The 54,657-nt window shown below is 63.2% G+C and carries 57 protein-coding genes and 1 pseudogene (1 of these 58 only partly in view); 24 read left to right on the forward strand and 34 right to left on the reverse strand.

Annotation, left to right across the window (positions count from 1 at the left end):
- Positions 1–130: 130 nt before the first annotated feature.
- From JQK88_RS20740 to JQK88_RS20755, 4 genes are read right to left on the reverse strand one after another with little or no spacing between them, the layout of a single operon-like run.
- On the reverse strand, positions 131–772 hold the full coding sequence (locus JQK88_RS20740; RefSeq protein ID WP_446669880.1) for an ABC-type transport auxiliary lipoprotein family protein: 642 nt from the start codon (positions 770–772) through the stop codon (positions 131–133).
- A 37-nt stretch (positions 773–809) separates the two neighbouring features.
- Positions 810–2,183, reverse strand: coding sequence for an MlaD family protein (locus JQK88_RS20745; RefSeq protein WP_203279323.1), 1,374 nt, complete (start codon positions 2,181–2,183; stop codon positions 810–812).
- A 14-nt stretch (positions 2,184–2,197) separates the two neighbouring features.
- On the reverse strand, positions 2,198–3,013 hold the full coding sequence (locus JQK88_RS20750; protein ID WP_203279395.1) for an ABC transporter ATP-binding protein: 816 nt from the start codon (positions 3,011–3,013) through the stop codon (positions 2,198–2,200).
- A 4-nt stretch (positions 3,014–3,017) separates the two neighbouring features.
- Entirely contained in the window at positions 3,018–4,205 is a 1,188-nt protein-coding gene (locus JQK88_RS20755) for an MlaE family ABC transporter permease (RefSeq protein WP_203279324.1), read from the reverse strand.
- A 77-nt stretch (positions 4,206–4,282) separates the two neighbouring features.
- On the opposite strand from JQK88_RS20755, the gene dgcA reads away from it, so the two are divergent.
- The gene (gene dgcA / locus JQK88_RS20760; RefSeq protein WP_203279325.1) at positions 4,283–5,266 is read left to right on the forward strand and encodes an N-acetyl-D-Glu racemase DgcA; all 984 of its coding nucleotides are present in this window, start codon (positions 4,283–4,285) and stop codon (positions 5,264–5,266) included.
- Here dgcA and JQK88_RS20765 read toward each other — a convergent pair.
- A complete protein-coding gene (locus JQK88_RS20765) occupies positions 5,237–6,451 on the reverse strand; it encodes an MFS transporter (protein ID WP_203279326.1) in 1,215 nt (404 codons plus the stop codon). The genes dgcA and JQK88_RS20765 overlap by 30 nt on opposite strands.
- A gap of 103 nt (positions 6,452–6,554) precedes the next feature.
- Positions 6,555–7,370 (reverse strand): UDP-2,3-diacylglucosamine diphosphatase, encoded by an 816-nt coding sequence (locus tag JQK88_RS20770; RefSeq protein WP_376740440.1) that lies wholly within the window; start codon positions 7,368–7,370, stop codon positions 6,555–6,557.
- Between the two features lie 119 nt (positions 7,371–7,489).
- On the opposite strand from JQK88_RS20770, the gene JQK88_RS20775 reads away from it, so the two are divergent.
- From JQK88_RS20775 to JQK88_RS20785, 3 genes are all read left to right on the forward strand, one after another.
- Positions 7,490–8,269, forward strand: coding sequence for an SDR family oxidoreductase (locus tag JQK88_RS20775; protein ID WP_203279327.1), 780 nt, complete (start codon positions 7,490–7,492; stop codon positions 8,267–8,269).
- A 177-nt stretch (positions 8,270–8,446) separates the two neighbouring features.
- Positions 8,447–10,771 carry an NADP-dependent malic enzyme gene (locus JQK88_RS20780; protein WP_192253658.1) on the forward strand — a complete coding sequence of 775 codons (2,325 nt, stop codon included), beginning with the start codon at positions 8,447–8,449 and terminating at the stop codon, positions 10,769–10,771.
- Positions 10,772–11,019: 248 nt separating this feature from the next.
- Positions 11,020–12,225 (forward strand): DUF2865 domain-containing protein, encoded by a 1,206-nt coding sequence (locus JQK88_RS20785; RefSeq protein WP_192253656.1) that lies wholly within the window; start codon positions 11,020–11,022, stop codon positions 12,223–12,225.
- Here JQK88_RS20785 and gltX read toward each other — a convergent pair.
- Entirely contained in the window at positions 12,143–13,516 is a 1,374-nt protein-coding gene (gene gltX / locus JQK88_RS20790) for a glutamate--tRNA ligase (RefSeq protein WP_192253654.1), read from the reverse strand. The two genes, JQK88_RS20785 and gltX, sit on opposite strands and share 83 nt — an antisense overlap.
- Positions 13,517–13,634: 118 nt before the next feature.
- A complete protein-coding gene (locus tag JQK88_RS36975; RefSeq protein WP_281401897.1) occupies positions 13,635–13,763 on the reverse strand; it encodes a hypothetical protein in 129 nt (42 codons plus the stop codon).
- A 576-nt stretch (positions 13,764–14,339) separates the two neighbouring features.
- Between JQK88_RS36975 and JQK88_RS20800 the strand changes: the two genes are divergently transcribed.
- A complete protein-coding gene (locus JQK88_RS20800) occupies positions 14,340–18,113 on the forward strand; it encodes a vitamin B12-dependent ribonucleotide reductase (RefSeq protein WP_203279328.1) in 3,774 nt (1,257 codons plus the stop codon).
- A gap of 319 nt (positions 18,114–18,432) precedes the next feature.
- Positions 18,433–19,256, forward strand: a pseudogene (locus JQK88_RS20805) (IS5 family transposase).
- Between the two features lie 158 nt (positions 19,257–19,414).
- Here JQK88_RS20805 and JQK88_RS20810 read toward each other — a convergent pair.
- The 3 genes from JQK88_RS20810 to JQK88_RS20820 form a co-directional block, all read right to left on the reverse strand.
- Complete coding sequence (locus JQK88_RS20810; protein WP_203279329.1) at positions 19,415–20,035, reverse strand: hypothetical protein; 621 nt, start codon at positions 20,033–20,035, stop codon at positions 19,415–19,417.
- Positions 20,028–20,549 (reverse strand): hypothetical protein, encoded by a 522-nt coding sequence (locus JQK88_RS20815; protein WP_203279330.1) that lies wholly within the window; start codon positions 20,547–20,549, stop codon positions 20,028–20,030. The genes JQK88_RS20810 and JQK88_RS20815 overlap by 8 nt, the downstream gene beginning before the upstream one ends.
- A gap of 106 nt (positions 20,550–20,655) precedes the next feature.
- Entirely contained in the window at positions 20,656–20,946 is a 291-nt protein-coding gene (locus tag JQK88_RS20820; RefSeq protein ID WP_192253648.1) for a TfoX/Sxy family DNA transformation protein, read from the reverse strand.
- A gap of 144 nt (positions 20,947–21,090) precedes the next feature.
- Between JQK88_RS20820 and JQK88_RS20825 the strand changes: the two genes are divergently transcribed.
- Entirely contained in the window at positions 21,091–21,534 is a 444-nt protein-coding gene (locus JQK88_RS20825) for a hypothetical protein (protein ID WP_246749966.1), read from the forward strand.
- 7 nt (positions 21,535–21,541) lie between these two features.
- Here the strand turns inward: JQK88_RS20825 and JQK88_RS20830 are convergent, their stop codons facing one another.
- On the reverse strand, positions 21,542–22,507 hold the full coding sequence (locus JQK88_RS20830) for a DUF3592 domain-containing protein (protein WP_312037310.1): 966 nt from the start codon (positions 22,505–22,507) through the stop codon (positions 21,542–21,544).
- 248 nt (positions 22,508–22,755) lie between these two features.
- On the opposite strand from JQK88_RS20830, the gene JQK88_RS20835 reads away from it, so the two are divergent.
- Positions 22,756–23,697 (forward strand): phosphoribosylaminoimidazolesuccinocarboxamide synthase, encoded by a 942-nt coding sequence (locus tag JQK88_RS20835; RefSeq protein ID WP_192254327.1) that lies wholly within the window; start codon positions 22,756–22,758, stop codon positions 23,695–23,697.
- Between the two features lie 30 nt (positions 23,698–23,727).
- Here the strand turns inward: JQK88_RS20835 and JQK88_RS20840 are convergent, their stop codons facing one another.
- Positions 23,728–24,330: a class I SAM-dependent DNA methyltransferase gene (locus JQK88_RS20840; protein WP_192253644.1), complete on the reverse strand. Its 603-nt coding sequence runs from the start codon at positions 24,328–24,330 to the stop codon at positions 23,728–23,730.
- A 40-nt stretch (positions 24,331–24,370) separates the two neighbouring features.
- Complete coding sequence (locus JQK88_RS20845; protein ID WP_192253642.1) at positions 24,371–24,544, reverse strand: hypothetical protein; 174 nt, start codon at positions 24,542–24,544, stop codon at positions 24,371–24,373.
- Between the two features lie 103 nt (positions 24,545–24,647).
- On the opposite strand from JQK88_RS20845, the gene JQK88_RS20850 reads away from it, so the two are divergent.
- The gene (locus JQK88_RS20850) at positions 24,648–25,592 is read left to right on the forward strand and encodes a LysR family transcriptional regulator (protein ID WP_192253640.1); all 945 of its coding nucleotides are present in this window, start codon (positions 24,648–24,650) and stop codon (positions 25,590–25,592) included.
- Positions 25,593–25,596: 4 nt separating this feature from the next.
- On the opposite strand, the gene JQK88_RS20855 is transcribed toward JQK88_RS20850, so the two are convergent.
- The 4 genes from JQK88_RS20855 to JQK88_RS20870 all read right to left on the reverse strand — a co-directional run bounded on the left by JQK88_RS20855 (position 25,597) and on the right by JQK88_RS20870 (position 28,212).
- Positions 25,597–26,100, reverse strand: a complete 504-nt coding sequence (locus tag JQK88_RS20855; protein ID WP_192253638.1) for a DUF2314 domain-containing protein — start codon at positions 26,098–26,100, stop codon at positions 25,597–25,599.
- 161 nt (positions 26,101–26,261) lie between these two features.
- Positions 26,262–27,347: a glycoside hydrolase family 25 protein gene (locus tag JQK88_RS20860; RefSeq protein WP_203279331.1), complete on the reverse strand. Its 1,086-nt coding sequence runs from the start codon at positions 27,345–27,347 to the stop codon at positions 26,262–26,264.
- Between the two features lie 157 nt (positions 27,348–27,504).
- Positions 27,505–27,696 carry a hypothetical protein gene (locus tag JQK88_RS20865; protein WP_192253633.1) on the reverse strand — a complete coding sequence of 64 codons (192 nt, stop codon included), beginning with the start codon at positions 27,694–27,696 and terminating at the stop codon, positions 27,505–27,507.
- A 117-nt stretch (positions 27,697–27,813) separates the two neighbouring features.
- Complete coding sequence (locus JQK88_RS20870; protein ID WP_203279332.1) at positions 27,814–28,212, reverse strand: GFA family protein; 399 nt, start codon at positions 28,210–28,212, stop codon at positions 27,814–27,816.
- Positions 28,213–28,402: 190 nt separating this feature from the next.
- Here JQK88_RS20870 and JQK88_RS20875 point away from each other — a divergent pair, with 190 nt between their 5' ends.
- Together JQK88_RS20875 and JQK88_RS36350 are read left to right on the forward strand one after the other, a co-directional pair.
- On the forward strand, positions 28,403–29,080 hold the full coding sequence (locus JQK88_RS20875; protein WP_246749968.1) for a 2-oxoglutarate and iron-dependent oxygenase domain-containing protein: 678 nt from the start codon (positions 28,403–28,405) through the stop codon (positions 29,078–29,080).
- Positions 29,074–29,433, forward strand: a complete 360-nt coding sequence (locus tag JQK88_RS36350) for a 2OG-Fe(II) oxygenase family protein (protein WP_246749974.1) — start codon at positions 29,074–29,076, stop codon at positions 29,431–29,433. The genes JQK88_RS20875 and JQK88_RS36350 overlap by 7 nt, the downstream gene beginning before the upstream one ends.
- 62 nt (positions 29,434–29,495) lie before the next feature.
- Here the strand turns inward: JQK88_RS36350 and JQK88_RS20880 are convergent, their stop codons facing one another.
- The gene (locus JQK88_RS20880; RefSeq protein WP_192253629.1) at positions 29,496–30,452 is read right to left on the reverse strand and encodes an alpha/beta fold hydrolase; all 957 of its coding nucleotides are present in this window, start codon (positions 30,450–30,452) and stop codon (positions 29,496–29,498) included.
- Between the two features lie 122 nt (positions 30,453–30,574).
- The gene (locus tag JQK88_RS20885; protein WP_008875526.1) at positions 30,575–30,823 is read right to left on the reverse strand and encodes a ParB N-terminal domain-containing protein; all 249 of its coding nucleotides are present in this window, start codon (positions 30,821–30,823) and stop codon (positions 30,575–30,577) included.
- A gap of 154 nt (positions 30,824–30,977) precedes the next feature.
- Here JQK88_RS20885 and JQK88_RS20890 point away from each other — a divergent pair, with 154 nt between their 5' ends.
- From JQK88_RS20890 to JQK88_RS20915, 6 genes are read left to right on the forward strand one after another with little or no spacing between them, the layout of a single operon-like run.
- Positions 30,978–32,618 (forward strand): N,N-dimethylformamidase beta subunit family domain-containing protein, encoded by a 1,641-nt coding sequence (locus tag JQK88_RS20890; RefSeq protein ID WP_203279333.1) that lies wholly within the window; start codon positions 30,978–30,980, stop codon positions 32,616–32,618.
- Between the two features lie 10 nt (positions 32,619–32,628).
- Complete coding sequence (locus JQK88_RS20895) at positions 32,629–33,996, forward strand: aminotransferase family protein (RefSeq protein ID WP_203279334.1); 1,368 nt, start codon at positions 32,629–32,631, stop codon at positions 33,994–33,996.
- Between the two features lie 8 nt (positions 33,997–34,004).
- Complete coding sequence (kce, locus tag JQK88_RS20900; RefSeq protein ID WP_203279335.1) at positions 34,005–34,931, forward strand: 3,5-dioxohexanoate:acetyl-CoA acetone transferase; 927 nt, start codon at positions 34,005–34,007, stop codon at positions 34,929–34,931.
- A 35-nt stretch (positions 34,932–34,966) separates the two neighbouring features.
- A complete protein-coding gene (locus JQK88_RS20905) occupies positions 34,967–35,464 on the forward strand; it encodes a 2-thiouracil desulfurase family protein (protein ID WP_192253620.1) in 498 nt (165 codons plus the stop codon).
- Between the two features lie 3 nt (positions 35,465–35,467).
- On the forward strand, positions 35,468–35,992 hold the full coding sequence (locus JQK88_RS20910; protein WP_203279336.1) for a GNAT family N-acetyltransferase: 525 nt from the start codon (positions 35,468–35,470) through the stop codon (positions 35,990–35,992).
- The gene (locus JQK88_RS20915; protein ID WP_203279337.1) at positions 35,989–37,017 is read left to right on the forward strand and encodes a histone deacetylase family protein; all 1,029 of its coding nucleotides are present in this window, start codon (positions 35,989–35,991) and stop codon (positions 37,015–37,017) included. The genes JQK88_RS20910 and JQK88_RS20915 overlap by 4 nt, the downstream gene beginning before the upstream one ends.
- Before the next feature lies 1 nt (position 37,018).
- Here the strand turns inward: JQK88_RS20915 and JQK88_RS20920 are convergent, their stop codons facing one another.
- From JQK88_RS20920 to JQK88_RS20935, 4 genes are all read right to left on the reverse strand, one after another.
- Positions 37,019–38,284 (reverse strand): cysteine desulfurase-like protein, encoded by a 1,266-nt coding sequence (locus tag JQK88_RS20920; RefSeq protein ID WP_203279338.1) that lies wholly within the window; start codon positions 38,282–38,284, stop codon positions 37,019–37,021.
- 52 nt (positions 38,285–38,336) lie between these two features.
- Positions 38,337–39,404, reverse strand: a complete 1,068-nt coding sequence (locus JQK88_RS20925; protein ID WP_203279339.1) for an aldo/keto reductase — start codon at positions 39,402–39,404, stop codon at positions 38,337–38,339.
- Positions 39,405–39,521: 117 nt separating this feature from the next.
- Positions 39,522–39,989: a hypothetical protein gene (locus JQK88_RS20930; protein WP_112561460.1), complete on the reverse strand. Its 468-nt coding sequence runs from the start codon at positions 39,987–39,989 to the stop codon at positions 39,522–39,524.
- A 125-nt stretch (positions 39,990–40,114) separates the two neighbouring features.
- Complete coding sequence (locus JQK88_RS20935; protein ID WP_203279340.1) at positions 40,115–40,354, reverse strand: hypothetical protein; 240 nt, start codon at positions 40,352–40,354, stop codon at positions 40,115–40,117.
- A gap of 48 nt (positions 40,355–40,402) precedes the next feature.
- On the opposite strand from JQK88_RS20935, the gene JQK88_RS20940 reads away from it, so the two are divergent.
- A complete protein-coding gene (locus JQK88_RS20940) occupies positions 40,403–40,567 on the forward strand; it encodes a hypothetical protein (RefSeq protein ID WP_192253608.1) in 165 nt (54 codons plus the stop codon).
- A 58-nt stretch (positions 40,568–40,625) separates the two neighbouring features.
- On the opposite strand, the gene JQK88_RS20945 is transcribed toward JQK88_RS20940, so the two are convergent.
- Positions 40,626–41,132 carry a DUF1993 domain-containing protein gene (locus JQK88_RS20945; RefSeq protein ID WP_203279341.1) on the reverse strand — a complete coding sequence of 169 codons (507 nt, stop codon included), beginning with the start codon at positions 41,130–41,132 and terminating at the stop codon, positions 40,626–40,628.
- A 138-nt stretch (positions 41,133–41,270) separates the two neighbouring features.
- Here JQK88_RS20945 and JQK88_RS20950 point away from each other — a divergent pair, with 138 nt between their 5' ends.
- Positions 41,271–42,320, forward strand: a complete 1,050-nt coding sequence (locus JQK88_RS20950; protein ID WP_203279342.1) for a DUF1176 domain-containing protein — start codon at positions 41,271–41,273, stop codon at positions 42,318–42,320.
- 15 nt (positions 42,321–42,335) lie between these two features.
- Here JQK88_RS20950 and JQK88_RS20955 read toward each other — a convergent pair whose 3' ends face one another.
- The 7 genes from JQK88_RS20955 to JQK88_RS20985 are packed head-to-tail and all read right to left on the reverse strand — an operon-like array spanning position 42,336 to position 48,689.
- Positions 42,336–43,232, reverse strand: coding sequence for an alpha/beta hydrolase (locus tag JQK88_RS20955; protein WP_203279343.1), 897 nt, complete (start codon positions 43,230–43,232; stop codon positions 42,336–42,338).
- Positions 43,233–43,264: 32 nt separating this feature from the next.
- A complete protein-coding gene (locus JQK88_RS20960) occupies positions 43,265–44,875 on the reverse strand; it encodes an NTP transferase domain-containing protein (protein WP_203279344.1) in 1,611 nt (536 codons plus the stop codon).
- Complete coding sequence (locus JQK88_RS20965) at positions 44,872–45,576, reverse strand: XdhC family protein (RefSeq protein WP_203279345.1); 705 nt, start codon at positions 45,574–45,576, stop codon at positions 44,872–44,874. The genes JQK88_RS20960 and JQK88_RS20965 overlap by 4 nt, the downstream gene beginning before the upstream one ends.
- Positions 45,577–45,582: 6 nt before the next feature.
- A complete protein-coding gene (locus JQK88_RS20970; protein WP_203279346.1) occupies positions 45,583–45,921 on the reverse strand; it encodes an XdhC family protein in 339 nt (112 codons plus the stop codon).
- A 44-nt stretch (positions 45,922–45,965) separates the two neighbouring features.
- The gene (locus JQK88_RS20975) at positions 45,966–47,231 is read right to left on the reverse strand and encodes a vWA domain-containing protein (RefSeq protein WP_192253596.1); all 1,266 of its coding nucleotides are present in this window, start codon (positions 47,229–47,231) and stop codon (positions 45,966–45,968) included.
- A 4-nt stretch (positions 47,232–47,235) separates the two neighbouring features.
- Positions 47,236–48,165: an AAA family ATPase gene (locus JQK88_RS20980; RefSeq protein ID WP_023711480.1), complete on the reverse strand. Its 930-nt coding sequence runs from the start codon at positions 48,163–48,165 to the stop codon at positions 47,236–47,238.
- Positions 48,162–48,689, reverse strand: coding sequence for a flavin reductase (locus JQK88_RS20985; RefSeq protein ID WP_192253594.1), 528 nt, complete (start codon positions 48,687–48,689; stop codon positions 48,162–48,164). Before JQK88_RS20985 ends, JQK88_RS20980 begins: the two co-directional genes overlap by 4 nt.
- A gap of 180 nt (positions 48,690–48,869) precedes the next feature.
- Between JQK88_RS20985 and JQK88_RS20990 the strand changes: the two genes are divergently transcribed.
- On the forward strand, positions 48,870–49,940 hold the full coding sequence (locus tag JQK88_RS20990; RefSeq protein ID WP_192253592.1) for a branched-chain amino acid ABC transporter substrate-binding protein: 1,071 nt from the start codon (positions 48,870–48,872) through the stop codon (positions 49,938–49,940).
- A complete protein-coding gene (locus tag JQK88_RS20995) occupies positions 49,940–50,959 on the forward strand; it encodes a P1 family peptidase (RefSeq protein ID WP_192253590.1) in 1,020 nt (339 codons plus the stop codon). Before JQK88_RS20990 ends, JQK88_RS20995 begins: the two co-directional genes overlap by 1 nt.
- Before the next feature lie 13 nt (positions 50,960–50,972).
- On the opposite strand, the gene JQK88_RS21000 is transcribed toward JQK88_RS20995, so the two are convergent.
- Positions 50,973–51,227, reverse strand: a complete 255-nt coding sequence (locus tag JQK88_RS21000) for a DUF2171 domain-containing protein (RefSeq protein WP_192253588.1) — start codon at positions 51,225–51,227, stop codon at positions 50,973–50,975.
- A gap of 137 nt (positions 51,228–51,364) precedes the next feature.
- Here JQK88_RS21000 and JQK88_RS21005 point away from each other — a divergent pair, with 137 nt between their 5' ends.
- From JQK88_RS21005 to purB, 3 genes are read left to right on the forward strand one after another with little or no spacing between them, the layout of a single operon-like run.
- A complete protein-coding gene (locus tag JQK88_RS21005) occupies positions 51,365–52,090 on the forward strand; it encodes a DUF2259 domain-containing protein (RefSeq protein WP_203279347.1) in 726 nt (241 codons plus the stop codon).
- A gap of 56 nt (positions 52,091–52,146) precedes the next feature.
- Positions 52,147–52,611 carry a hypothetical protein gene (locus tag JQK88_RS21010; protein ID WP_192254323.1) on the forward strand — a complete coding sequence of 155 codons (465 nt, stop codon included), beginning with the start codon at positions 52,147–52,149 and terminating at the stop codon, positions 52,609–52,611.
- 59 nt (positions 52,612–52,670) lie between these two features.
- Entirely contained in the window at positions 52,671–53,978 is a 1,308-nt protein-coding gene (gene purB, locus JQK88_RS21015; protein ID WP_192253584.1) for an adenylosuccinate lyase, read from the forward strand.
- A gap of 211 nt (positions 53,979–54,189) precedes the next feature.
- Here purB and JQK88_RS21020 read toward each other — a convergent pair whose 3' ends face one another.
- A protein-coding gene (locus tag JQK88_RS21020) for a VOC family protein (RefSeq protein ID WP_203279348.1) crosses the window boundary here: on the reverse strand, positions 54,190–54,657 show its 3' portion. The gene runs 345 nt beyond the window's last position; only the last 468 of its 813 coding nucleotides appear in the window; its start codon lies off the right edge, out of view; the stop codon is at positions 54,190–54,192.

Here is a 54,657-nt window from a genome sequence, read left to right on the forward strand (position 1 = left end):
CTTTCTCCCCGTCACTATACGGGGAGAAATGCCCGGCAGGGCAATGAGGGGCAGCGCCGACCTACGATCTTTAAGTCGATGCTTTGTCTAAGCTGATTGCGCGCACGGTCGCTTTGAAGCCTAGGCTGGTTCAGATCACCGAATCCGTCCAGCGCACGATATCCTTCGCCGCCTCGCCAAAAGCGCTGTCGAGCGCGCTGACATAGGCTGGGTTGCCGCTGCCCGAGACCGGAGCGGATGCGGTGAAGCTTTTTGAGGCGCGCACCTCGCCGTTGCGGTCGTTCAGGATGCGCACGAAGAGGTTGACCTCGGCGTGCTCGCCGCCATTGACGCGGACTTCGAAGGAGCGGATCTCGACGATCACCTGATAGTCGATCGCCAGCCCCTCGCCCGGCTTGCCGACGCCGGCAAAACTGCCGGAGCGCTGGAAGGTTTCGGCTAGCCTTGCCTGCACAATCAGCGGCAGCCGGTCGGCCCATTGCGCGCCCTTTAGATACTGGATCGAGCGGTCCGACGGCTTGATGACGATGTTCTGGCTGTCCAACGCCTTGAGCGCGGATGGCTGGGCGATCAGGATCTGGCGGCGGCTGTGGCCATGCGCGTCGATCGACGGGGCGGACAGCTCGAACGTATCGAGCGGCGCCGGCTTGCCTCCCAATGCCGCACAACCGGCAAGGGTCAAGCCAAGCAACACGACCGCGGATTTATACCCACCCAAGCTGAACGTCACGCGCGATCCCCGTTGTCCCCGGATCGTAAGACCAACCCGCATTCGCGGTTCAACTTCTTGCGGCGGGCGGGCACGGAAGTCAACGCCGCGCCCTGCCATCGAATTGCCGAACCTCGCCGTCGCCACCCGTCAGGATGCGCTGCGGGTTGCGGCTGAGATCGGTCACCGCCTCTTCGATGCGGCTGATCGAACGCCGGCTGTCCTGAACCAGCGCTTCGACATTCGACAGGCCCTGGCCGGAGAAGCGCGCCAGATTGTCGGTGATGGTGCCAAGCCGGGCATTCAGCGTGTCGGCGACCTGCTTGAACGATTTCAGCGTGTCCCTGGCATCGGCCATCACGCCGTCCGCCTGGCCCGAACCAAGCAGCGTGTCGACCCTTTTCAGGATGCCGTCGACTCGCATCGAGGCATCGTTGAGGCGCTGTGCCAGCTGTCTGGCGTCCTTGATCGTCTCGTCGATATCGTCGGCCCGGTCGGCGAACTTGTCGGTCACCTTGGCGATGTCGGCGGCGGCCTGGTTGGCGTTTTCGCTGGCCTTCTGGATGTTGGCGAGTGCTACGCGCACTTGCGCCGGATCGATACCGTCAAGCACAATGTCGACCTTGGCCAGTGTTCCTTGCGTTCGCGTGGCGAAATCAGTGACCGAGCCGACCGCCGTGTCGACGTTCTTGATCACGCCGTCGAGCTGCTTCGAGGTATCCTTGAGGTTCCCCGTCACCGTGTCCACATTGGCGACGATGCTCTTGATCTTGTCCTTGTCGACGGCATTGAGCAGGCCTTCGGCGGCCTTCAGCGTGCCGTCGAGCTTGCCGGAAACACCCTTCAACTCGTCCGACAGCGCGCTGACGGCAGTCAGGAACTTGTCGATGCCGTCGGCATTCTTGGCCAGCGCATCGGAAAATGTCTGGGCGTTCTTGACCGTCTGCGTCAGCGGCCCACGCACATCCTTGGTGAAGCCTTCGAGATCGGAAAGCACCTTGTCGGCGCGGGTGAAGATGTTCTGCGCGGTCTGCAGGAGATTGTTGACGGCAGAAGGGTTGGCGACGATCTCGGCGGTCCTGCCTTCCTTTTCCGCCTCTTCAAGCAGGTTCGGTTCCTTGGGATTGGCGCCCTTCAATTCGATGTTGACCTGGCCGGCAAGGCTGGCGATGCCGATATCGGCCTGCGTCGATTTGGTAAGCGGCGTTGTCTTGTCGATCTCGGTCGTGGCAATGGCGGCACTCGGGTCATTGCGGTCGAAATAGACGCGCTTGACCACACCCACCTTGACGCCGTTGAACAGCACCAGGCTGCCGGGGCCAAGGCCTGAGGCTGAGCCCTGAATGCGCACGCGCAACTGCGCCGTTTCGCCCCGATCGCCGATCTGGGCGGTCCAGTAGACGAACGCGAAGGCCGCGAGGATCGCAGCCAGGGTAAAAATGCCGACAATTACGTAGTTGGCTCTGGTTTCCATTGCCCCACTTATCGCTATGCGCGCGCCGCAAGATCAAGTTGCCGGGCGCGTTTTCCGCGGAAATAGGATTTTACCCACGGCTCCTCGCTCTTCAGCATGTCGTCGATCGTGCCTTCGACCAGGATTTTCTTGTTGCCGAGCACCGCCACCCGGTCGCAAGCGGTAAACAGCGTGTCGAGATCGTGTGTCACCATGTAGACCGTCAGGTCCATCGTATCGCGCAGCTTGACGACCAGTTCGTCGAACTCGGACGCGCTGATCGGGTCAAGGCCGGACGTCGGCTCGTCGAGGAAGACGATGTCGGGGTCGAGCGCCAGCGCACGCGCCAGGGCGGCGCGCTTGATCATGCCGCCCGAAAGCTCCGAGGGAAATTTTTGCGCCGCGTCCGGCGGCAGGCCGACCAGTTCGATCTTGAGCAAGGCCAGCTCGTCCATCAGCTTCTTCGGCAAATCGAGATATTCACGCATCGGCACCTGCACGTTTTCCTGCACTGTGAGCGCCGAAAACAGCGCGCCATGCTGGAAAAGCACACCAAGCCGCATGTCGATGCGCAACCGCTCGATGTCGCTGGCCTTGTCGAGGTCGAGACCAAACAGCTTGATCGTGCCAGCCTGCTTGTGCAGCAGGCCGAGAATGGTGCGCAGCAGCACCGATTTGCCGGCGCCCGAGGCGCCGACGAAACCCAGGATCTCGCCGCGTTTGATGTCGAGCGCCAGTTTGTCGAGGATCAGCTTGTCGTCCAGGGAAACCGTGATGTCGCGAACGGAGAGCACGATATCGCCCTCGTCCGTTCCTTGCGCAGCCTTGATCGCCTTTGAGGTCTTACGCATCATGTCAGAACTCGATCGAGGCGTAGAAGATGGCGAAAAGGCCGTCGAGGATGATGACGACGAAGATCGACTTCACCACCGAGGCGGTGACGTGCAGGCCCAGCGATTCGGCGCTGCCGCCGACCTTCATGCCTTCGACGGAAGCGATGATGCCGATGATCATGGCCATGAACGGCGCCTTGATCAGGCCGGCGAAGATGGTGCTGATATCGATCGCGCCGCGCAGGCGGTCGATGAACGCGGACGGCGCAATGCCGGAATAGAGCCACGCCGCGAGGATGCCGCCGCCAAGCGCTGCGAAATTGGCGATGATGGTGAGACAAGGCAGCGCGATCACCAGCGCCACCAGGCGCGGAAACACCAGCACGCCGATCGGGTTGAGACCGATGACCTTCAGCGCGTCGACCTCTTCGCGCATCTTCATCGAGCCGATCTCGGCGGTGATGGCGCTGCCGGAGCGGCCGGCGATCATGATTGCCGTCATCAGCACGCCGAGCTCGCGCAGGATCAGCACGCCGACCAGGTCGACAACGAAGATGTTGGCGCCGAAATAGTTGAGCTGGTAGGCGCCCTGCTGGGCGACGATGGCGCCGACGATGGCCGACATCAGCACCACCACCGGTATGGCGCCGACGCCCATGCGATCGATCTGGTTGAAGATCGCCGCCGGGTTGATGGCATGGCCGCGCCCGAGCTTCATCTGCGCACCGCCGATGGTGGCGCCCAGGATGTTCATCGAGGCGAGGAAATCGTCCCGCATCTCATAGACCCGGCGGCCAACTGCCTCCAGCGCGCGGAGAATGATGTTGGGGCGCCGGACACCACGCGATTCGTGCTCGCGCCGGACGGCTTCGCCGACGGCGCCGAGCAGGATCGAGGCGACATCGCTTTGCCCCTGCATCTTGATCTCGACGCCCTTCTTCTCGAAGACGCTCACCAGGCGGTCGATCAGCCAAGCTCCGGCCGTATCTATCTTCTCGATGTGAGAAAAGTCCAACGCCAGCGTCTGAAAGCCTTTGCGCTGTTCGATCTTGCGCATCTCGGCGTCGATCAGCGCCACTGTCGATGTCGTCCAAATTCCGGAGAAAGCGCAACCGAGGACGCCGCCCTCCTCGCCGACCGCGACCCGGGGCTGGTGGTCGGCCTCCTTGGCGGCCTTGCCGCTTGCGTCGCGTTTGCCGATGGTCAACATGGCGTCCTGTTTAGCCTGACGGGTCGAACCTGTCGATTTGCCGACAGGCTGATGTTGCATAGCCGGAGCAGAAAAATATGGCGCGTGTCATTTCGGTTGAGGCCGAGCGTTTTCCCATCGCCGGCACCTTCACCATCTCACGCGGATCGAAGACCGAGGCCGAAGTCATCACCTGCACTATCAGGGATGGCGATGATCGCGGGCGGGGCGAATGCGTTCCCTACAAACGCTATGGCGAGACCATGGAGGGGGTGCGCGACGCGATCGAGGCGATGCGCCGGCAGATAGAAGCCGGCATCGGCCGCATCGGGCTGCTCGATGCGATGCCGGCGGGTGCGGCCCGCAACGCCATTGATTGCGCTTTGTGGGACCTGGAGGCCAAGATCGGCGGCCAGCCGGTTGCCGCCGATATCTGTCTGGTGGCGCCCAGCCCGCTCGAGACGGCCTACACGCTGTCGCTGGGCGAGCCGGAGGTGATGGCCGCGCAAGCCCGCGCCAATGCCGGGCGGCCGCTGCTCAAGGTCAAGATCGGCGGCGACAACGATATCGCGCGCATCCGCGCCGTGACCGAAGCGGCGCCAGACAGCCGCATCATCCTCGACGCCAATGAAGGCTGGACCGACGACAACATCGTCGAGAACCTCGCTTTCGCGGCCGAACACGGCATCGCCCTGATCGAACAGCCGCTTGCCGCCGGCCATGACGCCATCCTGCGCCACATCGCGCATCCTGTGCCGATCTGCGCCGATGAAAGCGTGCACGAAGCGAAGGACCTCGAATCGCTTGTCGGCCTCTATGACGCCGTCAACATCAAGCTCGACAAATCCGGCGGCCTGACTGCTGCGCTCACTCTTCGCGACCGCGCCCGCGAACTCGGGTTTGGTGTGATGGTCGGCTGCATGGTCGGCACGTCACTGGCGATGGCGCCGGCCGTGCTCTTGGCGCAGGACGCCGACTTCGTCGATCTCGACGGTCCGCTGCTTTTGGCCCGCGACCGCCAACCCGGTCTCGTCTACCGTGGATCGCTGGTCTCACCGCCTGACAGGATGCTGTGGGGCTGAGCGCGCGGCGAGCCCGATCAGCGCCAGGCCGATGATGGCGATCGGGATCATCGCCAGGAAGCCGTCGACGCCGTAACGCTCGTAGAGCGGGCCGGATGCCAGCGTCACCGCGGCCATGAAGAAGCCGTTGAAGAAATAGGCAATGCCTTGCGCAGCACCCGTGCGCTCTTCCGAAACCGTCTCGCCGATCATCTTCTGCAGGCCGATCAGCACCATCGCCACCGACACCGAATGCAAGGTCTGGACGCCGAAGAAGCCGATAACGCCAAGTCCGAGCGGCCAGATCAGCGGAAAGGCGATCCAGCGCACGATGGAGCCGATGCCGGCGATCAGCATCACCTTGACGACCGACACGGAGGCGAAAATGCGGTTGAAAAACAAGAACATGCAGACTTCGGCAACGACACCCCAGGCCCACAGCAGGCCGATGACCGAGCCGCTGATGCCGATCGACTTCCAGTAGATGGAGACAAAGCCGTAGAGGAACGCATGGCTGGCGGTGATGATGCCGACACCGAGGGTGAAATAGAGGAAGTACGGATTGAGAAGGCTGGGCGCCGAATGCTGGATGTCGGTGGCGGACAGCGGCGAGGCCCGGCGTGGGCGGCCAAGGCGGGGCGCCAGGAGCCCGGCGACCAGTGCGGCCGCAAGCGAGACGAAAATGATCACCGGCACGGCCTGCACACTTGTCCAGTACAGGATGAAGCCGCCCGCGGCGTTGGCGCAGAGATAGGAGATCGAGCCCCATTTGCGCATGGCGGTGTAGTTGGAGCCGAAGCGGCGCACGCCCGACAGCGCCAATGAATCGGCAATTGGCGAATGCGGCGTCCACACCACCGTCAGCGCAAGCGAAACGGCCAGCACCATGGCGTAGGTCGGCTTAAGGAAATAGCCAGCGGAAAGCACCATGGTCGCGGCCACCAGCGCGATATAGACATCGGCCCTGTCCTTCGCGCGGTCGGCAAGCGCGGTGAGCAGCGGCGTTGTCACCACGCGCAAAAACATCGGCGCCGCCAAGATGATGGCGATCTGCTCGGCATGAAAACCCTGGGCCTGCAGCCAGAGCGGGAAATACGGCAGATGCGTTCCCAGCGACACGAAGAGTGTCGCGAATATCAGGCTCATGCGCAGTTCGAAATGGCGCGGCTTGACGAGTTGTTCGGGAGACAGTGGCGGCAGCGACATGAATCGATCCAATTACGTCGCACAAAGGGCTGCAACGCAGATCGATCCCTTAACATGGGGCAATGCGGTCCGAAACTGCCTGGACTAACCGATTAACCGGGGTTCACGCCGCTTCGACGACCCTGTCGTCGATCAGCATCGGGATGAAGGGCTCGTCCGGCGCTTCGGGGAGGATTTTCGCCCAGTTGATGATCTCCATCCGGCCGTCGAAATGCTCGACCACCGCCGTGCAGCTCTCCACCCAGTCGCCGGTGTTGATGTACTGCACGTCCCCGTAGTTCTCGATCGCGGCATGGTGGATATGGCCGCAGATGACGCCGTCGACATGCGAGCGGCGCGCCTCCTCCGAGAGCACGGTCTGGAACGAGCCGATGAAGTTGACCGCCTTCTTGACCTTGACCTTGGCCCAGGACGAGAACGACCAGTAGGGAAGGCCGAGCAGATGGCGGAGCTTCGTCACCACACGGTTCACCATCATGGCGGCGTCATAGGCGTAGTCGCCGAGATAGGCCAGCCAGCGCTGATTGTGGACGACGGTGTCGAACTGGTCGCCATGGATGACCAGCAGACGCCGGCCGTCGGCGGTTTCGTGGATGGCGCGGTCGGCAACGACGATGCCGCCGAAATGCACGCCCTGGAATTGGCGCGCGAACTCGTCGTGATTGCCGGCGATGTAAGTGATCGAGGTGCCCTTGCGCGCCTTGCGCAGCAGCTTCTGGACAACGTCATTGTGGCTTTGCGGCCAATGCCAGCTGCGCCGCAGCCGCCAGCCGTCGACGATGTCGCCGACGAGATAGATGATATCGGCGTCGTGATACCGCAGGAAATCGATCAGGAACTCGGCCTTGGCCGCCTTCGATCCGAGATGCAGGTCGGATATGAACATGCTGCGGAAAGTGCGGGTTTCTGTGCTGGACATCAGATTGTCACCGTTGCTTTCGCGCAGGCTATGCCCCGATTCATGCAACAACCGTATGACGGTTGCGATTGGGCCAGCCAAAGTACTAGCCTGCCGCGCCAATCAACGGAGAAATCGGCATGGATCTCGGTATCAGGGGCAAGAAGGCCATTGTCTGCGCTTCGAGCAAAGGGCTCGGCCGTGGCTGCGCCATGGCGCTGGCCGAAGCCGGTTGCGATCTCGTGGTCAACGGTCGCAACGCCGAACTGGTGGCCAAAACCGCCACCGAACTGCGCGAACGCTACGGCGTCAAAGTGACCGAGATCGTCGGCGACGTCTCGAAACCCGAGGTGCAGAAGGCGCTGCTGGCAGCCTGCCCCGACCCGGACATTCTGGTCAACAACAATGGCGGTCCGCCGCTGCGCGATTTCCGCGAGCTCGACCGCGCAAAGATCCTCGAAGGCGTGACGCAGAACATGGTGACGCCGATCGAGTTGGTGCAGGCCGTCATCGACGGCATGGCCAAGCGCGGCTTCGGCCGCATCGTCAACATCACCTCGCTGTCGGTCTACGTGCCGATCCCCGGCCTCGACCTTTCGTCCGGCGCGCGCGCCGGCCTGACCTCGTTCCTGGCCGGCGTGGCGCGCACGGTGATCGACCGCAACGTCACCATCAACAGCCTGCTGCCGGGGAAGCTAGACACCGACCGGCTGCGCGGCCCGCATGAGGCCGGCACGACCGAAGACCCGGCCGCTGCCGCGGCGCGCAAGACCCGCATCAGCGCCGACGTCCCGGCCAAGCGGCTCGGCACGCCGGAAGAATTCGGCCAAATCTGCGCCTTCCTGTGCTCGGTCCATGCCGGCTATCTCACCGGCCAGAACATCCCGGTCGATGGCGGCCTCTACGTCAGCGCCTTTTGACCGACGCGCCTGCGAAGCAGCAGGAGTCGTTCGCGATGAAATCGGCATAAGCATCTGATGCAACGGGACTTTCGACGCGCCGCGGCAGAATGCCGACGACGCGTCATTTAGCGTCGCGACAAACCTTGGCCGCATGCTAAAAGGGCTCTGACATAGCAGTTTCGAGGGAGCGGCCGCATGGAAGGCGAGAACAAGAAAACGGCACGTTCGGACCTCGACGAAGCCGCCCTCTACTTCCACAAGCATCCAAGACCGGGAAAGCTCGAAATCCAGGCAACCAAGCCGCTCGGCAACCAGCGCGACCTGGCGCTGGCCTATTCGCCCGGTGTCGCCGCACCCTGCCTTGAAATCCGCGACAATCCGGCGACCGCCGCCGACTATACGGCGCGCGCCAATCTGGTCGGCGTCGTCTCCAACGGCTCGGCCGTGCTCGGCCTCGGCAATATCGGCCCGCTCGCCTCCAAGCCGGTGATGGAAGGCAAGGCGGTGCTGTTCAAGAAATTCGCCGGGATCGACGTCTTCGACATCGAGATCGACGCGCCCGGCATCGAGCGCATGGTCGAGACGATCGCCGCACTGGAACCGACCTTCGGCGGCATCAACCTCGAGGACATCAAGGCGCCGGAATGTTTTGAGGTCGAGGAACAACTGAAGGCCCGGATGGGCATACCGGTGTTCCACGACGACCAGCATGGCACCGCCATCATCGTCGCCGCCGCCGTGCTCAACGGGCTGGAGTTCGCCGGCAAGACCATTTCGGACATCAAGATCGTCACCTCCGGCGCGGGTGCTGCGGCGCTCGCCTGCCTCAACCTGCTGGTCTCGCTCGGCGCCAAGGTCGAAAACATCTGGGTCACCGACCGTTTCGGCGTCGCCTACAAGGGCCGCACTGACGAGATGGACCGCTGGAAAGACCCCTATGTGAAGGATACCGAGGCGCGCACGCTGGCGGACGTGATCCCGGGCGCCGACGTCTTCCTCGGCCTGTCGGCCGCCGGCGTGCTGAAGCCGGAACTGCTTGCACATATGGCGCCGAAGCCGCTGATCCTGGCGCTGGCCAACCCCAATCCCGAGATCATGCCGGAGGCGGCGCGCGCGGCCCGGCCGGACGCGATGATCTGCACCGGCCGCTCCGATTTTCCCAATCAGGTCAACAACGTACTGTGCTTTCCTTACATCTTCCGCGGCGCGCTGGACTGCGGCGCCAGCGCCATCAATGAGGAGATGAAGATGGCAGCGGTCAGGGCGATCGCGGCGCTTGCCCGCGAAGAGCCGTCCGACGTTGCGGCGCGCGCCTACTCCGGCGAGACGCCGATCTTCGGGCCGGATTTCCTGATCCCCTCGCCCTTCGACCCGCGCCTGATCCTGCGCATCGCGCCGGCAGTGGCAAAAGCCGCCTGCGACACCGGCGTCGCGACAAGGCCGATCACCGACTTCGCCGCCTATATCGACCAGCTCAACCGCTTCGTCTTCCGCTCCGGCCTGGTGATGAAGCCGGTGTTTTCCTCGGCCAAGGCGTCGACCGCCAAGCGCGTCATCTACGCCGATGGCGAGGATGAGCGCGTGCTGCGCGCAGCCCAGGTGGTGCTGGAGGAAGGCATCGCCGAACCGATCCTGATCGGCCGCCCGCATGTCATCGAGGTCAGGCTGAAGCGCTATGGCCTGCGCATCAAGCCGGGCGTCGATTTCGGCCTGATCAACCCGGAGGACGATCCGCGCTACCGCCACTATGTTGACCTTTTGATCGAGCTCGCCGGCCGGCGCGGGGTGACGACGGAGGCGGCGCGCACCATGGTGCGCACCGACAATACGGTGATCGCAGCGCTTGCCCTCAAACGCGGCGATGCCGACGCCATGGTCTGCGGGCTCGAAGGCCGTTTCGAGCGGCATCTGCGCAATGTGACGCTGGTCATCGGCGCGCGCCCCGGCGTCAAGGACCGCGATCTGTCGACGCTGTCGATGCTGATCTCGCAGCGCGGCATCATCTTCCTGACCGACACCCATGTCTCGGTCGACCCGACGGCGGAAGAGATCGCCGAAATGACCATCCTGGCGGCGGAGGAAATTCAACGCTTCGGCATCGAGCCCAAGGCAGCGCTGCTCTCGCATTCGGATTTCGGCTCGCGCGATTCCCCCAGCGCCCTGAAGATGCGGCAGGCGGCGGCAATCCTGGCGCGCGTTGCGCCCGACCTGCAATGCGACGGCGAAATGCATGCCGACACCGCTCTGTCGGAGCATCTTCGCCAGCGCGTCTATCCGCATTCGCGTCTGAAAGGCGAGGCCAATCTGCTGGTGTTCCCGAACCTCGATTCCGCCAACATCACGCTCAGCGCGCTGCGGACGATGATGGATGCGCTGCATGTCGGACCGATCCTGCTCGGCACCGACAAGCCAGCGCATATCTTGACGCCGTCGGTCACCTCGCGTGGCGTCGTCAACATGACGGCGCTGGCGGTGGTCGAGGCGGCGCACAAGGCGCAGGCGGTGGTTGATTTCGGCTGAGCCCCTCAGGCAGGCGCGAAGCGGTAATCGTGGTCATGCCAGGTCCCAGGGGCATTCCTGGATCGAGGGATAATTCCAGGGCGATTGCGCCTTTTCATGCAGCGACGGAGATCGCCCAGTTGCCGCCTTATCCCAACCCCTTGTGCACCGCGTCTATGGGCTAAGACCATCTTTGGTTGTAGATTGAGGGAACGGTTAACCGCGAATCCGGTAGCATCGCGACAGGCAGGCAAGCAGGGTCTCTGGCAATGACGGGCGGCGGAAGGTGGAAGCTGACGCACATGGCTGCGCTGCTTGGCGCGCTAGTGCTTTCGGCCGTCGCCACCACTGAGCCGCAAGCCGCTTCGCGCGTCTGCCGGCAGCTTGAAGCCGAGCTTGCTTCTGCATCCAATGGCGGCGGCAAGTCCGGCATGGTGCGGAAATATGACAACGCCATCGCCCGCCAGCGCGAGCAGCTCGACAAGGTGCGCGGCCGCGCGAGCGATGCGAATTGCGGCTTTTCGCTGTTTTCGCGCAACGTCAGCGAATGCGCAGCCCTCAACAGATCCATCGATCGCATGAACGCCAATCTCGACGCGCTGCAAGCCAAGCGCGCTCAGCTTGCCGGAGGCGGCTCGCTGCGCGACCGCGGCCGCATCCTGGACGCGCTCGACGCCAATGGCTGCCGCGACGAGCCGGTTGCGCCGCGCCGGCAGGAGCCGGTGCAGGAAGCCAGCCGCGAACCGGATGACGGCAACCTGTTCGACCAGCTTTTCGGCGGTAACCGGCAGGTCGACACGCTTGACGAGCCCGACGATCCCGACGAGGAGCGCAATGTGCGCCGCGTGCTCAACCAGCCCGGCGTTCCGGATTTCCCGGCGGTCGGCGGCGAGTTCCATACGAGCTGCGTGCGCACCTGCGACGGCTATTTCTTCCCGATGTCGAATTCGGCCTCGCTCGGCGATTTCGAGCGCGACCAGAAGAATTGCGAATCGAGCTGCCCCGGCACCGAGATGCAGGTGTTCTATTCAAGCGGCATGGATGACGATTCGGCCAACATGACCTCGTCGGTAACCGGCAGGCCCTACAGCGAATTGCCAACGGCCTATCTCTACAAACAGCCCAACATGTCGCGGCCGCCGGCCTGCGGCTGCAATGCGCAGGCTGGAAATTTCGAGATCATCGGCGGCAACCCGCCACCGCCCGAGCAATCGCAGCCTGATGTTGAGACGACGCCCTTCATTCCGCTGCCGGCGGCAAAGCCCGATCCGGGCGCCGATCCGGAGACACTGGCCAACATGCAAGGCGGGCTCGACCGCGACGCCATCAAGCGCCTTGCCGTCAAGCCTGTGGTGTCGCCAGTGTCGCTGATCCCGCCAGACCAGCGCAAGGTCAGGGTCGTCGGGCCAGCGTTCCTTCCCGACCCAGCAGCGGCAATAGATCTGCAAGCTCCGGCCCGGAAGCAAGTCCGGTAAGCGCCAGCCTCAGCGGCATGAACAGCGCCTTGCCCTTGCGGCCGCTGGCTTCCCTGATCCTGGCCGTCCAGTCCTTCCAGACAGTGCCGGTCCATGGCTCTTCCGGCAACAGGTCGAAGGCCTGCTGCAGGAAGTCTCGATCCTCATCGGAAAATTCCGGCGCCGGCTGCGGCCCGTCGGCAAGGATACGCCACCAGCCGACCGCATCGCTCAGCCGGTCGAGATTGCCGCGCACCGCCAGCCAGAAAGGCTCGGCCTTGTCGCCGGAGATGCCGAGCACGATCAGCCGGTCCTGCGCCTCGGCGAATGGCATGTGGTGCATGAGCGCCCGGTTGAGCACGAACAGCTCGTCCGGGTCGAATTTTGCCGCCGATTTCGAGGTGGCCGCAGGGTCGAAGCGCTCGGCCAGTGCCGGCATGTCATACATGGCGGCGACATTTTCCGAGGTGCCGACGAGCACGGCGAGCGAAGCGACCGCCATGGGTTCAATGCCGTCTTCGCGCAGGCTTTCGATCGACAGCGCACCGCTGCGCTTCGACAGGCCCTCGCCCGAGGCCGTGGTCAGTAGATTGTGGTGGCCGAAGACCGGCGGCTCGGCGCCCAGCGCCTTGAACAGCGCGATCTGCACGCCGGTATTGGTGACATGGTCGTCGCCGCGGATGATGTGGCTGACCCCCATATCGATGTCGTCCACCACCGAAGGCAGCGTGTAGAGATAGGTGCCGTCCTCGCGCCGCAGCACCGGATCGGAGAGCGACGCCAAATCGACGGTTTCCTCGCCGCGTACGAGATCGTTCCAGTGGATTTCGGTGCGTTCCGGCTGCAGCGGGTCGCTGGTGAAATTGGGCAGCAGGAAGCGCCAGTGCGGCCGGCGGCCATCCGACCGGTACTCGGCGATCTGTTGCTGTGAAAGCGTCAGCGCCTCGCGGCCATAGACCGGCGGCAAGCCGCGCGTGCGGCGCACCTTGCGGCGCAGGTCGAGCTCTTCGGGGGTTTCGTAGCAGGGATAAAGCACGCCGGCCGCCTGCAGCCGTTCAACCACCGCATCATAAGCCTCGAAGCGCCGCGACTGGTATTCGGTGGCGTCGGGGAAAATTCCCAGCCAGTGCAGATCATAGAGAATGGCGTCGGAAAATTCCTGCTTCGAGCGGGCAATGTCGGTGTCGTCGAAGCGCTGGATGAAACGGCCCTTGTTGTTCATTGCAAACAGCCAGTTGAACAAGGCGGTGCGGGCATTGCCGATATGAATGCGGCCGGTTGGTGAGGGGGCAAAACGGACGGTAACTGTCATAGGCGGGGCGTAACGGATGCTCTCAGAATTGACAAGACGCGCCCCCGCGCGACGCGCAAGACATAATGCACGCCAGCTAAAATGAAAAGGCCGCGAACGGCGGGCCGGCAGCCAGCAATCACCCCTCGCCGCGACGCCAGCCCAGGCGCGTCGAGATGCGGCTGGCGCTTTGCCTGACCAGAGCGGTCAGATCGGGGTCTTTCTGCCTGAGCTTCAGGTCGGGCACGACGATCGAGATCGTCGCCAAGCGAATTCTGCCCAGGTGGTTTTCTGTCCCCGTTATCCACATATGTGACACACAAGATGTTGGGGTCACAAAAGCTACGTAAACGAATCCTTGACGACGCAAACCGAGTCGCCTTTTATGTGCCATGTGCTCTTGTTGAGGGCGCGACCGGAGAGTTTCGAGCCCGGTCTTTTTTCCCGGATTTTGTGCGTTTTTGCCCAGATTTCCGCCTGTTTACGAGGCTGGCGGAAGCGTTGGGACCGTGGGGCTTGGGTGACGAAAGGGAGAATTGTCGGACTGGAAAAAATCATCTGTTAACACTATATTTAGTGTTTGCAGGCAGTCTCGACGCTAGATAATGTGAACCTCCCTCGAACGAGGGAATCGATCAAAGTTTCAGTTGAGGACCCGGAAGGGTCGGTCTGCAGCCCGGGCAAACGCTGGGAAGGCGTATTGCTGTCTGCATGCTGGCACTTGCGAAAAAGGAGAGTGCCGGCGCTGCTTGCAATGCCGGCAAACGGCGGACTGCGTTTTTCAGCTTGTGGGGCAGAAATCCCTGGGGAAAAGCGCTATATATAGACAAAAGGGACCGGACCAATGCGCATCGAGCGTCGCTTCACCAAGCCAGGACAATCAGCCTATGCGGAGATCGAATTCCGCAAGGCGCTTTCGGAGATTAAGAATCCGGATGGCTCGGTGGTGTTCCGTCTCGATAACATCGATGTGCCGGCGCAATTCTCGCAAGTTGCCGCCGACATCCTGGCGCAGAAGTATTTCCGCAAGGCCGGCGTGCCTGCGCGCCTGAAGAAGGTCGAGGAGAACGACGTCCCCTCCTTCCTGTGGCGCTCTGTCGCCGATGAGGCCGAACTGGCGAAGCTGCCCGAGGCCGAGCGCTACGGTTCCGAGATCGACGCCCGCCAGGTGTTCGACCGGCTGGCCGGCACCTGGACCTACTGGGGCTACAAGGGCGGCTACTTCAAGTCGGAAGACGACGCTCTCGCCTTCCGCGACGAGCTTGCCTACATGCTGGCCACCCAGCGTGTGGCGCCGAACTCGCCGCAATGGTTCAACACCGGCCTGCACTGGGCGTACGGCATCGATGGTCCGAGCCAGGGCCACTATTATGTCGACCCGTTCACCGGTAAGCTGACCAAGTCGAAATCCTCCTACGAGCATCCGCAGCCGCATGCCTGCTTCATCCAGGGCGTGCAGGACGATCTCGTCAACGAAGGCGGCATCATGGACCTTTGGGTGCGCGAAGCGCGCCTGTTCAAATACGGCTCGGGCACGGGCTCCAACTTCTCGCTGCTGCGCGGCGAAGGCGAAAAGCTGTCGGGCGGCGGCCGCTCGTCCGGCCTGATGAGCTTCCTCAAGATCGGCGACCGCGCGGCGGGCGCCATCAAGTCGGGCGGCACGACGCGTCGCGCGGCGAAAATGGTCATTGTCGACGCCGACCATCCCGATATCGAGGAATTCATCGACTGGAAGGTCAATGAAGAGCAGAAGGTCGCCTCGCTGGTGACCGGCTCCAAGATCGTCAAGAAGCATCTCGAAGCGATCATGAAGGCCTGCATCAATTGCGAAGGCAATGCCGACGATTGCTTCGACCCGGCGCTCAACTCCGCCCTGAAGCGCGAGATCAAGGCGGCCAAGAAGTCTGCGGTGCCGGAGAACTACATCTACCGCGTCATCCAGTTCGCCAAGCAGGGCTACAGCTCGATGTCGTTCAAGACCTACGACACCGACTGGGACTCTGACGCCTACCTGACCGTCTCCGGCCAGAACTCCAACAATTCGGTGTCACTGAAGGACAATTTCCTGCGCGCCGTCGAGGACGACGCCGACTGGCACCTGACCGCCCGCAAGGACGGCAAGGTGCTGAAGACGCTCAAGGCACGCGACCTCTGGGAAAAGATCGGCTACGCCGCCTGGGCGTCGGCTGACCCGGGCCTGCATTTCAACACGACGATGAACGACTGGCACACCTGCGCTTCGGCCGGTGCGATCCGGGCCTCCAACCCGTGCTCGGAATACATGTTCCTCGACGACACGGCCTGTAACCTCGCCTCGATCAACCTGCTCCCCTACCGCAACGCCGACGGCACGATCGACATCGCCGCCTATGAGCACACGGTGCGGCTGTGGACCGTCGTCCTCGAAATCTCGGTGATGATGGCGCAGTTCCCGTCGAAGGAGATCGCCAAGCAGTCCTACGAATACCGCACGCTCGGCCTCGGCTACGCCAACATTGGCGGCCTACTGATGACGTCGGGCATTCCCTATGACTCCGACGAGGGCCGCGCCATCTGCGCCGCGCTCACCGCAATCATGACCGGCGTTGCCTACGCCACCTCGGCCGAGATGGCTGGTGAACTCGGCGCCTTTGCCGACTACGACCGCAATGCCCAGAACATGCTGCGCGTGATGCGCAACCATCGCCGCGCTGCCTATGGCGAAAAGGGCGGCTACGAGAAGCTCGCCGTCAATCCGGTGCCGCTGGTCGCTTCCGACCTGAAGCAGCAGGATCTGGCCGTTCACGCCAAGGCCGCCTGGGATCGCGCCATCGAACTCGGCGAAGAGCATGGCTACCGCAATGCGCAGGCGACCGTGATCGCGCCGACCGGCACGATCGGCCTGGTCATGGATTGCGACACCACTGGCATCGAGCCCGACTTCGCCCTGGTGAAGTTCAAGAAGCTCGCCGGCGGCGGCTATTTCAAGATCATCAACCGCGCCGTGCCGGAAGCGCTACGCACGCTGGGCTATTCCGAGAGCCAGATCGCCGAGATCGAGGCCTATGCGGTCGGCCACGGCAACATGAACCAGGCGCCGGCGGTCAACCCCGGCTCGCTCAAGGCGAAGGGTTTTACCGATGAGAAGATCGCCGCGCTCAACGCAGCGCTGAAGTCGGCCTTCGACATCAAGTTCGTCTTCAACCAGTGGACGCTTGGCGCCGACTGGGTGAAGGAGACTTTCGGCTTCACCGACGAGCAGCTCAACGACTTCTCGTTCGAGATGCTGCCGGCGCTGGGCTTCTCGAAGAAGGACATCGAAGCCGCCAACATCCATGTCTGCGGTGCGATGACGCTGGAAGGCGCGCCCTTCCTCAAGCCCGAGCACCTCGCCGTGTTCGATTGCGCGAGCCCCTGCGGCAAGATCGGCAAGCGTTCGCTTTCGATCAACAGCCACATCCAGATGATGGCGGCCGCACAGCCCTTCATCTCGGGCGCCATCTCCAAGACCATCAACATGCCCAACGATGCGACGGTGGAAGACGCCAAGGGCGCCTACATGTTGTCGTGGAAGCTGGCGCTGAAGGCCAATGCGCTTTACCGCGACGGCTCGAAACTGTCGCAGCCGCTGAACTCCTCGCTGCTCGCCGATGGCGAGGAGGACGAGGACGATGCGGTCGAGCAGCTGATCGCAGCACCGGCGGCAGCGCGCGCGGCGCAGATCACCGAGCGGATCGTCGAGCGCATCATCGAGCGCGTGTCGCGCGAGCAGGAAAAGCTGCCGGGACGCCGCAAGGGCTACACCCAGAAGGCCAAGATCGGTGGCAACACCATCTTCCTGCGCACCGGCGAATATGATGATGGCCGCCTCGGCGAGATCTTCATCGACATGAACAAGGAAGGCGCAACGCTGCGCGGCCTGCTCAACAACTTCGCCATCGCGATTTCGCTCGGCCTGCAGTACGGCGTGCCGCTCGACGAATATGTGCACGCCTTCACCTTCACCAAGTTCGAGCCGGCCGGCATGGTGCAGGGCAACGACGCCATCAAGAGCGCGACGTCGATCCTCGACTACGTGTTCCGCGAACTGGCCATCTCCTATCTCGGCCGCAACGACCTCGCCCATGTCGACCAGTCGGACTTTTCCAACACCGCACTCGGACGCGGCATCAGCGAAGGCAAGACGGATGCGGTCTCCAAGGGCCTGACCCGTGGCGCCTCGCCGGTGAAGCTGGTGTCACGGGTGACCGGCAGCGAGCCGAAGGGTTTTGCCGGCGCCGGCACCCCTGCCCGCTCGGCGCCCACCGCCTTCTCCGGCTCCAACGTGCTGGCGCTGAAGCCGGCCAGCGACGAGGCGGTCGCCTACAAGCGCGACTATGAGGAACGGGCCAAGGAACTGGCCGAGGACATCGCCTTCGAGGAGGACGCGGTTTCCACCGACGCCACCGCGGCGCTGTTCACCGACGCCGCGGCCAACGAGGCGGCCGAAGCCAAGAAACTCGCCGCCGACCGCCGCGCCAAGTCACTGCTCCAGGGCTACACCGGCAATTCCTGCTCCGAGTGCCAGAACTTTACGATGGTGCGGAACGGGACCTGCGAGAAGTGCGATACGTGTGGCGCTACGAGCGGGTGCAGCTGAGCTAATTTGAAACGCTAAACCGTAACGTCATCGGCCCGGTCGCAAGATCGGGCCGATTTGATTTGGCGATCAGGTGCGATCTTCCCTTCTCCCCTTGTGGGAGAAGGTGGCCGAGCGAAGCTCGGTCGGATGAGGGGTGCCGGAAGAATCACTGCTTCACAGAATTAAGCGCTTCAGATCATTCGACTTTTTCACGCCGCGCGCTGTCGCGCACCCCTCATCCGTCTCGGCGCTCCGCGCCGATCCACCTTCTCCCACAAGGGGACTGTTGCAAAATTGGATGGATGTGATTCCCTGTTTTTGAAACGGGGATTTTGCGATGACGACAAAGCCGAGCGGTCAGTTCAGTTTTGTGGAGGCTCTGCTGCCACAGGGTCTTGGTCGGAGCGGTCGGCTGGACCGGCTGTCGTCGCTGGTGAAGTGGTATCGCTTCGAGAAGATCCTGGCGCGGCTGCGCTCGCCGGCTGGGCCAGGGCGGCCTGCGTACAATTCGCTGGTGATGTTCAAGGCGCTTCTGCTGCAATCCTTGTATGGGCTGTCGGACAGCGAACTGGAGGAGGCGCTCGCCGATCGGCTGTCGTTTCGCCGTTTCGTTGGGTTGACGCTCGAGGAGACGGTGCCCGACCACACCACGCTCAACCGCTTTCGCAGTCTTCTCGTCGAGGCTGGGCTTCTGGAGAAGCTGTTTCGCGAACTGGACCATCAGTTGGACAAAGCCGGGCTGATCCTGCGGCGCGGCACGATGCTCGACGCCACGGTGATCGAGACGGCGGCGGCACGGCCACCCAGTGGAGCCGCGCAGGAGGTGGGCGAGGTCGGCGATCCCGATGCCGGCTTTACACGCCGGCAGGGCAAGCCTGGCTCCTCCTACGGCTACAAGGCCCATGTCGGTGTCGACCAGGGTTCTGGTCTGATCCGCCGGGGCGAGCCAACAAGCATCATCCGCGCCTGCCGGCTCGCCTGAAGCAGTTCAACCAGCTGATCGCCCGGCAACGCTTTGCCGTCGAGACGACCTTCGCCACCTTGAAGAACCGCATGCGACTTTGCGCCATCCGCTATCGCGGCCTGGCCAAGGCGGCAGGACAGGTCCTCATCGCGGCCATGGCCTTCAACATGCGCCGCTGGGTGACGCTGGCCACCTGATCCTGGGTCGCACTGCGCCCCGAACCCACCGAATACGCCAACTCCTACCCTATCCGGCCGCAAACCCGCGCCGTAAAGCACCTCGCTGCGCCCCTGCAGTCCCTCCAGGCGTCCAAAGCCTAATAACGCAACAGGCCCACAAGGGGAGAAGGGAAGGCCTACTGCGGCAACACCCGCAGCGTCTGCTCATCGAACAACGGTTCGTCCTGCCCCACCCGGACGAACAGCAGCTTGTGCCCCTCACCCGCCGGCACCTCGAAATACTGGATGCCGTCGGGCATTTCGCCCCAGTCGCCGCAGGGCGGCTCCGGAACCTCATCATTGGCGAGTGCCTTCAATTCCTTGGCGTAGGCTGCGTCGGGGCTGAATGTGTAGCGTTTAACGCCGGCGGGCACGGTGCCCTCGGTGTAGGGCGCCAGCACGCAGCGGGCGCTGACTGATTTGTCAGTCTTTTCCAGCAACAGGCGCAGCACTGCGGCCTCGGTGGTTTCGCCTGATTTGATGTCGAACAGCTCGACCAGCGGATCGGGCGCGCCGCCGTCGCTGTATTTGATGGCGAGCGCGTTGCCGACGAATTCGAAATGGATCTGGCGGAAGCCGAAATCGCAGCGCTGCACCCAGGCGGCGAGGCCGACCGTCTTGTCGGTCAATTTTTCCCAGACGCATTTGTCGATCGGCGGGCGCGACGGCGCCGGCTCGTCCGCCCTCGCCACGGCAGATATCGTCACCGAAGCAATCAGGCCGCAGGCCCAGGCGATCGATCTCATGGCGCTATTCATCGCTGCATCCTGTCAAAGTGAAGGCGTCCCATGCCGAGCCGTCGGGATTGGCGCTGGCGAAATCGGCAAATTCGGTGAAAGCAGCGCCGAAATCGGGCAGCAGCAGCCCTTTCGGCGCCGCTGTCGCTTCGCGCGAATTCAACTGCTCGGCGCCGCCTCCGGTCAAGGCATGGACCTGGCCCATCCATATCCGGCAGAGCCCACTGCCATCCTCCAGCCCCGCCTCGCGGTCGTCGTCGGTACAAGTGTGGCGGATGGTGCCGAGCGGAAACGAGTTCCTGCCATTGGTCCAGGTGATGTCGGCCGGCAGGTGCGTATCTGTGTTGGGCACGGTCAGTGAAAACACTTCGGCCGTCAGCGCCGCCGGTTCGTTATCGAGCGGCCGGAATTGCATGACCGCGCCGGAGCGCGGCTCGCGATAGGTGGCGTGGGTCAGCAGGCACTCTTTTGCGCTCGCGGCCTGCACCGGGCCGAGCAGGCCCAGGAAAACGAAGGCCAGTTTGCGGGTGGTCATCAAATGTCCCTGGAAAGCGTTGTGAAAGCCCGATGCCGGCTGCATGCCGGCCCACACAGTCGCATCATCCGCGCAAAAGCATAAGCGGAATCCGGAACGGCTGCGTTTACCCTCTCCTGGGTGAAAACTTGTCCCTCGCTGGATTCTGACGCACCTGCCTGAGCAGATTCTCCTTTGTCTCGGTATCAAGCGCACGCCAGTCACAACCGCGAACGGACGCCTCCATCGCATAGAGTGCGAGGATCGTCACATGCCGCCCGAACCGGAACTTCAGCCGGTGGTAAGCCTCGACGACGCCGAAATTGCGCAAATCCTCATCATCGAGAATATCAATTTCCGCCAGCATCCGCGCCATGGCCGGTCCGAGGTTTCTCATGTCTTCGATGCGCGTGCTCATCGCAGCGTATCGGTGTGTTCAAGGAGCATAAGCTGATCCCGTAGATTTGCCGCTCTTTCCGGAGAGCGGTTGCAGGCAAGGTCCGCCAGCCGGCACAATCGCATCATCCGTGTAAAACCATAAGCGAAATGCGGAACGGCTGCGTTGTCCGTTCCTTCGAAAACTTATCCCTTGCAAACCCTACAGCCTGTATGGTCGAGCGCACTGACCGAAGGAGACAATCTGATGATGCGGCGTTTGGCGATGACTATGGCAATGTCCGCATTCGCGATTGGCCATGCGTTGGCGGCGGCGGCCTATGTCGGGACTTGGTCCAGCGACAGGCTGAACTGCCGTGCGGCCGCCGACGTCCAGCGCGAAACCGTCTTCACTGTAGACCGGGCTGCGCTGTCGCTTCCCGAATTCGGCTGCGAGCACGCGGTATTTGGCAAGACCGCCGCCGGCTGGGTGGTGCATGCCAGCCAATGCTATGGCTCGGACCCATCGCTTGAGGAGCCGTTCTCTCGCATCATCCATATTGTGATGCACGGCGCCACGATGCGGTTCACTTGGCCGGGCTTCGACAGCGGACCTCTCCTGCGCTGCTGAAGGCGCCTCAGATAAAACCGGCCAGCCACGCGGCACCGCCGAGAAACGCGACCGAACAGACCCACAGCAGCCAGAGCCCGCGCACCCTGCATTCGAGCACCGCCGAGCCGGGGTTGGCGGGGTCATAGTGCACATCGACCTTGCTGCCCTCGGCATAGCTGCGCGCCTGGCCGCGGACGAGGCCGGGCAGCGAAGCCGTGACGGTGGCGCCGAAGGTGACGCGGTCGGAGGTGTAGCGCTGGCCGGCGACGTTATAGGTGTAGACGATGCGGGATTTGAAGACGGTGCGCCAGCGTCGATAGCCGCTGTAGTTTCGCAGCGCCTGCAGGCCTGAGGACTCAATGCGGCCGGGGGTGACCGGCCATTTTGCCGCCTGCTCGGCAAGCGACTTCTGGGCGAAACCCATGCGGAGCGCAAACAGGCCCATGAACAGCAGCAATGCCGCCGCACCAAGGTTCTGCGGCTTGGGCAGATGCGGCCGGAGCGCCTCCAGCACGCCGCCGAGCGAAAACATCAGAACCGCCGTGCCGATCACCAACCCTGCCGAGAGCTGGGCCATGAACTTGAAGGCGCCGTCCGGCATCGTGCGCTCGATGACGGCCTTGCTCGGATCGGCCGGATTGTAGAAGACGGTGACCTCCGCGCCGCGCGGAAACTGGGCGAGGGTTTCCGTGACTTCGAAATTCCCCAGATTCTCCTTCACGCTGTAGCGCGAGCTCTGAAATTTCTTGCCGCCGACCTTGTATTCGAAGGTGATCGCGGGAAAATTGCGCATCTCGGTGGTATCGCTGCTGTCCGAGCCAACGCCGGAGCTCCTGACTTCACGTGCCTCGACGCGCGACGAGATGATCTTTCCCGGCGTCGGCAGCCATTGGCTCATCGCCTGCACCTCCCGCCATTTCACGAAGGTGATGAACGACAGGCTGCCCGCGATCACGCAGGCAAATCCGATCAGCAGAAATTTGAGCTCCACCTCCACCGCGTCCCCCAAGCCCCGGAAGTACAAGAAGCCTCAAATAGATAGCACGACGACGGCAATGTCTTGCTGAATCGCAAAGGCCGGCACATTCGGCATGCCAAGCCGATGGCATGATGGCGTAGGGGTTGGCGGGCTTTTCTACAGGCGATTGCCGTCTGTTCGGTATCGAAGCGCCACCGACTTTGTTAATAGTCGCCCCCGAAAACTCACGTCGTTGGGAGCCACGACACCGAATGACAGCACTGCGCGTTCTCTCCGATGCCTTCATCCCGGAATTGCCGAACCACTACAAAGGCAAGGTCCGCGAGAATTACGATCTGCCCGATGGCCGCCGCATCATCATCGCCACCGACCGGCTGAGCGCCTTCGATGTCATCCTGACCGCGATCCCGCTCAAGGGCGAGCTGCTGACGCAGACGGCGCGCTACTGGTTCGAGGAAACCGCCGATATCTGCCCGAACCACGTGCTCGACTATCCCGACCCCAATGTCGTCGTCGGCACCAGGCTCGACATATTGCCGGTGGAAATCGTCGTTCGCGACTACCTCGCCGGGACCACCAGCACCTCAGTGCTGACGAAGTACAAAAACGGTGAGCGCGACATGTACGGCATCCGCCTGCCGGACGGGTTGCGCGACAATGAAAAGCTGCCTCAGACCATCATCACGCCGACCAGCAAGGCGCTCGATGGCGGGCATGACGAGCCTTTGACGCGCGACGATATCCTGACGCGCGGCCTGTTGTCGGAAGAGCAATGGGACACTGTCTCGCGCTATGCGCTGGCGCTGTTTGCGCGCGGCAAGGCGCTGGCCGCCCAACGCGGCCTGATCCTGGTCGATACCAAATACGAATTCGGCACGAACAAGGATGGCAGCATCATCCTTGCCGATGAAATCCACACGCCTGACTCAAGCCGCTACTGGCTCGCGGAAAGCTACAAGCAGCGTTTTGAGGCTGGCGAGCGGCCGCAGAGTTTCGACAAGGATTTTATCCGCGCCTGGGTCACGGCGCGCTGTGATCCCTACAAGGATCGTATTCCGAAAATCCCGGCCGAGCTCATCGAGCAGACGTCGCGGGTCTATACGCAGGCCTACGAAACCATCACCGGTAAGACCTTCACCGCCGACACCTCGGGAAAGACGGTGCTGGATCGCATTCGCGAGAATTTGAGGCCTTACTTCTGACGGCTATCTGCCTGGCAACAGGATCCCGCGTCATGACGGCTTCACTGCGAGGAAGGTGGCCCACTCCTCGCGATTGCGGCCGACGTTGAATTCATCCCCGACGAGGATCAGCCCGGCGCTTTCGAGGCGGGCCGCGAAGTCGTCCCTGCGCCAGTAGACGGTATGATAGTCGTCGCTCTTCTCGCCATCGCCAATGCGCATCGATACGAGGAAGGCGCCGCCCGGCCGCAGCGACCCGGCAATCTTGGCAAGCACCTGGTCGGTCTGCTCGCGCGGCACATGGATCAGGACGCACAAAGCGAGCACCGCGTCATAGGGGCCGCCGAGATCGTCGGTGATGAGATCGAGAACCTCACCGTGCTTGCCGCGTGCGGCCTGCAGCTCAAGAAACCGCTTCGTTGCATCGGTGCGTCGAACCTGGACACCGAGCCCCTCGACGAAGTCCGCATCGTATCCGGGTCCCGATCCGACTTCCAGAATCCGGCCACCTTTGCCGGCGATCTTCACAAGCCGCTTAAGCCATTTCTGTTCTCTCTGGTTGGGAACATGCCTGACCAGTGCGTCGTAGCGTTCGGCATAGTCTTCATAGGCGTCGATGGTTTTGCGGCTCTTCGCCAGATCCTCGGACAGCACAGTTCCCTCCCTCGCATCTTTTCAGGTCAAAACAGCTTGCCTAGCGAATGGCGCCGGGAGGCACGCGTCCGTCAAGCATACCGATATCCCTAAGGAAATGATCCGACAGCGAGCGGTGGTCGAGCAGGCCGCGCTTGCGGGGTCTGAACGGAGCGGTGAAGAGGTCGAGCACCGGGCGGCGAAGCGTGTTGTAGAGAGCTGTTGCGGTGGTCATTGCCGTATCCTCCAGGGTTGATCTGATGGGCACAACATGCCGTTTTCCGGTCTTGGTTTCCAATCGAACGTCGCGTACTATGCATCAGGAGGATTGATGCGTCATGAGTTGGGAACTACCGCCATTAGGGGCTATCCGGGTGTTTGAGGCCGCAGCGCGGCTTGGCAGTTTCACCAAGGCGGCCGAAGAACTCGGCATGACCCAGTCAGCCGCCAGCTATCAGATCAAGGTGCTGGAAGAACGCGCCGGAACGCCACTTTTCATAAGGAAAACAAGGCAGATCGCCTTGACCGAGGCTGGACAACAGCTGGCGCCGCACGCATCCGGCGCGTTCTCGGCGCTGGCGGATGCATGGGTCGCCACCAAGGGCGGAGCCACCGGCGTGCTGTCGGTGACAACGATGGAAACCTTCGCAACGAACTGGTTAGCCGTGTGGCTTGGAACATTCCAGCTGATGCATCCAGACCTCGCCGTGAAGGTGAATACATCGCAGGGCCTTGTCGATTTCACGCGCGGCGACATGGATGTCGGCATCCGCACCGGCTCCGGAAAATGGCCCGGCCTGACGGCGCATTATCTGTTCAAGGCGGACTACACACCGATGCTCAGCCCAAAGCTCGCCGAGAGCGTCGGCGGCATCCACCGCCCCGAGGATCTCTACAAGGTGCCGCTATGCTGTGCCGACGATCCGTGGTGGAAAATCTGGTTCGAGGCGGCCGGCGTGCCGTTCGAGCCCGATCGCATCATGGCCGGCCCGAAGCTGGGTACCCAGGCCTATGATGCGATGGCGGCGCTGACCGACAAGGGCGCCGCGATCCTGACCAAGAACCTTTACAGCGCCCTTTTGGCCAAGGGCCAGTTGATACAGCCATTCGACGTGCTTGGATCGGATGGCGACGGCTATTGGCTGGTGCATCTGGAGACCCGCCGCAACACACCCAAGATCAAGGTGTTCCGCGACTGGGTGCTGGCGCAAACGGCAGAGATACGCGAGCACGAGCGGCGCGATGTCCCTCAAAGCGTGGCGATAGAGCTCGCCCGCGCCTAGGTCCTCAATCCTTGAAGGTGAACCCGTATTTTGCAACCTGCTCTTTCGGCATATCCGCAAGCGCCTGGCGGGTGGTGTAGCCGCCATAGATCTCCTTGCCGTTCTTGATCATCCAGTCCTCGACGTCGGCCTCAGTCACCGTCATCCTGTCGCCCATCTTGTACTTGTTGCCGTTGACCGGCACGTCGGCGAGCAGGCCGATATAGGAGCCGTCGCTGTAGCCGACCAGCTGCATCCAGATATGCTCGGTGGCGCCGTTCTGGGTGAGCGGGAATTTTACCGTGTAGGTGCCGGGCGTGCCGGCGTCCATCAGCTCTTGGAAGCGCTTGAGCGTAGAGCGGCCGCTGTCCTTGGCAGCCTGCATCGCCTTGTCCTCGGTGGAATAGGACACGACGTTTTGCTTCGACTCCGCCAGCGAGTCGCCACCACCCGCCATATGCCCGAGCGAATTGAAAAACCCGTAGCCGACAGCGGCGACAACAGCGATGGCCACAACTGGATTGCGCATGGACCCCTCCGAAACCCGATCACGGGCACGTTACCGGAAGGCTGTTGCGATACCGCTAAAGGACAGAGTGAGCGGATCCTTAGCGTGACGCTGAAAATTCAACCCAAGGCGTCGCCCAAATGGCCACGGCGCTACCGGCGAGCTGTCACCTCGCGCGGGGCTCAGTTGGCGTCGGCGACGGTCGTCTGTCCGCCTGCCCATGCCCGCCAGGCGCGCTCGTCGCCATGAAAGACGTTGAGGTCGATGCGACCGGTCACACCGTGCGACAGGCCGGAACCGGAATACTGCCAGAACAGCCATTTGCGGCCGGGATAGACCTTTGAGGGATGCCGCGCCACCGCGCGCAGCCAGAATGGGTAGTCAAGAAATGCGCCCTTGAGATTGTCGCGGTAGAAATCGGGGCTGGTGTAGATGATGGGCCTCTGGCCGTAATGGCGCTCGAGCTTGTCCATGAACACCTGCATCTTCTCCAACACCGTGGCGCGCGAAGGCCGCCGCTTGCAGGAGGATTCGCCGTTCCATTCGACATCGATCACCGGCGGCAGCGCGCCGTCCATCTTCGGCACATTGCGGATGAACCAGTCGGCCTGCTCGCCGGCGGTGCGGCACCAGTAGAAGAAATGATAGGCGCCGCGCTTCAGCCCGGCGGCGTCGGCATTGCGCCAGTTCTTCATGAACATCGGGTCGAGATGGTCGCCGCCATCGGTCGCCTTGATGTAGGCGAAATTGGCGCCCTGGGCGCGCAGCTTGCTCCAGTTGACATTGCCCTGCCAGCGCGAGACGTCGACGCCGTGGACGGCGAGATAGCGTGGCGACGCCTTGCCGAAATTGATCGGCTTGGCATCACGAAAGCCGTAACGGGTCACCGGCGAGGCCAGCATGGCCGGCGCCGCACGCGTCAGCCGCTTTGGCGGCGACATCAGCGCTACCGGCTCAAGCTGCGGCCTGGTGTTCCCATCGGCCGAAGGCGTGTCCGCGACAATGGCCTCCTCTTCCTCGACCATGGAGAAGGGCGGCGCATTGTCGGCCACGGCATTGTCGGCCGCAGTGTTGTCGGTCGCCATGTCGGACCGCATCGGCGCGAGGTCGGCGGTCTCCACCGGAGCCGCCGCGACCGGCGCTCTTGGCCGCACGACCGAGCTGGTCGTCTCGTTCGACGGCTGCAAGGCATCGACGCCCGCTGTGGACGAGCAGCCGGCAAGGCACAGCGATGCCACCATAAAACCGACGACGCCTGAAATCCGCATCTGGACCTGTACGCAAAACACAACAGACCGAAGGCAAACAGACGCCGCCGGACAAACCGGCTTCGATTACTAACGATAAATTACCAACAAAGATTGAATCAAGTTGTTAGGAAATGGCTCTGTTCCTTCTCCCCCCCTGTGGGAAAAGGGGTAGCCCCTACCTGCCCAGCCATTGCTGCATGCAGCTTTTGGCCACCACATGCGCGGGGGGCACGACGTCAACAGCAGGGCGACGCGCTCGTTCGAGCAGCAGGCGAACCTGTTCGGGGCGCACGCGATCACGCTCCATCACGAGCAGGACCATCGGATCGCTCAAAAGCTCGTCCAGGGTGTTGATTCTGTCGCTCATCGGTCGTCTCCTCCAATACCAGACCCGCAGCCGATAGATGGCAGGCAATCATGGCCCGCCAATGACGTTTTGCCGGCTATGTCGTGTTTTCGGGATTACTTTCTGGTAAGGCCGGCATCAGTTCGGAGGCGGCGCACCTTCATGTTGCGGCAGGCCGTCATCGAGCCGCAGCCAGGGCTGCTTCGAGGCAGTCCACATATGCATTTCCGGCTTGAACAGCGACGGATCGTCGAGCGAGCCGGTGGTGATGCCGACAATCCCGGCGGAATCGCGCCGGGAAAACAGCGTCGTGCCGCAGGCGGCGCAAAAGCCGCGCTTGAGGTCCGGAGAGGTGTTGACCGTCGCCACCTGCCCCTCGACCGTGACATCATCGATGCGAAACAGCAGACGCGCGTTGAAGGCCGCGCCGATCACCTTCTGGCAGCGCCGGCAATGGCAGACGCGCTGGTTGAGCGGTGCGGCCTCGGCACTGTAGCGCACTGCCCCGCAATGACACCCACCCTGATATTTCGCCATCATATGAACCCCCGAAGGTGTTTGAAAGTATCGACAGGCAGCTTTCGGTCAATTGAAAAGCCCTGATGGCACTATCGATTGCGCTGATACGACCGATGGCCTGCCGCTGGCCCAATCCGAGGCAGCGGCGAAGCATTGACAGCCGGCCAACCGCCGCGCCTGCTTGCCCTGGGCCGACCGCGAGGAAACCATGGCGCAGGACATCGAAACCATTGCCGTCGCGGATCTGTTCGGGCCGCCCTCGCCCGGCCGCGAGCGCACCGACGCGCGGATCCTGGCCGCTGCCTCCGGCATCGGTTTCATGGCGATCCGGGATTTTCCGGTCGACGACTGGCTTACACGGGACAAGCGGGCACAATTGCTCAACATCTTTGCCTTGCCCGACGCCGAAAAGGCAAAGCTGCTGCGCTGGAATTTCGACCGCACCAAAAAGAACGTCTATCGCGGCTGGTTCCCGCTGCAGCCGACCGCCGTCTCCTACAAGGAAGGCATGGACATGGGGCCGGACATTGCTAACGCGCAAACCGCCGGCTTCGACGCGGACGACCCGTTGCGCGAGCCGACGCCATTACCAGCTGAAGCAGTGTTGCCCGGCTGGCGCGAAGCTGCCGCACACTACTACCTGGCGATGGAAGCGCTCGGCAACGCACTGATGCGCTCTATCGCGCGCGGCCTCGACCTGCCGGAGACAGTCTTCGACTCGGATTTCGACGGCGGCATCTCGACGCTGCGGCTGATCCGCTATCCCTTGCGCGATGCCAACAGCGGCGTCGATCTGAGCGGGCCGGAATTCTCGGCGTCCACAAAGGCGAGACGCGCACCATCATCGGGCGCGAACATGCCGATTCCGGCTTCGTCACGCTGTTAGCGCAGGATGGCGTCGAGGGCCTGCAGGCGAAGAACGTTGCCGGCGAATGGATTGACGTGCCGCCCGCCGACGGCACGCTGGCGGTCAATTTCGGCCAATTGCTCGAGCGCTGGACCGGCGGGCGGGTACGGGCGACGCTGCACCGGGTGATTGCGCCGAAGACAGCGCGCTACTCGATCCCGTTCTTCTACGAGCCGCGTGTCGATGCCGAGATCGCGCCGCTGCCTCTGGCAGGTGCGGCGCCGTTCGAGCCGTTCCTCTATGGCGACTATCTCTGGGAGCAGGCGACGAATTTCGTCGAGATGAGCGGCATCAAGCATTTGCGCGAGCCGCGCCGCGCCAAGGCTTCGTAGTTTCGCAGGCACAAAAAACCGGCCGTCTCGCTGGAGACGGCCGGTTTCAACTTCCGGCAGACCTACTCGGTTTCGCTGACGACTTCGTCCCAGGTCTTTACCTTGGTTTCGCCGTTGAGGAACGGCAGCGCCGCGGCCGTCAGTTCCGGCGCAAAGAAGACGTCGTAGTGGGTGCGGTTCGGAATGATGGCCAGCCGGTTCTGCGACAGGTTCTCGCGCATCCAGCCGGCATCCTTCAATCCACCGCCCAGCATCTGGTAGAACTTGATCTCGTGCTCGGGCTTGTACATGTCGCTGTCGCCATAGGCGAGCATGACCGGCATCTTCAGCTTCGCCACATCGGCGGAATAGTCGTAATCCTTGCGCATGAAATTGCCGAGCGCGTCGAGCAGTTTCGGGAAATCGTCCGGATACGGCGCCACTGCAACGTAGGACTTGTACATCGGGGTGTCCTTCATGAACGGCGCGGCAGCGGCGCTCACCTGAGCCTGTTGCGGACGCATTTCGTCGTAGAAGCCATCGGCGGCGTAGCCGGTCGACACCAGGACAAGCCTGCGTATTGTCTCGGGGTGCTGGACAGCCATGCGGAAGGCGACGCCGCCGCCCAGCGAATAGCCGAGCACATCGACCTTATCATAGCCGAGCGCCTTGACGATGGCAGCCATGTCGTCGCCGATCGCCTCCAGGCTGAATGGCCGCTCGCCGAGCGCGGTGCGGCCATGGCCCTGCAGGTCGACCGCAATGATGGTGCGATTCTCGGCCAGCTTCGGCAGCAGCGGCGCGAACATGTCAGACGTGCCGAGGCCGCCATGCAGCAGAAGCAACGGTTCGCCCTTGCCGTAGACGGCGTAATAATAAAACAACCCATTGATAGGCAGCAGGCCGGACCTTTCCGGCGTCGGCATGGCATTGGTCTCGGTCGTCATGGCGGTCTTTGTCTCCTCTGCATTGGTCAGGCCGGGTGCCGCGAACAAGGCCGCAACCGAGGCAAGCATGGCGAAAAAAATCGATCTGGACATGTGTCAGTCTCCTCAGGGTCCGCCCCAAGGACGAGCGAGCGCGCCGCGCGCCGACACGGTCCGCGAGAAAATCTGCGGTGCAATCGTCGGCCGGTTGTTTTTGATCGGTCGCAGAATGCGCCTCAGTGGCGCTTGGCTTGCACCAGATAGGCGTCGATTTCGGTCTCGCCGAGCCATTTGGCGGCTTCCAGCCGGTGCAGGCCCTCGACCAGGATATGACGCTTGCCGTCATGGCGGACCTGGATCGGCGTCTTCATGCCGTTTTCCAGTATGTCTTCGGCCAGATGCCGGACCGTTTCGGGATGCAGCGTCTTCTTGCGCGCCGTCGGCACGTAGATGTCGTCGACCTTGACCTTCTGCACTCTCAGCATGCCGGCTCCCGAGACGGAAAATACCGCCTCGCCTGAGATAGTCGGTTTGCCGGGTGCGGCCAAGAGCGGCTAAGCAATTGCTGGCCCGATCGTTTCCATTTGACGCTTGGCCGGGAGATAGCCGAAATGGCGGCCTGTCACTTTTCCGGTGTCCATGACCCATCTGCAAACCGAATTCCCCGATTTCGGACTGACGCCCGAGCAGCGCCGCGAGGCGGTGCGCGGCCATTATTACGAATGGCCAGGGATGGACGGCGCGCGCGGCGAGATTTGGTGCTATTCGGACCGATTTTCGTATCGTGCCGGTGAGACCGTGACGCTGCATGTCAACTCGACGGCGCCGCGCTTCAGCCTCGCCATCGTTCGCGACGGCGGCACCGAGACAAAGGTCTTCGAGCAAACGGGCCTGTCGGCGCGCTGGCAGGACACGCCGGACCAGTGCTCAGTCGAAGGCTGCGGCTGGGAGGCGTCGTTCGAATTTCGGATCGGCGACGACTGGCCGTCCGGCGCTTACCGCATCACGCTGACGGCGGATGGGCGCGACGGCAAGCCAATCCTTTGCCGCCACCTCATCATTGTCGCTCCCTTACCCGGCAGAAAACCCGGCCGGGTGCTGCACGTGGCGGCGACCGGAACCTGGCTTTCCTACAATACCTGGGGCGGCTCCAACCACTATCAGGGCATCACCGGGCCGAACCGCAATCAATATGCAACGATGGTGTCGACGCAGCGTCCCTGGTGCCGCGGTTTTGTGGTGCTGCCCAAGGCCGCGCCGCGCGTGCCGCTGGAAGTCGCGGTGCCGCCAAAGACCGTGCCGCGCTATCCCCATATGGAATGGGCGTTCGCCACGGGACATTCGAAGAAATACACCTCTTCCGGCTGGGCAAGTTATGACAGCCACTTCTTCCGTTTCGCCGAGCGCGCCGGCTACAGCGTCGATCTCGCCAGCCAGCACGATTTGCATTTTGCGCCCGAAATCCTCGACGGCTACGATTGCGTCGTCTTCGTCGGCCATGACGAATACTGGACCTGGGAAATGCGCGACGCTGTCGACACCTATGTCGAGCGTGGCGGCCACGCGGCGCGCTTTGCCGGCAATTTCATGTGGCAGACCAGGCTTGAGGACGAAGGCCGCCGGCAGGTCTGCTACAAATACCGGGCGCGCGCCGAGGACCCCGCCTATCAGGGCGGTGACGTGACCCGCGCCACCAATTCCTGGGAGGCACCGGAGATCGGCCGTCCCGGTGCACTGACCTTCGGCCTCAATGCCACACGCGGCGTCTATGCCGGCTGGGGCGGCTGTGCGCCGCGCGGCGTGCGCGGCTTTCCGGTCTACCGGCCCGAGCACTGGGCCTTTGCCGGCACCGGCATCTACTATGGCGACCTGCTCGGCGCCGACAGCCATGTCTATGGCTATGAGGTCGACGGGCTCGATTTCGAGATCCGCGGTGGCCTGCCCTACCCGACATCGGACAGCGGCGCGCCGGAAGGTCTGCAAGTGCTGGCCGTCGGCATGGCGAGCCAGGTCGAGGAAAGCGCCGACATCCCGATCGAGGACCAGTTTCTGACCGACGAGGATGGCCGCTTCACCGCCGAAACGCTGTTTGGCGAGCCAAGCGATGCCAATCTGGAAAAAGTCAAACGCGGCAATGGCATGATCGTCAATTTCCCGCGCGGCAAGGGCGAGGTCTTTCACGCCGGAAGCTGCGAATGGGTCGCCGGCCTGCTAAGGCAGGATCCGATGGTCGAGCGCGTGACCAGGAATGTAATCGACCGCTATCTCGGCCGAAAGTAAGAGGGGTTGAATGATCGCCTTGCAGTCCGTCGAATCCGACCGTCGACCGAACCTTTTCCATTTCACCAGGTTGCAACGACCAATGGTGGACCGCGCCGATGGCATCTACCTGTGGGACAAGAGCGGCCGCCGCTACATCGACGGATCGAGCGGCGCGGTCAACGTCAATGTTGGCCATGGCAACCGCAATGTCATCGACGCGATGAAGCGGCAGCTGGACCGCGTCAGCTTCGCCTACATCTTTCAATTCGAGAACGAACAGGCGATCGGGCTGGCGCGCGCACTGGCCGATCGCCTGCCTAACGGGCTCAACCGCATCTATTTCGTTTCCGGCGGCTCCGAGGCGATCGAAGCCTGCCTCAAGCTCGCGCGGCAATGGGCCGTCGCAACAGGTCAGCACAAACGCTGGAAGACCATCGGCCGGATGCCCTCCTATCATGGTGTCACAGTCGGCACGCTTGCCGTAACCGGCGATGACATTCTCACCAAGACCTTCGATCCGATCGGTCGGCCAATGCCATTGGTGCCGGCCCCGTTTGTTCATCGCGATCACGACAACCTGTCAATGGAACAGCGAGGTGTCCGCTACGCGAATATGCTGGAGGAAAAGATCCTGGAGGAAGGGCCGGAAAGTGTGCTCGCCTTCATCATGGAGCCGATCGGCGGCGCCGCGACCGCGGCGCTGGTCCCGCCGGACAGCTATTTTCAGCGTATCCGCGAAATCTGCGACCGCCACGGCATCCTGCTCATCCACGACGAAGTGATGACTGGTATCGGGCGCACCGGCAAATTCCTGGGCGGCGACCACTGGTCCTGCCGGCCGGATATCGTCGCGCTGTCCAAGGGTCTTTCATCCGGTTATGCGCCCCTTGGCGCACTTGCCGCGACAGAGAGGATCGTCGGGCCGGTTGTCGAGGCGGGTGGATTCCTGCATGGCCATACATACGGCGGCAACCCTGTGGCTTGCGCAGCGGGCATTGCCGTTCTTGGCGAGGTCGACCGACTTGGCTTGATCGAGAATTCCGCCGCCATGGGCGAGATGCTGAGGGCCGAGCTTGAAGCCCTGTCGAGCCGCTTTCCTTTCATAGCCGACGTGCGAGGCAAGGGCCTTTTCATGGGAGCGGAGCTCTACGCGGACCCCTTGGCCAAGACGCCACTGCCACAAAATCTCAACGCCAATTTGCGGCTGATCGATCTGGCCTTTGAACGCGGACTGATCGTTTACTCGCGGCGCGTGCGTGGCGGGCCGGTGAGCGACAATTTCATGGTCTGCCCGCCGCTGATCGCGACCCACGACCAGATCGGTGAGATTATGGCGGTCCTTGGCGACACACTGGAAGCACTTGCCGTCGAACTCAACCTGCCGGTCAACCGCTGAGGCGCAAAATGGCGAGAAAAGTCATCATCACCTGCGCCGTCACCGGTTCGGTGCACACGCCGTCCATGTCGCCCTATCTGCCGGTGACGCCGGACCAGATCGCCACGGATGCGATTGCGGCGGCGGAAGCCGGCGCCTCGATCCTGCATCTGCACGCCCGCGATCCCAAGGACGGTCGCCCGACCGCCGATCCTGAGGTGTTCATGCAGTTCCTGCCGCGCATCAAGCAGGCAACCGATGCGGTGATCAACATCACCACCGGCGGCTCGTCGCTGATGACGCTGGATCAGCGGCTGGCCGCACCGCTGCGGGCCCAGCCGGAAATGTGCTCGCTCAACATGGGCTCGATGAACTTTGCGCTGTTCCCGATGCTCGACAAGCCACGCGAATGGCAGCACGAGTGGGAGCCAAAACTGCTCGAAGCCACCCGCGACACGATCTTCAAGAACACTTTTGCCGACATGGAAGGCGTGCTGGAAAAGCTCGGCAAGGGCTGCGGCACGCGCTTCGAGTTCGAATGCTACGATGTCGGCCATCTCTATTCGCTGGCGCATTTTCGCGATCGCGGGCTGGTGTCGGGACCACTGTTCATCCAGTTCGTGCTCGGCATTCTGGGCGGCATCGGCGCCGATCCCGACAATCTCATCCACATGAAGCGCATCGCCGACAAATTGTTTGGCGACAGCTACCAATTCTCGGTGCTCGCCGCCGGCCGCAACCAGATGCCGCTGATCTCGATTGCGGCGGCGATGGGTGGCAATGTCCGTGTCGGGCTGGAGGACAGCCTCTATGACGGCCGCCAGCTGGCGAAATCCAACGCCGACCAGGTGCGCCGTATTCGCGGCATTCTCGACGGGCTGTCGCTGGACGTCGCCACACCGGCGGAGGCGCGCGACATGCTGGCGCTGAAGGGTGGCGACCGGGTAGCCTTCTAGGGGCGCACCGGATCGCGTGGTAAAAGGAGGCTGACTTGGAAAGGATTCTGGTCTCAGCCTGCCTGCTCGGCAGCCACGTCCGCTACAACGGCTCTTACCGGCTCAACAACCATCCGGTATTGACGCGATGGCAGGCGGAAGGGCGGGTCGTGCAAATCTGCCCCGAGGTTGCGGCGGGCTTCTCCACGCCGCGCCCTCCGGCGGAAATTCGCGGCGCAGGCGACGCTGTGCTGCACGGCCAAGGCCAGGTGGTCGAGCAGACGGGAAACGATGTGACCGCACTCTATCTCGAAGCCGGTCAGATTACGCTGGAACTCGCCCGGGAAACCGGATGTCGCTATGCGGTTCTCACCGACGGCAGCCCGTCCTGCGGTTCAAGCTTCGTCTATGACGGCAGTTTTTCGGGTAACCGCGTGGCCGGCCGCGGCACGACCACCGCGCTCTTGGAAGCCAACGGCATTCGCGTCTTTTCGGAAGACGATATCGGCAAACTTGACGATCTCCTGAACGGCTCAGCCGGAACCGTGGCCTGATCCATGGCGAAGAAGATCAGCATGACCGGCGATATCGTCATCCGCCGCGGCACCATCAAGGACGTCGACACCATCTACGCCGCGCTTCTGCGCCTCGGCGCCCATATCGGCGCGCATCAGGAAATCACCTCCACCGCCGATGATCTCCGCCGTTACGGTTTTGGCGAAAAGCCTGCCTTTTCCACCCTGATCGCCGAAGTCGGTGGCGAATTTGCCGGGCTGTGCCTCTCTTTCCCGATCTTCTCGACCTGGATGGGACGGCCCGGCGTCTATATCCAGGACCTCTATGTCGAGGACCGGTTTCGCGGCCGCAAGATCGGCGAAAAGCTGCTGCGCCGGGTCGCGCGTGACTGCCGCCGGGATGGTGGCGCCTATCTCAGGCTGTCGGTCGATACCGATAATGACGGCGCCAAGGCGTTTTATGAGAAGCTCGGCATTGGCTGGGCGCATTATGAGCAGACGCAGAAGATCGTCGGCGAGGCCTTTTTCGCTTTTGCCGATGCAGTGCAGGATGGGGAAACGGAATGAAAGCCTTCTTTGCCGACGAGCAGAAACGCCACGACCCGAAGGCCTTCCTGTCCAGCGGCGCGCCACAACCCAATCCCGAACAGCCGGAGCGTGCCGAACGGTTGTTAGCTGGCGCAAGAGCTACCGGATTGACGATCGAACGGCCCAGAGATCATGGCCTCGGGCCGGTGGCGGCCGTGCACACGCCCGAATATCTCGCCTTCCTCGAACATATTTTCGCGCGCTGGCAGCGCATTGAAGGCGCTTCGTCGGAAGTCATTCCCAACATCCATCCGCTGGCGCGCGACGGCGCCTATCCGGCCTCGGCGGTCGGCCAGGCCGGCTACCACATGGCCGACACCGCCTGCCCGATTTCGGCCGAGACCTGGCAGAGCGCGCTGTGGAGCGCCTGGACCGCGGTCGAGGCAGCCGAGGCGGTGATATCAGCCGCGCCTGCCGCCTATGCGCTCTGCCGCCCGCCCGGCCACCATGCCTTTGCCGATGTCGCCGGCGGCTTCTGCTTCATCAACAATTCGGCGGTCGCGGCGCAAGTGTTGCGCAAGCAGGCAGCGCGGGTAACGATCCTCGATGTCGATCTGCATCACGGTAACGGCACGCAAGGCATTTTTTACGCGCGGCCCGACGTGTTGACGGTGTCGCTGCATGCCGATCCGGTGCGCTTCTATCCGTTCTTCTGGGGCCATGCCGACGAGCGCGGCGAAGGGCCGGGCCTCGGCTATAATTTCAACCTGCCACTGCCGCGCAAATCCGCCGATGCGGCGTTTCTCGAAGCACTTGGTGTAGCGTTCCAGCGTATCCGCGCCTTCGCGCCGGACGCGCTGGTCGTGGCGCTCGGTCTCGACGCGTTCGAGGGTGATCCGTTCGGCGGGCTGTCGGTGACCACACCCGGCTTCTCGCGCATCGGCGAGGCAATCGCCAAGCTCGGCCTGCCGACGGTGATCGTGCAGGAAGGCGGTTATCTCTGCGACGCGCTCGGCGACAACCTCACCGCATTCCTCACCGGTTTCGGCGGCAAACAGCGCTGATTCAGCCACGCTGTTGCCTCAGCATGGCGACGACCCGGTGCACGCTTTCCAGCGTCTCGTCGATCTCCGCTGCCGAGTTGTAATGCGCGATGCCGATGCGCACGACGCCTTGCTCGGCCGGAATGCCGAGCTGATGGACGATCTCCCAGGCGTAGTTGTGGCCTGACCACAGGAAGATGTTTTCGGCATTCAGCTGCCGCACGATCGTCTCCGGCACGATGCCGTCGACCGTGAAGGACACCGTCGGCACGCGCTCGCTTACACGTTTGGGATCGGTGATGCCGCGAATGGTCAGGCCCTCGATATCGGACAGGCCTTCAATCAGCCTTAGCGCCAGCGGGTTTTCATGGGCGATCGAGACTTCGAATGCCTTGGCAATCTTGCGTCTGCGCGAACCGCTCTCACCGGCGGCCGCGCCGAGATCGGCGAAATAGTCGACCGCGGCGGTCAGCCCGGCCATCAGTTCGATCTGCGGCGTGCCGAGTTCGAAACGCTCCGGCAGGCCGTTGGACGAGCAGCGGCATTTGTAGGGTTTCAGTGCGTCGATGACGTCGCGGCGGCCCCAAAGGATGCCCATATGCGGGCCGAAGAATTTGTAGGCGGAGCAGACCAGGAAATCGCAGCCGAGATCCTGCACATCGATCAGGCCATGCGGCGCGAACTGCACGGCATCGACATAGACAAGCGCGCCGGCCTGTTTGGCGAGCGCCGTCAGCGCCTTGACCCGGTTGATCGAGCCGGTGAGGTTCGAGGCATAGTTCAGCGCAACGAGTTTTGTCTTGTCGGTCAACAGTGCGCTCAGCGCCGTCTCCTCGACCTGCCAGCTTGTCTCGTCGAAGGGCAGGAAGCGGACGACAAGGTCAAGGTCTTCGGCCAGTTGCAGCCAGGGCGAGACGTTGCCCTCATGATCCATGCGGGTGACGATGATCTCGTCGCCCGGCTTGAACCGGCGGCCGAGCGTGCGCGACATGTGATAGGTCAGCGTCGTCATGTTGGCGCCGATGATGATTTCTTCAGCGCTTGCCGCACCGAGGAAATCGGCCATCGCCGCATGCGCGTCGTCGACCACTTTTTGCGCCGCCACGGTCGTTTCGAAATAGCCGCCGAGATTGGCGTTGGTGGTCAAGAGGCAGCGGGCCACCGCATCGGCGACCGCTTGCGGCACCTGCGTGCCGGCCGGATTGTCGAGATAGATGCGCCGGCGTCCCTTGTCGGTCAGGTCCAGCGCCGGAAATTTCCTCCTGACGGTCTCTAGCGGAAAATCCATAGCTGTCCCCTTCCCCTTGTCTTTGCTCGGCAATTCCGCCCGGACGGCTTGCCTATGGGCACGGATTGCCGACGCGCTGGTGGATCGCGTCGACGCCCTTCTGCATCTCCTCGGTCCAGGTCACGTCCGCCGAAGACAGCGCCATTTCGAGCTGCGCAATCGTCGTCGCGCCGATGATGCTGGAGGTAACAAATGGCCGGCTGGCGACATAGGCATTGGCAAACAGCGCCGGCTCGAGGCCGAAGGAGCGCGCCAGCTCATTGTATTCGAGCTGCGCCTCGGCGGCGTTCGGCGTCTCGTAACGCTGGCCGCGGTTGAACAGCTGTGAGCGCGAGCCTTGCGGGCGCGCGCCATGGTCGTATTTGCCGGTGAGATAGCCTTGCGCCAGCGGCGAATAGGCGAGAAAGCCAACCTCTTCGCGTTCGCAGACCTCGGCGAGGTTCACCTCAAAGGTGCGGTTGACGAGATTGTAGGCGTTCTGCAGCGAGACGACGCGCGGACCGAGGCCCTTGTCGGCCTCGGCGATGAAGCGCATGACGCCCCAGGAGCTTTCGTTCGACAGGCCGAGATGGCGGATCTTTCCCGCCTTCACCAGCTCCTCGAAGACGGCCAGTGTCTCGGCGATCGGCGTCTCGCCGGCCGGCGCGCCAACGGCGTCGGCACGGCGCGGCGTGGCGCCGACGCGGGTCGGGTTGGCGCCCCAGGGGATGTCGCGTTCCGGCCAGTGGATCTGGTAGAGATCGAGATAGTCGGTGCCGAGCTTGGCAAGCGATTTGTCGATGGCGTCACAGATGTCGGCGCGCACCAGTTTTGACGGCCGGTCGCCACGAAACCAGCGGTTGGCGGTGCGGCCGACCACTTTCGAGGCGAGGATGACCTTGTCGCGATTGCCCTTGGCCTTCATCCAGCTGCCGATGAACCTCTCCGTCCGCCCCTGCGTCTCCTCTTTCGGCGGGATCGGGTAGAGCTCGGCGGTGTCGATGAAATTCACGCCGCGCTCAAAGGCCAGATCCATCTGCGCATGCCCTTCGGCCTCGGTGTTCTGCTGGCCCCAGGTCATCGACCCCAGGCAGATCTGGGTAACAAGAAGATCGGTCCGACCGAGACGGCGTTTGTGCATGGAATTTCTCCGGCGGGAATTTTTGCGCGGCTGCGCGGGAAGGAAGCCACACCATAGGCAAAGCAGAGGCGCTCTCCAAGCCTCAGCCGACCGACTTTTGTGTGAGCCCTGGAAAAGTCAGCGCCGGGCGCCGGCCACCGCGCGCCGCTTGGCTTCGTCGATCAGCATGTTGGCGACCTGCATGCGGATCATGGCGCGCTGGCGCAGATGCGGCGCGACGCGATCAGGATGATTGGCAAAGGCAAAGCTGCGGCGCATGCGGCCGAGATCGGCGTTCTTGACGGGATGATCGAGACCGAGCTCGACGGCGATCGCCTCGGGATCGATCGGCGGCAGTCTTTCCTCGGGCTTTGCTTCCTCGCCGGCCAGTGCCAGCTTGGCCTGGTCGAGAAGTGCGGCGAATTCGGCGGCAAGATCGGACCCAGACTCGCGATATTCGGCGGTGAAGGTTTCGCCGGAGACCTTGATGCGGCCGGAATGAAGCTCGTCGGCCACGGACAGATAGTCGAACGGGATCGACGGCCGCGCGCCTGTCTCCTCACCAGCCTCGTCCTTGTCGGAGGCGACGAACAGATCGTCGAGCAAGGAAGCGAAATCCCGCTTGGCGCCGATGTCAGCCTCCCCCTCGTTTTAACCGTGAGCATGTGAATAGAGCCAGCCGCACCATAGAACCGGCTCGTTAAAAATGAATGCCACTGATCTTAACCAGTTTAGGCGTTGGCCAGACTTGCGCGGGCCGCTTGATGGTGCGGGAAGTTCAACAAAAAGCCGGACTGCATCTTCATGCAGCCCGGAAAATTCGCCAGGAGTGGCGAGGAAAAGCCGGCCATGTGCCAGCGTCTATGCGTACGGTCCGCATCAGCCGAAAGTTTCAGCCAATGAGCTGATTGTGCCGAAAAGAAATCGCCCGGCATGGCTGCCATGCAAATGCTGCACTGCACAATCTTCATATTTTCCCTATATTCGGTGCCGTGGAGGATCAACTAAGGGGCCGAATCATGGGGTTCTTCACTGAAATGTTTGCTCGTCCGCGTCCGCAGGAGCATCAGCGTTACCGCTCGGCACTGGCATTGCTGCATTCGATGAGCAATGCCGACCGCGCCGACGTCGGCATTAAGCCGGCCGATTTCCCGCGCATCGCCCGCGAAATGTCGATGCGCTGAACCAGCGCAAGACGAGGTTTCCCGGCAGCGACCGGGAAACCTCGAAAAGCCGAATCCTTCAACTATTGCCGAGGTAGGCACCCTTTGTCAGCGGCACGCCGTTGTGGCGCAGGATGTCGTAGGCCGTGGTGACGTGGAAATAGAAGTTGGGCATGGCGACATGCAGCAAATACTGCAGTCCGGGCATCGAGACCTCGCGCGGGCCAAACTTCAGGTCCACCATCCTGTCATCCGAGCCATCGAATTCGGCAGCCGAGAACGACGCCAGAAGCTCGAGCGTCTTGGCTAGGCGCGCCTGAAGGTCGACGAAACTCGCTTCATTGTCTTCGTATTTCGGCACTTCGCGGCGGGCCAAGCGCGACGGCGCGCCCTTGGCATGGTCGGTGGCGACCTGCACCTGCCTCACCAGCGCGTACATGTCGGGCGCCAGCCTTGCGGTCAAAAACACCTGCGGGTCGATCTTGCGGTCGGCCGCGTTCTGTTCGGCAGTCGACAGCACAGTTGAGAGCGCCTTCAGCCTGGCCGAAAACACCGGCACCGAGGCCTCGTACATCGATATCGTCATCTTGATTCTCCCTGCGGCCGAGCGCCGAAGGCGCGACCTAGCGCTTTCGCCGACGATTGTTCAAGCCACTGCAGCCATGCGTCACCGCGCCGCCGCAATCAGTGTGGTAGAATCTTCGTTACCGTGCGGAGATTCCCGATGAAGCGCATCTTTCTCGCAGCAGTTGCACTCTTCTCCCTTGCCACGATACGCCAAGCCGCGCTGGCTGCCGAAGACACACCCGAAGTGCCCTACGTCGACGACCGATCAAGCGCCGATGCCGTCGTCCGTTCGCTTTACAGCGCCATCAACCGGCACGAATTCGCCCGCGCCTGGGGCTATTACGGCGATACCAAGCCAGCAAAGGATTTTGACGCTTTCGTCAAGGGCTATGACGGCACCGACAAGGTCGATGTCGAAACCGGCGACGTTTCCGATGAGGGCGCGGCCGGCAGCATCTATTACAGTGTCCCGGTCGCCATCCGCGCCACCGACAAGGTAGGCAACGAGGCGGTGTTCGCCGGCTGCTACACGCTGCGCCAGGTCAGTGCAGACATTCAAGCCCCGCCGTTCCGGCCGATCTTCATCGACAAGGGCGCGCTGAAGCCGTCCAAGGCCGATTTCGAGGAGGCGCTGCCGGCAAGCTGCGGCGATGGACCGCCGCCGCCGAAAAAGGACACCGCGCTCGAACAGGCCAAGAAAGCTTTCCTGGCGACTTATGGCGACCAGTGCGACAAGCAATTCCTCGGCGAGGAGCCGAACGCTTTTTCGATCAAATACAAGGACAAGGATGCGGCTGAAGGCGACCCCGACAAGGAGACACGGCTTTTCGAATTCTCCTGTTCTGCCGCTGCCTACAATACCGCCTCGGTCTACTACATGACCGACGCGCTTGGCGGCGTGCTGCAGCTGCAGTTCGCCGAGCCGGAACTGGATATCCGTTACGAGAACAACGACAGCGACGGCAAACTGCTCGGTGTGACCGTCACCGGCTTCCACACGACCGGCTGGGCGACCAATCCCGAATATGACGAAGAAACCAGGACGATCCGCACGTTCAACAAATGGCGTGGTGTCGGCGATGCCTCCGACAGCGGCACCTATCTGTTCCGCAACGGTGATTTTTCGCTGGTCCAGTACGACGTGGACGCCTCCTATGACGGCGAGGAAAACCCGCAGACGGTGGTCGACTACAACACCGCGCCTTGATCGATTGCCATCGGCTCAGGGCGCTTTCGACAGCATCCAGTTCAGCGTTTCGCGCCAGTCGACCATGCGGATCGGCGTGCCGTGGGTGCCCGTTTCAAAACGGACGAAGTGTGTCGGATAGGGATAGGCTTTCGAGTTCGCGATGATGGAGCGGAAGAAGGCTTCCTGCTTCTCCACGGGAAAGACCGGGTCCTTGCTGCCCTGGCCGAAAAAGACCGGTACATGGCGCCTGTAGGCCGGGCTCGACAGGAAACTTTCATCCCATAGCGAGCCGAGCAGCAGCAGCCCGTTTATCCGGCGTCCCGTGTCGTTGCGGCCGGCCAGCTTCCAGCACAGCGCGCCGCCCATGGAGCCGCAGGCGACGAAGATTTTTGCGTCCGGCGAGGCCTCGGCATAATGGCCGATCAGTGCGGCGACCTGGGCTGCGCCTTTGTCGCCGAAATCCGTGAAATCCGGTGACAGATAGAGGCCGCCATTGCCGGCCATCAGGTTCTTGATGCGGTTGAAATTGCCGCCGAAGGTGAAGTCGTCGACGCCCTGCTTGCGGCTGCCGCCCTGCCCGTGCAGGTAGAGCACGATGATGCCGGCGCCCTCGGTCTTGCCGACGGCGACATGCCTGACATCGCCGGCATCGGTCTTCAGCATCAAATCCTGCTGCACCTTGCGCACGCCGGTGTCGGTATACTGCGCGTGTACGCGCTTTTCCGGCACCTCGTCACGGGCATTGATGTCACGCATCTCGCGGTAGTCGATGACCGTGTAGGCGCCCTTGTCCGTGGACGAGAGCGTCGCCGGATAGGCGAAGAGATCGTCCTTGTAGGGTTTTAATTCGAGGGCATCGGCGTTGGCTGCGGACAGCGAAAGCGCGATTGCGCTCAGCAGCGCGCGGGAGAGTTGGAAGCGAAGAGCCATCCCTCAGCCATGCGTTTTTCAGCTTCGGTTTGTCAATCCTGCAGCACGCCGCCGGCGTCTTCCAGCGCCTCGCGGGTGTCGACATCGATCGATGCACCGTCACCAATCTCGACGTCGATGACATCAAGCCCTTCGGCTTCGACCAGATGGCGGGCGCCGGTGTCGCCTTCGAGATGGGCGATGGCTGGAAACAGCGCGCGCGGCAAAAGCACCGGATTGCCGCGGCGGCTGTCATGCGCGGCGCGCACGACAGAGCGGCCCTCGGCCTTACGGAAGGCCTCGATCAGCCTGTCGAGATCGGCCGAGGAGATGCCCGGCATGTCGCCGAGGACGATCATCGCACCGGCGGCATCGGCTCCAACCCGGGCAATGCCGGCTTTGAGCGACGAGGAGAGGCCGTCGGCGAAATCCGGATTGTCGGCGAAGATCACGTCCAGGCCAGCCAGGGCATGGCGCACCCGCTCGCGCTGATGGCCGGTGACAACGACGGTGCTGGATGCCTTCGAACCAAGCGCGCGTTCGGCGGTGCGGCGCACCAGCGGCTTGCCTTCGAACAGCGCCAGAAGCTTGTTGGACCCGCCCATGCGGCTGGAACGGCCGGCGGCCAGAAGCACGATCTCGACCTTCAACCCGGCTCTCGTCGGCAGCGGCTCGCGCGGCTGCGGCCGGGTCGGGATTTCCATCAGAAGCCCGCCGACACCCATGCCGGCGATATCCCTGGCGGTCACGTCGAGCCCGGCGATCAGCCGGTCAAGCACCCAGTCGAAGCCGTTCTCCTTGGGGCTGCGGGCACAGCCAGGCGCGCCGATGACGCGCTTGCCATCGAGCGTGCCGAGCACCAGCAGATTGCCGGGATCGACCGGCATGCCCGCGCGGATGACAGTACCGCCGGCCCTCTCGATTGCCGCCGGAACGACATCGGCAAAATCGCTCATCGCCGAGGCGCCGAAGATCACCACCATGTCGTTGTCGCGCGCCAACGCGGCCGCGGCCTCGGCGACGGGCGCAACCTCGTGCGGCGTGCGGCGCTCGGCGGTCAGCCGGGCGCCGGAGCGCGCCAGCCGCGCCTCGGTGACGCGCAGCGTCTTGTCGAGCACGCTGGCCTTGATGCCCGGCAGCACCGTCTGGATGACGCCGATGCGCACCGGCTGGTAGGCATTGACGGCGAAGATCTCGCCGCCGGCGCAGATTTTTACCACCGCATCGACCAGGGCCGAAGCGACAGCGAACGGGATGATCTTGACCGTCGCCACCATCTGGCCCTTCTCGACCGGCGCATGCTGCGCCAGCGTGGCGATGGTAATGGTCGGGTCGACCGCATTGATGGCGTCGATCATTGTGGCATCGACGGTGAAGACGCCGGCCGCCTTGGCATGGAGGTTCACTCGGCCGGTTGCAGCCGGTTTCGCCTCGATGTTGCGGTGGGCCATGCTTGCGGCGATCTTCTCGGCCGCTGCATCCTCGCTGAGATCATCGGCGGCAAGCACCGCAGCGACAATCTCGGAAACGCCGGCCGCCTTCAGCACCGCCACATCTTGGGCATTCAGCCTGTGTGCCTTGCGAAAACGCCGCTCGCCGGCCGTGGTGGCATGCGCCAGCACCGCGCCTTCGGCCTGATCGATCGGGACGGGACCGAATTTCACGCCGCAGCGCCTTTCGCTTCAAGCCCGCGCGAGCGAAAGGCGTGGATGGTCTGCGCCAGCACGGCAACAGCAATTTCAGCCGGGCTGGCGGCACCGATGTCGAGGCCGATCGGCGCGTGAATGCGGCCTATCTGGTCGGCGCTGGCGCCCAGCGCCAGCAGGCGCTCGACGCGCTTGGCGTGGGTTTTGCGGCTGCCGAGCGCGCCGATATAGAAGCAATTGGCATCGAGTGCCGCCTTCAGCGCGAAATCGTCGATCTTCGGATCATGGGTAAGGGCGGCGAGCGCCGTGTAGCTGTCGAGCGGTTGGCGCTTCAGCACATCCTCAGGCCATTCGGCATGCAGCGCGACATCGGGAAATCGGTCCGGCGTGGCAAAGGCGGTACGCGGATCGACGATTTCGAGGGGATAGCCGGCGATCTTTGCCATGGGCGCCAGCGCCTGGCTGATATGGACGGCGCCGATCACCACCAGACGCGGTTGCGGCAGATGCGCGTTGAGGAAGAAGGTCCGTCCCTCTGCCTCGATCGAGACCGAACTGCCCGACCGAAACGCCTTGGCGATCGCTTGCCCGAGTTCGCCGGCGACGGAATCGCCCTCGCGCACGATGCGGTCGCGGCCGTCGCCGAGATCGGTGACCAGGATCGCGGCGCGGCGGGCGCGGCGTTCTGCATTCAGTGTCTTGAGGGCGTACGGGTCCATGGCGTTTTAACCGAGCCGCTCGACGTAAACTTTGATGCGGCCGCCGCAGGACAGGCCGACCTGCCATGCCGTTTCGTCGGCAACGCCGAATTCCAGCATCCTGGCTTTGCCGGAATCGATGACGTCGATCGCCTCGCTCACCACGGCACCCTCGACGCAGCCGCCGGAGACCGAGCCGTGGAAATTGCCTTCGGCATCGATGACCAGATGGCTGCCGACAGGCCTCGGCGCCGAACCCCAGGTCTCGACCACGGTGGCAATGGCGACATCCTTGCCATCCTTCATCCAGCCTTCCGCGATGATCAGCGGGTCGCGGGCCTCATCGAGATAGATGCTATTGTCCATGATCGCTTCTCTCAGAGTCTGTTTTTGCAGAAGTAAACATATGGCTATGCTGCGCGCCTGATGCCAGCTTCCAGCCAGCGGCGCGGATCGACCGAAGCAGCCGATTTCTTGTCCAGCGAGGCGCAGAGGTCGGCCAGCGCATCGAGATTGTGCACCGAGCGGAACTCATCGACATGCGGCAGCATCGCCTTGACGCCCCGGGCGCGGGCCTCGAAGCCGTCGAAGCGCAGCAAGGGGTTCAGCCAGATCAGCCGCCGGCAGGATTTGTGCAGTCGGTCCATCTCTTCCGACAGGCCGGTGACATCGTCGCGCTCCAGCCCGTCGGTGATCAAAAGCACCACCGCGCCCTGCCCCAGCACACGGCGCGACCACTGCTTGTTGAACTTGGCCAGCGTGTCGCCGATGCGGGTGCCGCCGGACCAGTCCTTGACCGCCGCCGAGCAGTCGGCAAGGGCGGCATCGGGGTCGCGATGGCGCATCTGCCGGGTCAGATTGGTAAGCCGCGTGCCGAAGACGAAGGTGTGCACGCGCCGGCGCTTGTCGGTCAGCGCATGCAGGAAATGCAGGAAGATGCGCGTGTACTGGCTCATCGACCCGGAAATATCGGCGAGCACGACCAGCGGCGGATGCACCTCACGGGCCGAGCGGAATTTCGGCAGGATCAAGTCGCCACCGGTGCGCGCGGCCGACCGCATCATGGCGCGCGGATCGATGCGGCGGCCATGCGGGTCGGCCTTGAACCGCCGCGTCCGCACCATGTCGAAGGGCAGTCGCAGCTGGGCGATAGCCTTCTTGGCTTCGGCCATCTCGGCGGCGTCCATCTGGGCAAAGTCCTTGCCGCGCAGCACCTCGTTGCCGGAGAAGCTGAAGCGAGCGTCGACTTCGAACTCAGGGATTTCCTTGACCGGTTGGTTCTTATGATGGCCTTCGAACATCGCCTGGCTGACGCGGTTCTCGGCCGCGCGGGGTTTTTGCTTCTCCCTGGTGTCGGGCGCCACCGGCGAAAACATCGCCAGCAGCTTTTCGATCAGTTCGCGCGATTTCCAGAACAGCCGGAAGGCTTCGTCGAAGACAGGATGATCCTCGTGCCTGGACACCAGCACGGCATGCAGCGTCCAGTAGAAATCGTCGCGCGAGCCGATGCCGGCGGCGAGCACCGCCTCGATCGCATCCTTGACCGAGGCCGGCCCGACGCGCATGCCTGATTTGCGCAAGGTGCGGGCGAAATAGACGATGTTGTCTGCTATGCGCCCGTCTTCCGTCGCTTCTCTGGGGTCGGCCACTTTGGGGTAGGCACCCGGCGCCTTCACTATTCTACTCCGCCGCCGCAAGCTCGGCCTTGACCTCGTCGAGGATGCGCCGGCCCTCGCCCGCGCCGATGCGGGCAATGTCGTCCTGGTACTTCAGCAAAACGCCGATTGTGTCGGATACGGTCTCCGGATCGAGCGCCACCTTGTCGAGTTCGGTCAGCGCGCCGGCCCAGTCGATGGTTTCGGCAACGCCCGGCGCCTTGAACAATTCGACCTGGCGCAATTTCTGGATGAACGACACCACTTCGGCTGAAAGCCGGCTGTTGGCTTGCGGCACCTTGCGGCGCACGATCTCCAGCTCGCGCTCGGCGTTGGGATAGTCGACCCAATGATAGAGGCAGCGCCGCTTCAGCGCGTCGTGGATTTCGCGGGTGCGGTTGGTGGTGATGATGACGATCGGCGGCTCCTCCGCCTTGATCGTGCCGAGCTCGGGCACCGTCACCTGGAAGTCGGACAGGATCTCGAGCAGGAACGCCTCGAAAGCCTCGTCGGTGCGGTCGAGCTCGTCGATCAGGAACACCGGGGCGGCACCGGCCTTGCCGGTCAGCGCATCGAGCACGGGGCGGCGGATCAGGTATTTTTCGGAGAAGACATTGCGCTCCATGTCGGAGCGGTCGACCGAGCCTGCCGCCTCCTCCATGCGGATCTCGATCATCTGCGCGGCGTAGTTCCACTCGTAGACAGCGGAGGAGACGTCGAGGCCTTCATAGCATTGCAGGCGGATCAGCCGGCGGCCGAGCGCCTGCGCCAGCACCTTGGCGATCTCGGTCTTGCCGACGCCGGCCTCACCTTCGAGGAACAGCGGCCGCTGCATGCGCAGCGAAAGGAACAGGACCGTTGCCAGCGAGCGGTCCGCGACATAGTCCGCACCGGTCAGGAGATCGAGCGTTTCGTCGATCGTCCGCGGCGCGGGGCGCGGTTTCAGCTCGGTCATTCTTTCTCCGTTGACGCCTCTGCTCCGCTTTCCAGCACGTGGTAGTCGCGGGCGTGGTAGATCAGCGGCCGCAAATTATCGCCCATGCGCAGACCTGTCACCTTGCCAAAAAGCACACGATGGGTGGCTAGATCCTTGGTGTCGATCAATTCGCAGTCGAACACGGCGAGAGCGCCCTTCAAGGCCGGGGCGCCTGTCGATATGACGTCCCACTCGCCGAGCGCGAAACGCGCATCGGACGACAGGCCGGTCAGGCCTGAGAACGCCACCGATAGCGGCTGCTGGTGCGAAGCCAATGTGTTCAGCGCAAACCGGCCGTTTTGCACGAACAGCTCGTTCTTGGCATTCTCGCGGTTGAGGCAGACGAGAACTGTCGGCGGCGTGTCCGACACCGAACAGGCGGCGATCACCGTCGTGCCGCGTTTGCCGGCGGGACCGTCGGTGGTCACCACATGGACGTGGCCGGCAAAATGCGCCATCGCGTCGCGATAGGCCTGCGGCCCTATGTCGTTCAACTTCAGCACCGATGATTTTCCATAAGCGGGAATCCAAGCGTTATATATGGCGGTACACAATAGGCCACAAGCGAAGTGCTTGACGCCAATCCGCAAATTCGCGTGTTGCGCCTGGGGCGGGCAGCCTTTAGGTCTTGGCGCAAGAGACGCTGGAAGCATGCGACCGGCACGGAGGAATTCTTCGTCAGAATGCGACCCCTAACAGCTGTAATAGCGGCACTGCTCTGGCAGTTGCCGGCAAGCGCGGGCGCTGAGACGCTGCTTGTCGGCGTCGCCGCGCCCCTGTCCGGTCCATCGGCGATCCTCGGCAAGCAGATCGAGGCGGGCGCTGGCCTGGCAGCGGAAGCCAACGGCGCCGAGATCAAGACGGTCGACGATGCCTGCACCGCCGATGGCGGCGCTGCCGCCGCCAGGGAGTTCGCCGCGGCGAAGGTCAACATCGTCGTCGGCTTCCTCTGCACCGAGGCCATCCAGGCGGCGCTGCCGATCCTGAAGGACGCCAACATACCGGTGATCACCGTCGGCGTGCGGACCGAAAGCCTGACCGACCGCCGCGCCAAGACCGGCTGGCCGGTCTATCGGCTGGGGCCGCGCGGCGATGATGAGCGCAATGCGGTGGCCACCATCCTCACCAGGCTGTGGCAGAACGAACTGTTCGCCATCGTCGATGACGGCACCATATACGGCCGCGAGATCGCCGAGACGCTGCGGGCAGCAGCCGAGCAGGCGGCGCTGAAGCCGGTGTTCACCGACACATTCCGGCCGCAACTCGACAACCAGATCGGGCTGATCGGTCGGCTGAAGAAGGCCGGCGCGACGCATGTCTTTGCCGGCGGCGACGGCGACGACATCGCGATCATGGGCCGTGACGCCAGCCAGCTCGAGGCCGGCATTATTTTTGCCGGCGGCGAGAATTTGCGCACACCGCCCGGCGACGTGCCTTACGCCGTCGGCACACTGATGATCGCGCCGCCGGAATGGGCCGATGTCGCCGACCCCAAGGTGTTGGCGGCATTTGCGACCAAAAACATCGCGCCGGACGGCTACACATTGCCGGCCTATGCCGCGGTGGAAATAGCCAAGGCGGCCTCTGCGGCAGCCGAGACCTCTGGCAAGCCGCTGGCCGACGCGCTCACCGGGCATGATTTCACCACCGCGATCGGTCCGCTGCGTTTCGACGACAAGGGCGATCTGAGCCAAAACCTCTACCGCGCCTTCCGCTTTGACGGCACACGTTTCGTGCCGGCGGAGACGAATTGATGTTTCGCACCGGGCTGCGCAATCTGATCACCGATGTCGCCGGCCTGCGGGTCGGCAACGCCAGCGCTGCCAGGCTGAAATCGGGCGTTACGACCGTGCTGTGCGACGAACCGGCGGTGGGGGGCGTGCAGATCCTCGGCGGCGCGCCAGGCACGCGTGAAACCGACCTGCTCGAACCGCATAATTCCATCGAGGCGGTGCATGCCGTGGTGCTTTCGGGTGGCTCGGCCTTCGGCCTCGACGCCGCCTCCGGCGTGCAGGCTGCATTGCGCGAAAAGGGCATCGGCGTCGATGTCGGCGGCTTTCGCGTGCCGATCGTGCCGGCGGCGATCCTGTTCGACCTGCGCAATGGCGGCGACAAGGATTGGGGTCGCTATCCGCCCTACCGCGACCTCGGCTATGAGGCGGCGCAAAATGCTATCACCGACTTTCCGCTCGGCACCGTCGGCGCCGGTACCGGCGCGCTCAGTTCCGGGCTGAAGGGTGGCCTGGGCTCGGCCTCGACCGTGCTCGACAACGGCGTCACCATCGGCGCGCTGGCCGCCGCGAACCCGACCGGCTCGGTGACGATAGCGCGGACGCGTTATTTCTGGGCCGCACCGTTCGAGATCGGCGATGAGTTCGGCGGACTTGGCTATCCCTCGCCGATGCCCGACGACGCCAGGCGGATCCTTTTGAAATACCGCGACAGGCGTGTGGGTGGGACGGGCGAGGCCGGCGGCAACACCACCATCGCCGTCATTGCCACCGACGCCGTGCTGACCAAGGCGGCGGCCAAACGGCTGGCCATATCGGCGCATGACGGCTTCGTGCGCGCCATCTGGCCGGTGCACACGCCGGCCGACGGCGATCTGGTGTTCGCGCTGGCAACCGGCAAGAGTGGCATCGAGCTTGGCGCCGACGAAGCCGTCGACTTCTTTGCCGCCGCCGGCGCCACCATGGCGCGTGCCATCAGCCGCGGCATCCATGCCGCGACGCCGGCCGATGGCGATCTGTTTCCGGTGTGGTCGTCGCGCTAGGCGCGTAATCCGATCAGGTCGGGTCGGATTTTTCTTCCTCGAAGCTGACCGCAACGTCCGAATTCGCCGACAGCCAGACCTTTTTGCCATCGACCTCGGCCAGCAGACTCAAGGGAATGTAGTGGTGATGGCCTTTGTGCCGACCCATGCCGCTGTCGGCCTTGGTCAGCTTGATCCGGTCGCCCTCGACCTTGTCGACGGTGCCGAGATGAACGCCGTCGGCGCCGACCACTTCCATATGTTCGCGAATCTTGCTGGCCTCGGTCATGGGGAGTTCTCCTTTTGAAAGCGATCGACGATAACAAACAGAGGCGCAATTGGATGCATCGCCTTTTGCATAGCACGATGTTTTGACTGTCTCATGATAGGGAACGATCGAACCATGGCGGCCGGAGCGGAACCCCGATGCGAAATCTTGTCCTGATTGGCGTTTGCCTGCTGGTGCAGCTGGCATCTGGCATCGCCGCCCGGGCGGGCGATGTCGCCGAACTCGAAATTCTAGGTTTCACCAGAGACGGCGGCGTCTTCGCCTTCGAGGAATACGGCGTCGCGGACGGATCGGGCTTTCCCTATGCCAACCGCTATTACATCGACACTGCCGACGACACGTTCCTGAAGGGCACGCCGATCCGTGTCCGGCTGGAGGACGAGACCGCCTCGCTCGACACGGCCCGTCTCCAGGCAAGGCAAAAAGGCGAAGTCATCATTGCCCAGGCCGAGCTTACCGCAAACCGCGGCATTACCGCCGGCTTCAATCCTGTGACCGAACTGTCGGCCGACCCGTTCCGCATGGTGGTCAACCCGCGGCCGATCTTCTCGCCGGTCGACCCGCCGCTGGAATTCCGGCTCGACGAGATCGGCATGAACAATACGGCAGGCTGTGAGAGCCAAGGCGAGATCAACGGTTTTCGCCTGCTGCGCATCGAGGCCAGGGATGGCGGCCAGACGCATCTGTTACATGAAGACAAATCGATCCCGAAAAGCCGCGGCTGCCCGAACGGCTACCGGATCGGCGCGGTGCAGACGTTTTCGATGGACAGTATCAGCACCTATGCGGTGCTGATCGCGGTGCGCCAATACGGCTTCGAAGGGCCGGATTTTCGCTGGATCGCCGTGACCGGCCGCCTGTGACAGCGCTCGATCAACCCAGCTGGCGCCAGCGCGCTGGCGCCCGTGTCCGCCGCGCCGTGCCATCGTCGCCTGCGGCTCTTCTCGGCGCCTTGCTGTGGGCGATGGCCATGGGCGCCAGCGCGCTGGCCGGCCTTTGGCTCGACAATTGGGAGACGCCGGAAAAGATCCGGTTCGTCGTCCTGCTCTATGCCATGGGCGCAGCACTTGCCTTCCCCTTCGGCCTGTTTGCGGCGCGGCTGCTCTCGCTCGGCCGGGCGTCGGAAGTGGCGTTTGCCGCCGCCTTCATCTGCCTGCTTGCCACGACACTCGCCTTCACTGGCGGGCTGTTTGCCCTGCAATACCGCTCCTACTACGCCGAATGGCACGCCGAGGCTTTCACCGTCCTCTGGGCGTTCGAACTGGTGTTCACCTCGCTGACGGCGCTGTACCAGTTCGTGGTGCTGGGCGTGCGGCTCTATTTTCCACTCGGATTCATCGCGCTTGCCGTCGCCAGCGTGTGGTTTGCGCACCAGCAGCGTTGAGCATTTGGTCCGCCTCTGTTAGGAGGCGGACTTAACCACCGACATATCAGGACTGACGGATGATCCCTCGCTATTCCCGGCCGGAAATGGTCGCCATCTGGTCGCCGGAAACCCGCTTCCGCATCTGGTTCGAAATCGAGGCCCATGCCTGCGATGGGCTGGCTGAGTTGGGCGTCATCCCCAAGGAAGCTGCCAAGACCATCTGGGAAAAGGGCAATGCGGCCAAATTCGATGTCGGCAAGATCGACGAGATCGAGGCCGTCACCAAGCATGACGTCATTGCCTTCCTCACCCATCTCGCCGAATTCGTCGGACCGGACGCCCGTTTTATCCACCAAGGCATGACCTCGTCGGACGTTCTCGACACTTGCCTTGCGGTGCAGCTCAGCCGCGCCAGCGACATATTGCTCGCCGATCTGGATGGCCTGCTCGCCGCGCTGAAGCGCCGCGCCTTCGAGCACAAGGACACCGTCACCATCGGCCGCAGCCACGGCATTCACGCCGAGCCGACCACCTTCGGCATCAAGCTGGCGCAAGCCTATGCCGAGTTCTCGCGCTGCCGCGAGCGGCTGGTGCACGCGCGGGAGGATATCGCGACCTGCGCCATATCGGGCGCGATCGGCACCTTTGCCAACATCGACCCCTATGTCGAAGAGCATGTGGCTAAAAAGCTGGGGCTGAAGCCGGAACCGGTGTCGACGCAGGTCATCCCGCGCGACCGCCACGCCATGTTCTTCGCCACGCTCGGCGTCATCGCCTCGTCGGTCGAGCGGCTGGCGACCGAGATCCGGCATCTGCAGCGCACCGAGGTGCTGGAAGCGGAAGAGTATTTTTCCCCGGGTCAAAAAGGCTCGTCGGCCATGCCGCACAAGCGCAATCCGGTGCTGACCGAAAACCTCACCGGCCTTGCCCGCATGGTGCGCTCCATGGCGCTGCCGGCGATGGAGAATGTGGCGCTCTGGCACGAGCGTGATATCTCGCACTCGTCGGTCGAGCGCATGATCGGACCGGACGCGACGGTGACGCTGGATTTCGCGCTGTCGCGGCTGACCGGCGTCGTCGACAAATTGCTGGTCTATCCCGACAACATGCTGAAGAACATGAACAAGTTCCGCGGCCTGGTGCATTCGCAGCGCGTGCTTCTGGCGCTGACGCAGGCCGGCGTATCACGCGAGGACGCATACCGTCTGGTACAGCGCAACGCCATGAAGGTGTGGGAACAAGGCGCTGATTTCCTTGAAGAATTGCTGGCCGACAAGGAGGTCACCGCAGCGCTGCCCGAAGCCGAGATCCGCGAGAAATTCGACCTTGGCTACCACACCAAACATGTCGACACGATCTTCAAGCGGGTTTTTGGGGAAGCTTAGCTTCCTTCTCCCCGTCACTATACGGGGAGAAGGTGCCGGCAGGCGGATGAGGGGCGGCGCGAACTTTTGCGATGATCGAAACCGCTCACGCGTGACAATCTCAGAACGTTTGCGCTGCCCCTCATTGCCCTGCCGGGCATTTCTCCCCGTATAGTGACGGGGAGAAAGACGATTTCGCCGCCCGCTTTCGCCAACCGCCAACGTTGTCTAATCAAGCCTTGCCGGGAACCGTCCTGATCACCGTGCCCCACGGATCCTCGCGGCTCGTTTCCTTGGTCACATTGTCCGACCGCATCTCGACCCAGGCGAGGCCGGCGCGCGATGGATCGCGGCGGCCGGCGCCTGAACTATGCCAGGCATTGGCGCCAATATGGTGGTGGTAGCCGCCGGACGACAGGAACACGGCCTGACTGCCATATTTGGCGACCGTGTCGAAGCCGAACTCCTGGTGCCACCAGGCTTCGGCGTCCTCCGGCCGGCCGACGCGCAGGTGGACATGGCCCACAATGCTGTTTTCCGGGGCGCCCTGCCAGCCGGCGTCACCGGCCGGCACGCTGACAGCCACGGCAGCCAGGTTCAGCCGCTCGGTCGCCATAGCGATCTTGTCGCCGTTCCACTTCCACTCCTCCGGCAGGCGGTCTCTATAGATTTCAATGCCGTTGCCTTCGGGGTCAGTCAG

This window comes from Mesorhizobium caraganae (assembly GCF_016836705.1).
In the GTDB taxonomy this organism is placed as follows: Bacteria; Pseudomonadota; Alphaproteobacteria; order Rhizobiales; family Rhizobiaceae; genus Mesorhizobium; species Mesorhizobium caraganae.

What these genes read in the sequence shown, in the direction of transcription:
- JQK88_RS20915 (WP_203279337.1), top strand. Translation starts at nt 35,989, where the DNA reads ATGAAAGCCTTCTTTGCCGACGAGCAGAAACGCCACGACCCGAAGGCC.
- purB (WP_192253584.1), top strand. Translation starts at nt 52,671, where the DNA reads ATGATCCCTCGCTATTCCCGGCCGGAAATGGTCGCCATCTGGTCGCCG.
- JQK88_RS20895 (WP_203279334.1), top strand. Translation starts at nt 32,629, where the DNA reads ATGATCGCCTTGCAGTCCGTCGAATCCGACCGTCGACCGAACCTTTTC.
- JQK88_RS20820 (WP_192253648.1), bottom strand. Translation starts at nt 20,946, where the DNA reads ATGAGCACGCGCATCGAAGACATGAGAAACCTCGGACCGGCCATGGCG.
- JQK88_RS21005 (WP_203279347.1), top strand. Translation starts at nt 51,365, where the DNA reads ATGCGAAATCTTGTCCTGATTGGCGTTTGCCTGCTGGTGCAGCTGGCA.
- JQK88_RS20920 (WP_203279338.1), bottom strand. Translation starts at nt 38,284, where the DNA reads ATGGATTTTCCGCTAGAGACCGTCAGGAGGAAATTTCCGGCGCTGGAC.
- JQK88_RS21000 (WP_192253588.1), bottom strand. Translation starts at nt 51,227, where the DNA reads ATGACCGAGGCCAGCAAGATTCGCGAACATATGGAAGTGGTCGGCGCC.
- JQK88_RS20935 (WP_203279340.1), bottom strand. Translation starts at nt 40,354, where the DNA reads ATGAAGATTGTGCAGTGCAGCATTTGCATGGCAGCCATGCCGGGCGAT.
- JQK88_RS20940 (WP_192253608.1), top strand. Translation starts at nt 40,403, where the DNA reads ATGGGGTTCTTCACTGAAATGTTTGCTCGTCCGCGTCCGCAGGAGCAT.
- JQK88_RS20810 (WP_203279329.1), bottom strand. Translation starts at nt 20,035, where the DNA reads ATGAATAGCGCCATGAGATCGATCGCCTGGGCCTGCGGCCTGATTGCT.
- JQK88_RS20860 (WP_203279331.1), bottom strand. Translation starts at nt 27,347, where the DNA reads ATGCGGATTTCAGGCGTCGTCGGTTTTATGGTGGCATCGCTGTGCCTT.
- JQK88_RS20970 (WP_203279346.1), bottom strand. Translation starts at nt 45,921, where the DNA reads ATGGACAATAGCATCTATCTCGATGAGGCCCGCGACCCGCTGATCATC.
- JQK88_RS20850 (WP_192253640.1), top strand. Translation starts at nt 24,648, where the DNA reads ATGAGTTGGGAACTACCGCCATTAGGGGCTATCCGGGTGTTTGAGGCC.
- JQK88_RS20910 (WP_203279336.1), top strand. Translation starts at nt 35,468, where the DNA reads ATGGCGAAGAAGATCAGCATGACCGGCGATATCGTCATCCGCCGCGGC.
- JQK88_RS20870 (WP_203279332.1), bottom strand. Translation starts at nt 28,212, where the DNA reads ATGGCGAAATATCAGGGTGGGTGTCATTGCGGGGCAGTGCGCTACAGT.
- JQK88_RS20865 (WP_192253633.1), bottom strand. Translation starts at nt 27,696, where the DNA reads ATGAGCGACAGAATCAACACCCTGGACGAGCTTTTGAGCGATCCGATG.
- JQK88_RS20815 (WP_203279330.1), bottom strand. Translation starts at nt 20,549, where the DNA reads ATGACCACCCGCAAACTGGCCTTCGTTTTCCTGGGCCTGCTCGGCCCG.
- JQK88_RS20755 (WP_203279324.1), bottom strand. Translation starts at nt 4,205, where the DNA reads ATGTTGACCATCGGCAAACGCGACGCAAGCGGCAAGGCCGCCAAGGAG.
- JQK88_RS20990 (WP_192253592.1), top strand. Translation starts at nt 48,870, where the DNA reads ATGCGACCCCTAACAGCTGTAATAGCGGCACTGCTCTGGCAGTTGCCG.
- JQK88_RS20955 (WP_203279343.1), bottom strand. Translation starts at nt 43,232, where the DNA reads ATGGCTCTTCGCTTCCAACTCTCCCGCGCGCTGCTGAGCGCAATCGCG.
- JQK88_RS20885 (WP_008875526.1), bottom strand. Translation starts at nt 30,823, where the DNA reads ATGCTGAGAGTGCAGAAGGTCAAGGTCGACGACATCTACGTGCCGACG.
- JQK88_RS20945 (WP_203279341.1), bottom strand. Translation starts at nt 41,132, where the DNA reads ATGACGATATCGATGTACGAGGCCTCGGTGCCGGTGTTTTCGGCCAGG.
- JQK88_RS20890 (WP_203279333.1), top strand. Translation starts at nt 30,978, where the DNA reads ATGACCCATCTGCAAACCGAATTCCCCGATTTCGGACTGACGCCCGAG.
- JQK88_RS20845 (WP_192253642.1), bottom strand. Translation starts at nt 24,544, where the DNA reads ATGACCACCGCAACAGCTCTCTACAACACGCTTCGCCGCCCGGTGCTC.
- JQK88_RS20880 (WP_192253629.1), bottom strand. Translation starts at nt 30,452, where the DNA reads ATGTCCAGATCGATTTTTTTCGCCATGCTTGCCTCGGTTGCGGCCTTG.
- JQK88_RS20800 (WP_203279328.1), top strand. Translation starts at nt 14,340, where the DNA reads ATGCGCATCGAGCGTCGCTTCACCAAGCCAGGACAATCAGCCTATGCG.
- JQK88_RS20770 (WP_376740440.1), bottom strand. Translation starts at nt 7,370, where the DNA reads ATGTCCAGCACAGAAACCCGCACTTTCCGCAGCATGTTCATATCCGAC.
- JQK88_RS20980 (WP_023711480.1), bottom strand. Translation starts at nt 48,165, where the DNA reads ATGACCGAGCTGAAACCGCGCCCCGCGCCGCGGACGATCGACGAAACG.
- JQK88_RS20745 (WP_203279323.1), bottom strand. Translation starts at nt 2,183, where the DNA reads ATGGAAACCAGAGCCAACTACGTAATTGTCGGCATTTTTACCCTGGCT.
- JQK88_RS20855 (WP_192253638.1), bottom strand. Translation starts at nt 26,100, where the DNA reads ATGCGCAATCCAGTTGTGGCCATCGCTGTTGTCGCCGCTGTCGGCTAC.
- JQK88_RS20785 (WP_192253656.1), top strand. Translation starts at nt 11,020, where the DNA reads ATGACGGGCGGCGGAAGGTGGAAGCTGACGCACATGGCTGCGCTGCTT.
- dgcA (WP_203279325.1), top strand. Translation starts at nt 4,283, where the DNA reads ATGGCGCGTGTCATTTCGGTTGAGGCCGAGCGTTTTCCCATCGCCGGC.
- kce (WP_203279335.1), top strand. Translation starts at nt 34,005, where the DNA reads ATGGCGAGAAAAGTCATCATCACCTGCGCCGTCACCGGTTCGGTGCAC.
- JQK88_RS20925 (WP_203279339.1), bottom strand. Translation starts at nt 39,404, where the DNA reads ATGCACAAACGCCGTCTCGGTCGGACCGATCTTCTTGTTACCCAGATC.
- JQK88_RS20995 (WP_192253590.1), top strand. Translation starts at nt 49,940, where the DNA reads ATGTTTCGCACCGGGCTGCGCAATCTGATCACCGATGTCGCCGGCCTG.
- JQK88_RS20750 (WP_203279395.1), bottom strand. Translation starts at nt 3,013, where the DNA reads ATGCGTAAGACCTCAAAGGCGATCAAGGCTGCGCAAGGAACGGACGAG.
- JQK88_RS20965 (WP_203279345.1), bottom strand. Translation starts at nt 45,576, where the DNA reads ATGGACCCGTACGCCCTCAAGACACTGAATGCAGAACGCCGCGCCCGC.
- JQK88_RS20740 (WP_446669880.1), bottom strand. Translation starts at nt 772, where the DNA reads ATGCGGGTTGGTCTTACGATCCGGGGACAACGGGGATCGCGCGTGACG.
- JQK88_RS20765 (WP_203279326.1), bottom strand. Translation starts at nt 6,451, where the DNA reads ATGTCGCTGCCGCCACTGTCTCCCGAACAACTCGTCAAGCCGCGCCAT.
- JQK88_RS20875 (WP_246749968.1), top strand. Translation starts at nt 28,403, where the DNA reads ATGGCGCAGGACATCGAAACCATTGCCGTCGCGGATCTGTTCGGGCCG.
- JQK88_RS20780 (WP_192253658.1), top strand. Translation starts at nt 8,447, where the DNA reads ATGGAAGGCGAGAACAAGAAAACGGCACGTTCGGACCTCGACGAAGCC.
- gltX (WP_192253654.1), bottom strand. Translation starts at nt 13,516, where the DNA reads ATGACAGTTACCGTCCGTTTTGCCCCCTCACCAACCGGCCGCATTCAT.
- JQK88_RS20950 (WP_203279342.1), top strand. Translation starts at nt 41,271, where the DNA reads ATGAAGCGCATCTTTCTCGCAGCAGTTGCACTCTTCTCCCTTGCCACG.
- JQK88_RS20775 (WP_203279327.1), top strand. Translation starts at nt 7,490, where the DNA reads ATGGATCTCGGTATCAGGGGCAAGAAGGCCATTGTCTGCGCTTCGAGC.